The sequence below is a fragment of the Cupriavidus sp. PB-02 genome (genome assembly GCF_058252315.1).
In genome coordinates this window covers 506,970-562,317 of sequence record NZ_CM177695.1, presented here as the reverse complement: position 1 = coordinate 562,317, position 55,348 = coordinate 506,970, and the positions used below count along the sequence as shown (strand labels likewise).

Below are 55,348 nucleotides of genomic sequence, written 5' to 3'. Positions count from 1 at the left end.
CCGGGCCGACAGCTCGAACGGATACTCTCCCGCAGGCGTGCGCACCCGCATCGCCTCGACATCGATGCTGATGGCGTTGTCGCTGTTCGCGTCCACGTCGTTCATCAAGGGCTCGATCACGTCGCGCGGCAGCATCACCAGCAGCAGCCGGTTGTTCATCGCGTTCGAGTAGAAGATCTCGCCGAAGCTCGGGGCAATGACGGCACGTATGCCGAATTGCTGCAGCCCCCACACCGCGTGCTCCCGGCTCGATCCGCAGCCGAAGTTTGCGCCGCCAACCAGGATGCTGGTGCCTGCATACTCGGGCCGGTTCAGCACGAAGTCCGGGCGCAACGCCCCGGTTGCATCGAAGCGGTGATCGTAGAGAATGCCCTGGGCCAGCCCGGACTTGTCGATCCCGCGCAGGAACTGCTTGGGGATGATCTGGTCGGTATCGAGGTTCTCGAAGCGGATCGCGGCGGCCTTGCCGGTGATGCAGGTGTTTTCAGACATGGGAGATCTCCAGCTTGCGGACGTCGGTGATGGCGCCGGTGACCGCCGCTGCGGCAGCCATGGCCGGGCTCATCAGGTGCGTGATGGCGCCGCGCCCTTGCCTGCCCTCGAAATTGCGATTGGTGGTGGAAGCACAACGCACGCCGTCGGCGAGCACATCGTCGTTCATGGCCAGGCACATCGAGCAGCCCGGCTGCCGCCATTCGAAGCCGGCGGCGGTCAGGATATCGGCCAGGCCTTCGCGTTCGGCCTGCGCCTTGACCGCACCCGACCCGGGCACCACCATGGCCCTGACCCCTGCGGCCACCTTCCTGCCGCGCACCACGCTGGCAACCGCGCGCAGATCCTCGATGCGCCCGTTGGTACATGAGCCGATAAAGACGTGCTGGATCGCCGTGCCTTCCAGCGCCGCGCCCGGCTGCAGGTGCGTGTATGCCAGCGCGCGCTCGACCGAGCGCTGCTCCGCCTCGTCGATCTGGTCTTCCGGGAACGGAATGCGTCCGGAAACCGGCAGCGCCTGGTCCGGGCTGGTTCCCCAGGTCACGTACGGCTCGATATCGCTGGCATCGAACACAAAGTCCATGTCGAAGCGCGCGTCCGGATCGCTTTGCAGCGTTTCCCAGTAGCGCAGCGCAGCGTCGCGCTGCGGACCGTCGATGTCCACCGCACGGCGCAGCACATAGTCGATGGCCACCGCATCCGGCGCGATCAGCGCGCCGCGCGCCGCGGCTTCCACGGTCATGTTGCACAGCGTAAAGCGCGCCTCGACGCTCAGGTCGCGAATGGCCGTTCCGCAATACTCGACGACATAGCCGCGCGCGCCCTGTGCGCCGATCGCAGCGATGATCTTCAGGATCAGGTCCTTGGCCGTCGTGCCGACCGGGAGCTTACCGTCCACGCGGATGCGCATGGTCTTTGCCATCCGGTACACCAGCGTCTGCGTCGCCAGCACATGCTCGACCTCCGAGGTACCGATGCCGAAACCCAGCGCGCCCAGCGCACCGTAGGTCGTGGTATGGCTGTCGCCGCAGATCACCACCATGCCCGGCCGGATCATGCCGTGCTCGGGCGCGATCACGTGCTCGATGCCTTGCAGCGTGTCGTTGGTGTCGAACAGCGGGATCGCGTGCCGGTTGCAGTTGTCGCGCAGGTTAGTGGCCTGCAGCGCCGAGGCGGGATCCGCGATCACGCGAATCGCCGTCGGATGCGTCGGGATGATATGGCTGACGACTGAGACGTTCTGTCCCGGGACCAGCACACCGCGGCCTTGCTCATGCAGCCCGGCAAAGGCCTGCGGGCTGGTGTACTCGTTCATCAGGTGCAAGTCGCAGTACAACAGCACGTTGTCGTCATCGATCCTGGCAACCGTGTGGGAGTCGACCAGCTTCTGGTATAGGGTCTTGTGGGTCATTGCTACTGCCTTGTCTACAGTCATTCCGCGGTGATGCCGCGCTGCTTGATCAGTCTGGCCCACATGGGCATTTCTTTTTCCAGGCGCTGGCGCGCGGCCTCGGGCGTGGTCGGGGTCGGCTCGAAGCCTTCCTTGAGCATCCGGTCCTTGTTCGCCTGCGTTGCCAGCGCCGTGTTCAGGGCGGCGTTCAGCTTGTCGACGACCGGCTTGGGCGTGCCGGCCGGCGCAAACACCATGAACCACGTCTCGAAGGTGTAGTCGGGCAGTCCCGCCTCAGCCGCGGTCGGGACATCCGGCAGCAGCGGCGTGCGCTTCGAGCCAGTCACGGCGAGCGCCTTGAGCTTGCCGCCCGTGACATGCTGCTGGGCGGCCGAAACCACCGGGAAGCTCATGTCGACCTGGCCGGCAATGGTGTCGACCAGCGCCGGGCCGCCGCCGCGATACGGGATATGGACGATGGAGACGTTGGCGACGGACTTGAACAGCTCGGCGGACATATGGAAGGTGCTGCCATTGCCGGCGGAGCCATAGGTCAGCTTGCCGGGCTTGGCCTTTGCCACCGAGATCAGTTCCTTCAGGTTCCTGGCGGGGACATTGTTGTTGACCACCAGCACATGCTGCGAGCTCGCGACCATGCCGATCGGGGACAGGTCCTTCAGCGTGTCGTACGGCATGCGTGGGAACAGGCCCGGGTTGATTGCCAGCGAAACGGTCTGCAGGCCGATCGTGTAGCCATCGGCGGGGGCCTTGGCGACGGCATCGACGCCGATATTGCCGCCGGCGCCGGCACGGTTTTCCACGACGATGGTGCCGCCCAGGCTCTTCGACCAGGCCTCCGAGACCAGGCGCGCGGCGATATCGGCGCTGCCGCCGGGGGCGTACGGCACGATCAGGCGGACCGGGCGTTGGGGGTAGGACTGGGCAGAGGCGGTGCCGATGGCGGCGGCGCAAACCAGCAGCGCGGTGAGGTGGGCAAGCTTCACGAGTGTCTCCTATGGGTATGAATCGTTATGGAATCCATCGTATCATTTACCCGAACAAACATAATTCAGCCTGCGTTACTTCTTTAGTTCTTATGATTCACCAATGGACAATTTCTCCGACCTCGCCTTCTTCATGTGCATCAACAAGCACGGAACCCTAGCCGGTGCGGCGCAGGAACTCGGCGTTACGCCGCCAGCGGTCAGCAAACGGCTTGCGGGTCTCGAGGCCCGCCTGGGCGTGCGGCTGCTGCACCGGACGACGCGCCGTATCAGCCTGACGCCGGAAGGAGAAAACTACCTGGTGGAAGGCGCACGCATCCTCGCGGAAATGGAAGCGCTCGAGCGCACCATCGCCGGCAGCAGCAGTACGCCGCACGGGCTGCTGAAGATCGGGGCAACGCTGGGGTTCGGGCGCAGGCATATCGCGCCGGCACTGTCGGCGTTTTCACGCAAATTCCCCAAGGTCGAGGTCCAGCTCTACCTGAGCGACCGCCCGCTGAACCTGGTCGAACAGGGCCTGGACGCCCTGATCCATTTCGGCGAGATGCCCGATGTGCGGCTGACCGCGCGGCTGCTGGCCAACAACCGCCGTCTGCTTTGCGCCGCGCCGTCTTACCTTGAAACGGCCGGCGCGCCATCCAGCCCGCGCGAGCTTGCGCGGCACAACTGCATCTTCATCCGCGAGGCCGACGAGACCTTTGGCACCTGGCACATGCGCAACGGCGCGCAGCAGGAAACCATCAAGGTCCGCGGCACCATGAGTACCAACGACGGCGAATCCGCGCTGGCGTGGGCGCTCGATGGGCAAGGGTTGATCGTGCGCTCGGAGTGGGACGTCGCGGAGCATTTGCGCAGCGGCGCGTTGCGGCGGGTGTTGCCGCAATGGCAGTTTTCGCCGGCGGATATCTACCTGGTGTTTCCGGCGCGGAACAACCGGCCGGAGAAGGTTCGAGCGCTGGTGGATTTTCTGGTGGAACGGTTTGCCGATCGGCGTGGGTCGGGCGGCCTGGACGGCCATTGGTAGCGATTCATCGCCGCGAGTGCCGGAAAGCCAATTCTCAAATGTAGCCCTCGTCCGTGATTACCCGTAATTTGCGGGTTTCCCCTTGTCCGTAAGGCTTGGCGAAACGCAACCGGCACGGTACTTTCGCGGTCGCAACAAAATTACATCAACGTCGCCTGTGCACGAGGGACAGCGGCGACAGGCTTCACTAGATATGATCAGAGAATTACGCATCCGCTCTGCAGCCACGGAAGATCTGGCAGCAGTCGCCAAGGTGCTTGCGGAATGCGGGTTAGATTTCCACGATATTTCATCCGATATTGACTCACTCCATGTCGCTGTCCTGAATGGCCAGATCGTGGGATGCGCAGGCGCCGAGAAATACGACGACATTGCCGTCGTCCGATCCGTCGCCGTGCTGCGGGAATACCGCCAGCAAGGTGTCGCGACACACCTGGTGAACGCTGTCCTGATGCGCGCACGCACGCTGGGAATCCGTCGCGCAGTGCTGGCGACCAGCAACTGCCCGAGCTACTTCGCCCGATACGGATTCAGCCTGATCTCGGCGGAAACCCTGCCGGCCGCGGTGCGGGCTTCGCATACGCTGAAGATCGCCGGAATTCCGCCGGGGTTGTGCATGCATTGCGAACTGAAGTAATGCAATTGCTCGACCTCTGACGCGATTTCAGCGCCCCATGCGGCGGTTGTAGCTGCGTGAAATGCGCGCCATCAACGCGGGATCGTTTGCAGCCATGCTGTCGAATTCCACCCGCACGTGGCCGTCTGCCTGCTGGTGAACACCGGCCATCACCGTCCTGGTATCCAGACTGCCGACGACCACGCCACTGACCGGGTCCTCGACGCTGATCGCCAGGCCCTGGTCGCGCATTGCCCCGGCTGCTGCGGTGAACGTGCGATCGAAGCTGGCCGGCCCCATGACTGTAAATGCGCCTGTGTCGGCCGGAGCCAATGTACATGCCGAAAGCGCCAGCATGGCGCCACTGACTATTAGTGAGAGTCGCATGGTGATGACACCTTCCGTCAGCCCCGGACCGAAAATGTACGCGTTGCGACTCTTGATGAGTTTTCCACTCGCTGATCGCTAAGACACAAGATTAGGCGACATTGGCGAAGAGACACAGCTTGCCAGGTGCGCGCCAGCACGCTGTGGCCGCCGACCCGCTCACCTGATCGGCTGCCCGATAGCAAGGAGGTTGCCCTCGCTGTCCCTGAACCAGGCACCTCTCTCGCCCACACCACCCTTGGACGGATAGTTTCCCTGAACCTCAGCGATCCCATTGACGGTCTTGAGGCCGGGAAGATCGTATTCCTCGAACGCAACTCCCCGCTGCCGCAGTTCGTTAACCGTTGCCTTGATGTCATCGACCTCCCAGGCCATTTGGGTGTGACTGCCAGAGGCCGAGCCAGCCGACTTGAAGAGCACGAAATAGCTGTTGCCGCACTTGTAGCGCAGGCCGCCGGGGCGTTCCTCAACCGGTTCCAGACCGAGCTTGCTCGAATAGAAGGATCTTGCTCGTGCGAGGTCTTGCGCCGGAATCCTGGTCGCGACGTCACTGTTCTGAAGCATGGGACACCCTCCTGGGATAACGCTGGCCACGCGGCCTATGAACCGTCTTTCCTGAGCCCTCATCGAGACGACCCAGGGCTTTCAACCTAGTCGATAGTCGCGGGCTATCCCAACCCGGTCACGAAACTTTCAAAGATTTACAAATAGCACTGCAGGTGACCGGGCTGCGTTCGGAACTTTGTAGATAGAAGATCACATCGTGCCTCCGCCCGGCCCGACATTCGCATCGGAGTGCGCCATCTTCAGACTTTCGTTGCGAAATAAATATGCAAAGCGTTGCAATAGGGTTAGATCGAATATGTTACTGAATGTAAATCGCGTAACTTAAATGCACGTCGTTCCGCTGGCATTGCGATGCAGTGTTGGTGGCTTTGAGTGGTGGGGGGAAGTCATGCAGCATTCCAGCCGATCCGCGTGCAACCTGGGCCGTGCCCGCACCGGCCGCGCCTGCCGTAACGGCAAGACCGGCGCCTCCCGCAGCCAGTCAATTCGACATCGAAGGCACCTGAGTCGCGCGCAGCACTTCCCGGTGCGCCAGCGCCACCTTCCCACTGACGCACCTGCGGCAGACGCCTGCCGCCCGTCCACCCACCTTGCACGAAGTCGGCCCTGCCGCTGACGAGCGCGCTCATCCTCGCGCAGCGCCGGCAAAGGGGCACTGGTCTCTGCCCGGTTTGCCGGCTCCGGCCTCAAAACAACACACCAACCCTATTCAAAAGGCGGGAATTGCCATGGCGCTCTATGCTCTGCGTGAACTCACGCTGCAGTCGCTCGAACCGCTCGGGGCGATGATCGAGGCAGGCTCTCGTGCAGTCAATTTCTGGGGCGAGTCGGTCGCCTGGCTTCCGGGGATCCGCGAGGCCGACGCCGCATTCGAGTTGTTCACCCGGCTTACGAAGGCCTATGGCAAACCTCGCTTTGCGATCGATGAAGTCATTGTCCGCGGGCAACGGGTGGCCGTTACCGAGACAGGGGTCATCGACGAGCCCTTCTGCCGGCTGTTGCATTTCAGGAAAGACGTGCCCTGTCCTGGTCCCCGGGTCCTGCTCGTGGCACCGCTCTCGGGCCACTACGCCACCCTCCTGCGCCCGACGGTCGAAGCATTGCTGCCCGAGCATGATGTCTACATCACCGACTGGGCCGATGCGCGCCTTGTCCCGCATGATGCAGGTTTCTTCGACCTTGGCGGCTATGTCGATTACCTGAAAAAGTTCTTGCGATACCTCGGCGCCGGCACGCATGTCGTGGCGGTTTGTCAGCCGGGGGTCCCGGTGCTCTGTGCGATCGCCCAGATGGCCGAAGACAGCGAGCAATCGCAGCCCCGCTCCATGACCCTCATCGCCGCGCCGATCGACACCCGCGTAAGCCCGACGGCGGTCAACCAGTTCGCGCAGAAGTATTCGCTGCCGTGGTTCGAGTCAAACGTCATCGAACGGGTGCCAGCCGGCTACCCGGGAAAAGGACGCCGGGTTTATCCGGGCTTCCTTCAGCTTGCAGGCTTCATATCGATGAACGTCGCACGCCACGCCGGTGCGCACCTTGATTTTTACCGTCACCTGGTCGATGGCAGGCAAAACGAGGCTGCCAGGCATCGCAGATTCTATGACGAGTACAACGCCGTGCTCGACGTGCCGGCCGAGTACTACCTGGAAACCATCCAGAAGGTTTTCCTGGAGCATCACCTGTGCCGCGGCTGCATGGAAGTCGGCCAGCGCCGTGTCTATCCCGAGGCCATTACGAACGTTTCCCTGCTGACCATCGAAGGCAGCGAGGATGACATCACCGGCCGCGGCCAGACCGAAGCAGCGCACGCGCTCTGCGCAGGCCTTGCCGCCGACCGGAAAGAACACTTGGTCGTCGATGGCGTGGGTCACTACGGGACTTTCGCCGGCCAGGGATTCCAGAATTCCATCCTGCCTGCCATGACGCAGTTCATTCACAGGTGCGGAGACTGAGCGCCTCGCCGCTGGAAACGATCAGGTCGCTGCCGCTGCTTACGCCGGCAGCTCCTCGCCCGACTGCTCCCGCACGATGTACTCCGCGTACCAGTCCGGCCAGTTCTCATCGTGCTTGCCGCCGTTGCGCTTCTCGTGCTCGCCATGCGCAACCGCTGCACGCCTGAGCGCGGCCGCGAGTTCAGTCGACGAGGTGAATGTCGTGTCCGCATTCACGCGTCCGGGCAATCGCGCAGTGACCTCCTGCAACAGCCAGCTGTTGCCGTCCGGGTCGCTGAACGTTGCGTACGAGGAGTAGGTCTGCCGCTGCGGATGCGGGCCATCCTGAGGGGGTTCACCGACGGCTCGGTGGAACACTTTGCTCACCTCGACACCGCGATCGACGAGCTCGGCGCGCGCAGCCTCGATGTCGGACACGACGAGATAGAGTCCCTGTACCGAGCCCGGCACGGCGGACGTGATTCCCGTGCCGAAGTGGATCGAACACGGCGAGCCTGGAGGCGTGAACTGCAGGACCCGGAACGCGTCGCCCTTAGGGAAGTCGGCGTCGAGCTTCCAGCCCAGCCCGCCGTAGAAGCGTTTGGCGCGATCCACGTCCGAAACGGGGATGACGACAACTTCGAGCTTCATGTCGTTCGTGGCATTTGTCTTCACAATAGAACTCCATTAACAGGGTTGGGATTGGACAGGTGCAGCCAACGTCCTTGGGGTCGGCGGCGATGCCTCGCATCCATGACGGATGCCTCGTGAAAGTGAGCGAAGCGGTCCTCGCATGCATTGACAGCGTCAGTGAGAGCGACCGTGCTTGGACTATAGGAGGCAAGGGCCTTCGCGGATAACCCGGGCCACGAGGGTTGCTGTGTTGTCGAAGCTGCCCCGACGGCGCCCTCGCATGACGCCCTGCGCCGGTCATCACATGAATCGAAATGACTGGAATGCCGGCGTAGCGCTTGGCGGTGATTGCACGGGTGACGAGACCGGCGCATCGCCACGGTTTACTTCGCACACGAAATATATATACTTCGTATGCGAAATAACCCCGTTGCTGAACGACCGTACCAAGGAGCCCAGGCATGCACACTGAAGTGAAACTCGATCAAACCGCCGGTGTACTGACAATCACGCTTTCCCGGCCGGACAAGAAGAACGCCCTGACCAATGCGATGTACGGCGTCATGGCGGACGCGATCGACAGTGCATCATCCGATCAGGAAGTGCGGGTCATCGTGATCCAGGGCGAGGGCGACTCGTTCACGGCAGGCAACGACCTCGGTGAATTCGCCGCTCAGGCCGCAGGGTCCGGACCGGCCGAACCCAATGTCGCCCGGTTCCTCCACAACATTGCCAGCACCAGTGTCCCGGTGATCGCCGCGGTACAGGGCAAGGCGGTGGGGGTGGGCACGACCATGCTGCTGCATTGCGACTACGTGATCCTGTCCGAGGATGCCCAGCTGATCACGCCCTTCATCAACCTGGCATTGGTACCGGAAGCCGCCTCGAGCTACCTTCTTCCCTTGCGCATCGGCCACGCGCGCGCCTTCGAGATGTTCGCGTTCGGAGAGCCCCTGCCTGCGGCCACGGCACTGGCCTGGGGGATTGCGAACAAGGTCATGCCGAATGCCGACGTGCAAAGCGAAGCAAGGCGGGTGGCGGAACGGATCGCGGCGAAGCCGTACGGATCCATGACCGCAATGAAGCAACTCATGCGCGACGTGGAGAAACTCGCGTCGCAGATGGGCGCTGAGCGCGCTGTGTTCACGAAGCGGCTGCAAAGCGATGAAGCGCGGGAAGCGTTCACGGCCTTCAGCGAAAAACGCCGGCCCGATTTCACCCGGATCAACGGCCGCTAGAAGGTTCCGCCAGAAGGCAGGCGGCGGCTCGCAAGAGCTGCCCTGCCCTATTCCAGGCCCGGGTCGCCTTCCGGGGACGGGAACTTGTCCTGGAGGCTGCCCAGCCAGCGGGCAACCACGTCGATCTCCGCCTTGGAGAAGCCTTCCGTCAAGCGGGCGTTCAGATCGACCAGCCCATCCCGGGAGCGCTTGACGGCTGCCCGGCCTTTTGCCGTCAGCCACAGGCGCCACACGCGCCGATCGGCTTCATCCACCTGGCGAGTGACCAATCCCGCGTGTTCCATGCGGTCGGCCAGGCCACTCAGGCCCGAAGCGCTGAGATCGAGCCCGGCCGCCACCTCGCTCATCAGCGCCCCATCCTTCTTCTCAACGTAAAACAGCAGGCCGGCCTGGGCCGCCGTGACGCCGCCAAGGCTGGTCCGCGACTGGGTCCAGCGCTGGAGCCTGCGATGTCCGACGTTGAGTAGATAGACCAGCCGGTGATCTGTTGCCATATCCGTAGCCACACCAGCCACTTGCTCCGGCCAGGCAGGCCGGGGAACTGGCGGAAAAATAAAGTGGTCACGAATATAGCACGCCCGTAAACGGCTGGAATCGCTCAGGTCATCCAGTTCGATGCCGGCTTGTGCGACTTCACGCACCACGTTCAGTAGCGCCTTTTTCCTGGCGTAAGTGCACCGGCAGCCCGTGGGACAGGTGGTACAGCGTTTCTCTTGATTCTTGGTGCTTTCCCAACGCCGGGGGCGCGGACACAATGCGGTTCACCCGGCCAGAACGCTGCGTCACTTCACTTTTGGGCGCTGTCGCGGATTCACTGCTGCGCCGTCCGCCGATCACCAAGGAGAAGGCTCATGAAGATTTTCGTTGCTGGCGCCACCGGCGCCGTGGGATTGCCGCTTGTGCGCGTGCTCTGTGCGCTCGGCCATGAAGTGACGGGCATGACCCGCGCCAGTGCGGGGGCCGACCGGCTGCGCGAGCTTGGCGCCAGGGTGTCGTTTGCGGATGCGTTCCACCCGCAGGCGGTCCGGGACGCTATCGCAACCGCATCGCCCGACGTGGTCATTGACCAGCTCACGTGGTTGCCGGCCAATCCTGCAGACATCATCAGGTCCATGCCCAACGACACACGCCTGCATCGGGAAGGCGGCGCCAACCTGCTGGCCGCTGCTGAGGCGCTGGGCGTGAAGCGCTATGTCGTCCAGTCCCGGGGCTTCTACCTGGACGCTCCGTCGGGAAGCCTTGCCGACGAGACGGCAAGGCTGCGGGTCGACGCTCCCGGCGAGATCGGCGAAAGCGCCCGCGTCATCGGCGCGTATGAAGATCGCATCATGGGCTCGGCTTCGCTGGAAGGCGTGGTGCTGCGCTACGGCTTCTTTTACGGTCCCGACACCTGGTACAGGCCGGACGGTGCCATCGCGGAGCAGGCACGCAGAGGGGAGCTGTCGGTCATCGGCGAGGGCAACGCTGTCTGGTCCTTTGTCCATATCGACGACGCGGTGGCGGCAACGGTCGCCTCGCTGACAGCCGCTGCCGGCGTCTACAACGTGGTCGACGACGACCCGCTGCCCGTGGCCGTATGGATGCCGGCTTTCGCCCGCTGGGTGGGTTCGCCGGCGCCCAACCGCGTTGGCGTCGACCAGGCGCGGCAGGCCGCCGGCGACGAAGCGGTCTACTACCACACCTGCCTGACCGGCGCTTCGAACCGCGCGGCAAAGGCGAGCCTCGGCTTCGCCCCGCGTCCCCTGCTGTGGAAGCACGCCTGAGCGGGATTGTCCCTTCAGGACCATCCTGCTCGGCTACTGCCTGGACATGCACACGCGCGACCTGGTGAAGAGAGGCGTGTCGATGGAAAGCTCGCGCTCGCGCGAGCCTGGCAGGAAGCGGGCGCTCTCTTCAGTGAACGCGAAAAGGCAGCACTTGCATGGGCTGAATCTGTGACGCGCGTCTCTATAACTTACGTCCCTGATGATGCTTTTGACGTTTCCAACAGAGCTGCCCTGACATCCGGATAGGACGCCGATCCAGCTTAGCAGGCAAAAAAGTCGAGACTGCGCGCACCTACTAACAAAGTTAATTATTCACAGGACCTATGCTTGCATTACCATGGATTGCGATATTTCTGGCAGCTCCAGCAACATGGAGCCTATCGTTTCGATGGCTGGGTCTGGCGCTGCTGGTTTTGGGGTATGGTATCGCCCTGATAAATGGGCAACTTGACCGTTTTACCGCGATCCCCATCGCACTGCTTTTCCTTGCCGCTTACGCAGTGCTACCACATCGCAAGTCTCATGTTCGATACGCCGGCCACATACTGTTTCTGATTCTTGCCATTGCACTCAGCATGCATTGGTTACCAGGCTTCCATAACCATCGGGTCATCGGCCCTGTGCGCTTCACGCCAGACGCTGTGCCCTTTACAATGTACCTCAACCTGGACAAGCCGCTGATCGGTTTCTGGCTGCTCCTGGCAGTTCCGTGGATCCGGCCACCGCATAGGCTCAGTGCGTCGTTGATATCCGGCGTCGTCGGCATGCTGATCACCGCGGCGGCCTGCCTGGCTGTTGCCCTGTCGCTCAACCTTGTCATTTGGGCGCCGAAGTGGCCTGCCGATAGCTGGCTTTGGATTCTGAACAATCTACTTCTCGTTACGCTTACCGAAGAAGCTTTGTTTCGCGGCTATTTGCAGGGCAGCCTGGAGCAGTTCCTCAAGCGCTGGAGTTGGGGAACTACGCTCTCTCTATGTGGGGCAGCTGCGCTGTTTGGCATGGCTCACATTTCGGGTGGGTGGCAATGGGTCGTGCTGGGGAGTGTAGCTGGAATCGGATATGGGCTGGCGTATCGCTTTGGCGGACTATCCGCTGCTATTACGGCCCACTTCGGTTTGAATGTGATGCACTTTTTCCTGTTCACGTATCCGATGCTAGGGAACCATGCATCGTAAAGTTGCCTCATTATTTCGAGCAAGCAATCGTAAGGCGTCCTTCAGACTCGGATATTGCTTCCATGCGAAACCGGTCGCGCGCGACGAGGACAAGGTTATGGCCGCGCCTTGCGAAGCGCTCGGCATAGGTGGCACTATGCCACTGGAGGCGCCGGTAATCACGACACTTGTTTTTTCTGTCATGGAGTTCTCCTTCAAGACCCGGCCTTCGCGTTCTGAATCGCCTCCTCCACATCCCTCAACTGATCCTTGCCGAAGAACATCTCGTCGCCGACAAAGAACGTCGGCGAACCAAATGCGCCACGTTCGAATGCATCCTCTGTATTCGCCAGCAGGATCTGTTTGACCTCGGGATCCGCAATGCGGCCCTGGAAGCCCTCCCCATCCAGGCCGGCGGCATCCAGGGCCACCGCGATGACGGCGGGGTTATCCATCTGCAAACCTTGCTCCCACATGTTCGCAAACACGGCATTTACGTAAGGCATGAAAGTACCGGTCTTCTGGGCAGCCACGGCCCCGCGCATGATCTGCAAGGTATTGACGGGCCAGAACGGATTGTGCCGATAGGCAGTCAGTCCGTGCCTGGCGATGAAGCGCTGCATCTCCAGTTGCCCAAACTCCGGCTTGTTCTTGATCCCCCCAAAAGCCTCCGCGGGAGAACGATTCCCGGTCAGCCTGAACAGCCCGCCAAGAAGCACCGGAACATATTCGAACTTGATGCCCTGGCGTGTCTCGATACTCGGGATGACTTTGTGGCTAAGGTAGGAATTCGGGCTGCCGAAATCAAAGTGGAACTGGACTCTTACGCCGCTCATGATGTCTCCTGGTGTATGACATGGTGCAATGTCTTGGGAATATGGCTTTATTACCAGCTCTCCATCCACGGACGCAGGTCAAGCTCGAAGGTCCAGGCGTCGCGCGGCTGCGAATGGAGATACCAGTAGTTCTCCGCGATATGGTCCGGATTCAGGATGCCATCCTGGTCTTTCAACGCATAACGATCCGGAAAGTTCGTGCGGATGAACTCCGTGTCGATCGCGCCGTCCACCACGACATGCGCCACATGGATGTTCCTCGGCCCGAGCTCGCGGGCCATGCTTTGCGCGAGCGCGCGAAGCGCATGCTTGGCGCCCGAGAACGCGGCAAAGTTTTCCTTGCCTCGCAGACCCGCGGTCGCGCCGGTAAAAAGGATCGTGCCTCGTTGCCGCTTGACCATCCGCCTGGCAACTTCCCTGGCGTTCAGGAATCCGGAAAAACAGGCCATCTCCCAGATCTTGAAGTACTTGCGCGCCGTTTCCTCCAGGATGGAAGCAGGCACATTGGCGCCGATGTTGAATACGAGAACGTCAATGGGACCGATCTCGGATTCAATCTTGTCGATCAGCGCGACTACCTCCTCTTCCTTGCGTGCATCCGTGCCGAACGCGTAGGCAGTCCCTCCCGCATCGCGAATCGAGTCAACCAGCGCCTGGAGCTTGTCCGCTGAACGACGCGTCACACAAGCGACCATGCCTTCCGCGGCGAAACGCCTGGCGATTGCACTACCCGTCGAGTCCCCCGCTCCGATCACAAGCGCAACCCTCTGCTCTTTGACACCCATTACCATCTCCTCGTTTGCTAAACTATCGTTTAGTAAAGAGACGGTATTTCATCCCGGCACAGGAGTCAAGGGCAACATACCCTGATGCCCCTGCAACGAGAAAGCTCGGGAGAACGCTCTGCCCGGTGCGAGCAGCGGCGAGGCTGATAGGAATGGAGGAAGAAACGCCGCGACGGCAATCGCGCGCCCGGGCTTGAATCGGGGGCATCCGCGGCGTGCGCGGTGCGCGCGGGCTCGACAACCGCGGGCGTCGCAAAGAAAGCGCGACACCTGCGGCATGCGCGCTCACATCTGCGCGCATCGAGAAGAAGCTGGAAGAGGGCGGAATCGAGCCCTGAGGAGACTGGTGCTACCGTAACTCCGCTCAGGTCTTGCCGAGGGGTTCGAGCCGTTCAATAGACCGCCCGAGAAAGCGACGGCTGGAAGCGAGGATTTGCTGCCTGGTCCGGTCGGTTTCCACCACCCGCGCCAGCAAGATGGCACCCACGCATTGCGCAAGCAACGCCCAGGCCGCATCCGGATCGTCCAAACGTTCTTTCCAACTGGCTTGCAGCTTCTTCGCGCTTCGCTCCACCGACGCCCGGACCGCCGGCTCGGCCCTCGCGATTTCCGGTCCCAGGGTCGGCAGGGCGCAACCTGACTCCGGATGCAGCGCGTGGGAGCTGCTCAGATAGCTTCTGATGCGCTTCACGAAATGATCTTCAGCCGTCTCTTCGCCTGCGAGCATTTCAGTGCTGTTGGCCAACTCCTGCTCGATGACCGCAGCGAACAGCTCCGCCTTGGAGCCAAAATGACTATAGAACGCGCCACCAGTGAGCCCGATCGCCCCCATCAAGGCATCGACTCCCGTTGAATCGAATCCCCCCTTCTTGGCAATCGCCCGGCTGCTGTTCAGGAGTCTCTCCCGCGTCTCCTGCTTGTGCGTGCTTGAGTACCGCATATCGGCTCACCATGAACGTATTAAGCAAGAATTATAGCATTACGATCGTTCAGGAAAGCGCGCTCCCCGCCAGATGCTGCGACGCGCAAGACCACCTTTTCCCACCGTCCTGCGCATGGACGATCAAAGCCCGCATCAGCGCTCACTCCAAATCCTGCTGACATCCCCCAACACGTAACCGAGCATCGTTTCCAAAACGATCGTTTATCAAAACTGAAGCGGCATCTACGGGCGCCAGCTGCGGCAAAACGGGTTGCCGCCGGCATCGCTCTTGAGTCCTGGCTGCCCGCCGATACTTGACGATAGAAAGCCGGGTCAGGCCGCACGCGCGAGGCGGGCTTGCAGGACATTGGCGGTACCCGCGCCCAGGGCACCCAACGCGCCCGCGGCGGCCAACGCGCCGAGCAACGGCAGGGAGGGTGGCTCCATCGATGCAAAGAAGCTGATCAGGCCCAGGAAGTAGGCCAGCGGGTTGTTGACACGTGGCAGCGCGCGCAAGCTGAGCACGAGCACGACATCGCCGAACACCGCGATCGGTGTGGCGAGATCTCCAAATCGCGGCGTCAGCCATGCAATCAGTAGTCCCGTGCCGGCGCCAAAGACGATGCCCAGCAGGAATGCGGCAAGATTTTCCACGCCTTCGCGCAGTGTTTGCCCGCTTGTGCTGAAGCCGACCCAGCCAAGGAACATGGCCCAGGCAGGTAGCGCCGCGGCTAGCGTCCCGAAGGTGGTGGCCGCGGCCACCACCGCCCCGACCAGCGTGATGCCATGGAACGAGCCAGGCGGGATCGATGCCGCAGCCTGCACGGCAGTGCCTATCTTCGACATAAGTGCCTCCTAGCGGAAAAAGGCGGCCTGCCCGATTTACCCGGACAGGCCGCGATACGTGTCCGACCAGATTGGTTTCGACGTGCAGTGCGTCAGGCGTAGGCGCCATCGAAGTGGGACTCGACGCTGCGCGCCGGGTCCGCCGATACGCCCGTGCGGTCCAAGCCGGCCAGGGTACGGGCGCCGTCGTAGTACGGATCGACATTGCGTGCGCCATCGCTGTACGGGCTGCGCGGCTCCTGTACCGAACGCGCGCCGTCGCTGTACGGGTCGCGCGCATCCTGCACCGAGCGGGCGCCGTCGGTGTACGGGTCGCGTGCGCCCACATGGGAGAATCCGGTGGCCTGCGCACCGGCAGCGGCTGCAGCGAGGGCAATGGCGAAAACAAAATGCCTGGCGATGTTGGTAGACATGACTGGTTTCCTTAAGAGTTTGCGTCGGGTTGCCCGGCCGGTGTCACTTCGCTGTGGCTTTGCCGCCGGGCCACTGAACGTATTTAAGGAGACCGACGTATCGCGCACGTAGCCAATAGAGGCCAGCTCGGTAAGGACCCGTATCGTTGCGGCTGCGTGATACAGAGGCGTACAAAAAGTCGTGCGGGAACGGGATCAGGAGGCGGTTGGGTGAAGGTCAGTGAGCCTGGCGGCGGGTCCGAAGCTGCCTTCCGCCTCACATAACACTGACAAAGCAGCCGCGGACAGGCGCGTCATGCTTAGCCGCTAGGGTTCCGGTTCCGGGTATGGAGGCATACCGAGCCCGATCCTTACAGCCGGAAGGATGGCTTCATTGCCGATTCCCTGCGCGGCGATCGGGATACCGGCGACCTGGGCCGAGCGCGCCCATCCCAGGCTGACCTGCTTCAACAAGGTCGACCAGGGTGGGAGCGCACTCGGGGTCCTCTGCCGCTGTTCGTCTGGCTCAGCGCAAGCCAGCCTGCTCAGACCACGTTGATTGTGACGTCGATGTTGCCCCGCGTGGCCTTGGAATAGGGGCAGGTCTGATGCGCCTCATTCACCAACGACTGCGCGACCTCGCGCTCCACACCGGGCACGTGCACGTTGAGACGTGCCTGCAGCAAGTAGGCGTCGCCCGTCATGCCGAGGTCGACTTCGGCGTCGATGGCGACGTCCTCCGGCAGGGCAATCTTCATTTTCTTTGCGGCCACGCCCATGGCTCCCATGAAACATGCTGACCAGCCGACGGCAAAGAGTTGTTCGGGGTTGGTGCCAGGGCGTCCGCTGCCAGGAGAACTCAGTTTCACGTCAAGCTCGCCATCGCTGGACTTTCCGCTTCCATTGCGGCCGCTAAGCGTGTGCGCCTTGGCCGTGTAAAGCACTTTGTCGATTTTGCTCATCATGGAACTCATTCACGTTGGGGTTAAGAACGGGCTTATCAGCCTTTGCTCATCTTCGGGCGCGATGCGCCAGTAATTTCTTTACCCAAGGCTGTTGGAGCCAGGGCGCCCCGCCCGTCGCATCGGGTTCCAGCCAGTTCTGCTGGAGGTCATGGCGACTACGCCATGACCAAATCGTAGGAGCCGGCGGAGCGCATTACCAGGCGACAGAATCGACGAAACCCGCGCCAATTGCGGACGCAATGTATCGGCATGGACCGATTGACCTCGAGCGCTTCGGAATTCATGGCGCCGGCCAGGGCCGCAGCCGCAACCTGCGCGAAAGCAATGGTTCTCGTCGGACGTCCCCCTCGGAGCTAATGCTCGCCTGCCAATGCGGCCCGCGCCCTGCATGGCGCCGCGCGATACAATGTCAGGCCCCGGTTCAATTCCGCTGCAAGCGCGCACCGCTATGTCATTGCACCCAGACCAGCAAGCCGAATTCCTCGCCTTCGCCGGCCGCCTGGCCGACGCGGCCAGCGCCGTCACGCTTGCTTACTTTCGCGCGGCGTTCGACGTGGTGGACAAAGGCAGCACTCGCTTTGATCCCGTTACCGCGGCAGACCGGGAAGCCGAGCGTGCCATGCGCGAGCTGATCCGAAGCACTTACCCCAGCCACGGGATCCTTGGTGAAGAGGAACAGGGGATTGCCGGGACCGACCCGTTCTCCTGGGTACTGGATCCCATTGACGGGACGCGTGCCTTCATTACCGGGCTTCCGCTCTGGGGAACTTTGATTGCACTCAATGATGGCCAGCGCCCGGCGCTGGGCATCATGGATCAGCCCTTCACACGGGAGCGTTTTTCCGGGGACAGGAGCAATGCCTGGCTGAATGGCAAACCATTGCGGGTACGACCATGTGCGTCGCTTGCAGAAGCCAAGCTGATCTGCACCACACCGGACATGTTTGAGACCGGCGAACAATGGGATGCGTTTCAACGTGTCGCCCGGGCTGCCCGGATGCAGCGATACGGCGGGGACTGCTACGGTTATTGCATGGTCGCCGCCGGACATGTCGACGCCGTTGTCGAAGCGGGGCTACAGCCCTATGACGTGCAGGCCCTGATTCCGATCGTCGAGGGCGCCGGTGGCATCTTAACAAGCTGGACGGGCGGCGACCCCCAGCATGGCGGAGCGGTTGTCGCATGCGGCGATGCACGCGTACACCGGGAGATTCTCCGACTCCTGAATGCGCAAGGCTGAGCGCATGCGCCGCGTCGGCGGATCGGCCTCTTGCCCCTCACTGAATGCCGCATACCAGGTATTGCCCTATGAGGCATTTACCGGCGTCCACCCGCCGCCGAGCGCCTTGAACGCTGCTACGGCGGCGCGGGCTGATTCGGTCTGTGCCTGTGCCCTTGCATCGGACGTCCGCAGAAGGCGCTCGTCGGCATGCAGAACCTCGATCAGGCGGACAACGCCTTTCTGGTAGGCGGCAAATGAGGCGTTTCTCGCTTGGGTAAGCGATGTTTCGCCTTGTGCCAACGTGCCGGACTGGTCTTCACGCTTGATCAGCGCGGAGAAGGCATTTTCGACATCCTCGGTCGCTCGCAGCACAGCCTGACGGTATGCAGCCAGGGCTTCTGCTTCCTGGCCTCGAGCCACGTCGATCTGTGCATCGATGCGGCCGAAATCGAACAGGCGCCAGCGCAAGCCCAGCACGCCGGCCGCCTGGCTCGCACCGGCAGAAAAGAGGTTCCCGCTCGCTACGGATGTGGCGCTGCCCAGCAAGGCACTGAGCGAGAATTTGGGGTAGTACTCCGCAATGGCTACACCGATGCGTGCATTGGCTGCCGCCAGGCGGCGCTCCGCCACGATGAGATCGGGTCTGCGCCGCAGCAGATCCGCAGGCGAGCCCGTGCCGGTGAGCTGCGGTGCGACGGGAATCGCTTTGGTATCGGCCAGTTCGGTGCGATACGTGCCGGGCGGAACACCCAGCATCACGTCCAGCGCATTCAGCGCGGCATCGAGTCCCGCCTCAAGCACCGGGACGGTAGCGCGAACCTCGGCGAGCGCGCCCTCGGCCTGTCGTACTTCCAGTTCCGCTGCAAGTCCTTTGCTGTAGAGAAGGTTGACCGTCGAGACCAGCTTCTGTTGCGTCTGGACTTGCTGCCTGGCGATGGCAAGGCGGGACTGCAGGCCGCGCACGCTGATATAGAGGTCTGCGGTTTGCGCGGCCACAGCCAGACGAGTCGCCGTTGCACCGGCTTCCGATGCCTGGTACTCAGCCAGCGCGGCTTCCCGCCCGCGGCGCAGGCCCCCGAATACATCCAGTTCCCAGGTGGCGCCGAGGTTTGCCTCATAGCTGTTGCCATACCGGTCAAAGCCGGGCGTTGCATTGAGCAGCTGCCCGAGCGGGGTCTCGATCGACTGATACGTTCTTGCGGCCTGCGCGCTGGCGCTGACCGAAGGCAGCAAGGCCGCATTGGCCAGGCCGAGCCCGGCGCGCGCCTGCGCGACGCGCGCTGACGCCTGCGCCAGGTCCAGGTTCTGATCCAATGCCAACGACACCAGGCGGGTCAGCAGCGGATCGCCGAATCCCTCCCACCACCTGGCGAGATCTGCCGGGGATGACGCCTGCCTTTGTTCGAGCCCGGGCTGTCCCAGATAGTGCGCAGGGACGGGGGCGTCCGGCTTTCTGTAGTCCGGGCCGACTGCACAACCTGCTGATACGCCGACACTCAGCACAAGGGTAAGAAAGCGATGGGAAAGCATGGGCGTCACCGAAACCTGAGGAAGAGGAGTTGTGACTATATTATAAATTGGTCACTAGTTGTCAATAGGCGTTCGTCGCAGTAATCTGACCGCATGACCGAAACCACACCCATTGCCCCTTCCTCGCGGGGACCTGCCGATCACAATGTCCGCTCCCAGATCGTGGAGGCAGCTACCGAGCACTTCAGCCTCTATGGCTATGAGAAGACCACGGTTTCCGACCTGGCCAAGGCGATCGGCTTTTCCAAGGCCTACATCTACAAGTTCTTCGATTCCAAGCAGGCCATCGGCGAAGTGATTTGCGCTAACTGCCTGAGCGCCATCACGAACGAGGTCGATGTGGCCATTACGGAACTCCCGACAGCTTCCGAGCGGTTGCGACGCCTGTTCAAGGTACTGGTGGAGGCGGGCGCCCGCCTGTTTTTCCAGGACCGCAAGCTCTACGCCATTGCTTCGGCGGCGGCCCAGGAGCGCTGGCAGCCTGTTCGCGCCTACGAGGATCACATCAGGCAAGTCGTCGTGCAGATTGTCCTGGAGGGGCGCAGGTCCGGCGAGTTCGAGCGCAAGACGCCGCTGGACGAGACGGCCAATGGCATCTATCTCGTCATGCGTCCTTACATCGATCCCCTGCTGCTACAGCACAACCTCGATCTTGCTGCGGAAGCCCATGTGCAGCTTTCCAGCCTGATACTGCGCAGCCTCGCGCCTTAAGAAGCACGTTTGATGATTCTCTGTTTTGTGACCATTGACTAATATGGTCACAAGAACAATAATCCAGGTCCTGTCTTGTAGGAGAGGACCGTATGCTTCCGCGCCGAATTGCCTTATCCGCCACTGCGTGCCTGGTGCCGCTTGTACTCGCCGCCTGCGGCGAGAAAGCGCAGCCCGATCCGCGCACGCAGGCTCCGCTGGTCAGAGTTGGAATTGTTCAAAGCCCATCCGCCGCGTCGCGGGCATTCACGGGAACCGTTGCCGCCCGGGTCCAGGGTGATCTGGGCTTTCGTGTCTCGGGAAAAGTACTGGAGCGTCTTGTCGATGCGGGCCAGACCGTCAAGCGCGGTCAGCCGCTCATGCGCATCGACCCGAACGACCTGAAGCTGGCGGCGCACGCACAGCAGGAGGCGGTCGTGGCCGCCAGGGCACGGGCCAGGCAAACAGGGGACGACGAGGCCAGGTATCGCGACCTGGTGGCGTCCGGCGCCGTATCGGCCTCGGCCTATGACCAGATCAAGGCCGCGGCGGAATCGGCCAGGGCGCAGCTCAACGCAGCAGAAGCCCAGGCTGATGTGGCAAGGAATGCAACCGGCTACGCGGTCTTGCTCGCCGACGCCGACGGCGTTGTCGTGGAGACGCTGGCCGATGCCGGACAGGTGGTCAATGCCGGCCAGGTCGTGGTACGCGTGGCGCATGCCGGCCGCCGCGAAGCCATCGTTCACCTGCCGGAAACCTTGCGCCCCGCTGTGGGCTCCGTCGGACAGGCCACGCTTTATGGCAAGGACACGATGACCGTACCGGCCAGACTCAGGCAGCTTTCGGATTCGGCGGACCGGCTCACCCGCACGTACGAAGCGCGGTACGTACTGGAGGGCGCGCTGGCCGATGCCCCGCTCGGCGCGACCGTCACCATCCAGATCCCGGAAGGCCGCGCATCGACGCAAGCCGATCTGCAGGTGCCGATCGGCGCGCTCTTCGATCCGGGCAAAGGCCCGGGCGTGTGGGTGCTTGAGGGCAAGCTCAATCGCGTCACCTGGCGCCCGGTAAAGATTCACAGCCTGGATGACGATGCCGCGCGGGTCGCGGGTGAGCTCAGGATCGGGGACCGGATCGTTGCTCTCGGCGCCCATCTCCTGCGCGAAGGCGAGCAGGTACGCATCGCGGCACACAAAAGCGGACCCGGTCCGATGTCTGGTCAGGGAGTGCAGCAATGAGTGGCTTCAACCTTTCCGCACTCGCTGTCCGTGAACGCTCTGTCACGCTGTTCCTGATCATCCTGGTGTCGCTGGCGGGCGTTCTCGCGTTCTTCCAGCTGGGCCGGGCGGAAGATCCCGCCTTCACGGTGAAGACCATGACTGTCATCACCGCCTGGCCGGGGGCCACGGCGCAGGAGATGCAGGACCAGGTGGCGGAACGGCTGGAAAAGCGCATGCAGGAGCTGCGCTGGTACGACCGCACGGAAACCTACACCCGGCCCGGCCTGGCGTTCACCACATTGACCCTGCTCGATAGCACACCGCCTTCGGAGGTCCAGGAAGAGTTCTACCAGGCGCGAAAAAAGATCAGGGACGAGTCGGGCAATCTGCCTGCCGGTGTCATCGGCCCCATCGTGAACGACGAGTATTCGGACGTGACCTTCGCCCTGTTCGCGTTGAAGGCCAAAGGCGAGCCACAGCGGCTGCTGGTCCGCGACGCCGAAGCACAGCGTCAGCGCCTGCTGCACGTGCCGGGCGTGAAGAAGGTGAACATCATCGGAGAACAGTCCGAACGCATCTTCGTGGCCTTTTCCCATGACCGCCTGGCCACGCTGGGCGTCTCGCCACAGGACATCTTCGCGGCCCTCAACGGCCAGAATGCCCTCACGCCCGCCGGGTCGATCGACACCGCGGGTCCCCAGGTGTTCATTCGCCTCGACGGCGCCTTCGACAAGCTCCAGAAAATCCGTGACACGCCGGTGGTGGCACAGGGGCGGACCCTGAAGCTGTCGGATGTCGCCACGGTTGAGCGAGGGTACGAGGACCCCGCGACATTCCAGATCCGCAATAACCGCGAACCCGCACTGCTGCTGGGCATCGTGATGCGCGACGGCTGGAACGGCCTGGATCTGGGCAAGGCGCTGGATACGGAAGTCACGGCCATCAATGCCGAATTGCCACTGGGCATGAGCCTGACCAAGGTGACCGATCAGTCAGTCAACATCAGTTCCTCGGTCGATGAGTTTATGGTCAAGTTCTTCGTCGCCCTGCTCGTGGTCCTGGTGGTGAGTTTCCTGAGCATGGGCTGGCGCGTGGGCATCGTCGTCGCGGCGGCCGTGCCGCTGACGCTGGCCGCCGTGTTCGTGGTCATGGCCGCAACTGGCAAGAACTTCGACCGCATCACCCTGGGAGCGCTGATCCTGGCGCTGGGCCTGCTGGTGGACGACGCCATCATCGCCATTGAAATGATGGTGGTGAAGATGGAGGAAGGCTACAGCCGCATTGCCGCATCCGCCTATGCCTGGAGCCACACCGCCGCGCCGATGCTGTCCGGCACCCTGGTGACCGCGATCGGCTTCATGCCCAATGGCTTTGCCCGTTCCACGGCCGGCGAATACACCAGCAACATGTTCTGGATCGTGGGCATCGCACTGATCGCATCCTGGCTCGTCGCCGTCGCCTTCACGCCTTACCTGGGTGTCAAGCTGCTCCCGGAGATCAGCAAGGCCGACGGCGGCCACGATGCCATCTATGGCACCCCGAACTACAACCGCTTCCGCCGGCTGCTGGGGCGCGTCATCCAGCGCAAGTGGATCGTCGCCGGCGTCGTGGTGGGCGGCTTCGCGGTGGCCGTGCTTGGCATGGACATGGTGAAGAAGCAATTCTTCCCGACTTCCGACCGCCCCGAGGTGCTGGTCGAAGTCCAGATGCCTTATGGCGCTTCCATCGGCCAGACCAGCGCGGCCACGGCTAAGGTCGAAGCCTGGCTCGCCAAACAGGCGGAGGCGAAGATTGTTACGGCCTACATCGGTCAGGGTGCGCCCCGCTTCTACCTTGCCATGTCACCCGAGCTGCCGGACCCCTCCTTTGCGAAGATCATCGTGCGGACAGAGAACCCGGACGAACGCGAGGCCCTTAAGTTCAGGCTGCGCCAGGCCATCGCTGACGGACTGGCACCGGAGGCGCGCGTGCGCGTCAGCCAGCTGGTGTTCGGCCCGTACTCGCCGTTCCCGGTGGCATTCCGTGTCGCGGGGCCGGACCCGGACAAGCTGCGTGCGATTGCGGCGGACGTGCGACGGGTGATGGACACCAGCCCGCTGATGCGAACCGTCAATACGGACTGGGGACAGCGCACGCCCGCCCTGCACTTTACGCTTCAGCAGGATCGGCTGCAGGCGGTCGGCCTGACTTCCAGCGGGGTCGCGCAGCAACTCCAGTTCCTGCTCAGCGGCTTGCCCGTCACCGAAGTCCGTGAAGACATTCGCTCGGTGCAGGTCCTTGCGCGCGCGGCGGGAGACATACGCCTGGACCCGGAGAAGATCGCCGGCTTCACGCTGATCGGCGCCGCAGGACAGCGTGTTCCGCTTTCGCAGGTAGGCACTGTCGATGTGCGCATGGAAGACCCGATCCTGCGCCGACGCGACCGCACGCCGACCATCACGGTGCGCGGCGACATTGCCGAGGGGCTGCAGCCGCCAGATGTGTCCACGGCCATGCTGAAGCAACTGGAGCCAATCATCGCCAAACTGCCGGCCGGCTACCGGATCGAGCAGGCAGGCGCCATCGAGGAATCGGACAAGGCAACCAAGGCACTGCTGCCGTTGTTCCCGATCATGCTTGCCTTGACCCTGTTGATCATCATCCTGCAGGTGCGCTCGATCTCGGCCATGGTCATGGTGTTTGCCACCAGCCCGCTGGGACTGATCGGCGTGGTGCCGACCTTGCTGCTGTTCCAGCAGCCGTTCGGCATCAATGCCCTGGTCGGCCTGATCGCGCTGTCTGGGATCCTGATGCGCAATACGCTGATCCTGATCATGCAGATCCAACAGAACAAGAGCGAGGGACTGGCGCCATTCGACGCTGTCGTCGAAGCGACGGTGCAACGTGCCCGGCCAGTGATCCTGACCGCGCTGGCGGCGATCTTTGCCTTTATCCCGCTGGCGCATTCTGTGTTCTGGGGAACGTTGGCCTACACGCTGATCGGCGGCACCTTCGCCGGCACGGTGCTGACTCTGGTGTTCCTGCCAGCGATGTACGCCATCTGGTTCCGGATCAGGGTTCCTGCGGATGCTGAAGACAGGAATCCAGAAGCTTCCACGGTCATTTCGTATTCCGCGGAGTGAGCGACAGGAGCCCGGACACTCCCGCTGCCACCACTTGACTCGGCAGGCTGCGGCGTTGCTCCATTATCTGGAGTTCAGCCCGGTGCGGACCTCAGCCACATACGAGGTCGCCGGGCTGACGCAGATCTCCTGGTGTAGCCAACGCTGACTTCGCCCGTTCCACCTTCAGGTCGTCCGGCAAGGAGACGTGATTCCTGACGGCCACCACCTCGGCCAGAATCGAAATTGCGATCTCCGGTGGGGTACGGCTGCCGATATAGATGCCTGCCGGGCCATGTAGCCGCGCCAGCTGCGAGCCGGTCAGGTCGAACTCCTTCAGGCGCTCGCGCCGTGCCTGGTTGTTGCGGCGCGAACCCAGTGCGCCAACGTAGAAGGCCGGGGTGCGCAGCGCCTCCATCAGTGCCAGGTCGTCCAGCTTGGGATCGTGTGTCAGCGCGATGACCGCGCAGCGTTCGTCCAGCGCCATCTCCACCACGGTGTCGTCCGGCATGGTGCGCACCATGGTGACGCCGGCGATGGTCCAAGTCTCGGTATATTCCTCGCGAGGGTCGCACACCGTCACATCGAAGCCGAGCCCGACGGCGATCTCGCAGAGGTATTTCGAGAGCTGCCCGGCGCCGATCACCAGCATGCGATAGCGCGGCCCGTGGATCGTCAACAAGGACTTGCCATCGAACACCAGGCCGTCGGTGGCCGTGGCAGGTCCAAGCGTCGCGGTGCCGGTGGCCATGTCGAGCATGCGTGTCACCAGTCGGCCGGCTTCCACCGCGCTTAGCAGTTCGCGCAATCCACTTGCGGAGGACACCGGTTCGGCCACCAGTTCGATGGTGCCGCCGCACGGAAGACCAAAACGGTGGGCTTCCTCGGCGCTGATTCCGTACTTGATTGCCTCAGGAGCACGGTTGCGAATGCCTTCGCGGCGCGCTCGGTCAATGATGTCGTCCTCGATGCAGCCGCCCGAAACCGAACCCGCTACCAGGCCGTCGTCACGCACAGCCAGCATCGCGCCCGCCGGTCGCGGCGACGAGCCCCAGGTACGGACCACCGTCACCAGCAGGCAACGGTGTCCCTGCTCCCGCCAGCGGACACAGCTTCTCAAGACTTCGAGATCCACGCTTTCCATGATCCTTCCACACCTGCCGTCCAGCCTGCGTACGCTGCCCCGGGGAGCGTAGCAAGCTGATGTGTTATCAACACCCGGGGCCACAAGGTGGTCACGCTTCGTTGGCAAAGCCCGTCCGCAGCGGCGTCTCCGCCGCGCCCGCCCACCCCTTGTAGGCGACGGCCACGGCTGCAAGCAGGGCCGGCACCGCGAGGATGCTGAGAATCGAACTCATACCGAGGCCAAGCTGCAGCAGCGTGCCGCCGGCAACGGCGCCCAGGATGCCGCCGAAGCGCCCGATTCCCAGCATCCATCCCACCCCGCAGGCACGGCCGTGGGTGGGATAGAAGGAAGCGGCCAGCGCTGGCATGGAGACCAGCCCAGCCCCCATGAACAGCCCGGCAATCGGGGTCAACATGGTCAGGTATGCCCCGCTGGTCGCCTGCCCCATCGCCAGGGTGAATACGGCAGTGAAGAAATAGGCCACTCCGATCACGCGATGCGGATCGATGCGATCCATCAGCCAGCCGCAGGCAATGGCGCCCAGCGTGCCGCCCAGCGGGAACAGCGCCGCAATCAGCGAGGCCTCGGCCACGGTCGCGCCGGCCTCCTTGACGAGCGTCGGCATCCAGCTGGTCACCAGGTAGAAGACCAGCACACCGAGGAAGTAGGTGGTCCAGAGCATGAGCGTTCCGGTGCGATATCGCAGCGACAGGATCAGCGCGAGCGGTGAGCGCAGCTTGTCGGCCTGGTCATCGGGCAAGGTGAATCGGGACGCATGGATTTCCGCCGACCCTGCGATGCGCCGCAGCACCGTCCTGATCTTGTCGGCTGGCCAGTCGCGCAGCACCATGAACCGGATCGATTCCGGCAGCGCAAGTACCAGCACGGCGAGAGCCAGCGGCGCCACACCGCCAACGATAAAGACGCTGCGCCAGCCCCATGCGGGAATGATGAGCGCGGCCAGGAAGCCGCCGCCCGCCGCCCCCAGCGTAAAGCCGCAGAACATACTGTTCACCAGGAATGCGCGGCGCCTGGCCGGCGCGTATTCGGCCAGCAGCGTGGTCGCGTTCGGAATCGCCGCGCCGAGCCCGAGGCCGGTCAGGAAGCGCCAGCCGGACAGCTCGGCGGCGGATGCCGCGGAAGCGGTGGCCAGGCTGAAGAGCCCAAAGGCAACCACGGATACAAAGAGCACGGCCTTGCGCCCAAACCTGTCGGCGCAGGGTCCCGCGATCAGCGCGCCCAGCGCAAGGCCGACCAGCGAAGCGCTGAGTACATTGCCCAGGACAAGCTTCGAAACGCCCCACTCCCTGGTCACCGATGGCGCCACATAGCCGATCGCGGCAGTGTCGAAGCCATCGGCCACCACCACCAGGAAGCAGACGATGAGCACCATCCATTGGTAGGGGGAGAATCTCTGGTTGTCGATAAACGCCTGGACGTCGATCGTCCCCGGCAAGCCGGACTGCTGTGGTTTCATGCGACTGTCTCCGTATGTATTTTGCGTGTTTGCGCCGTCGTGCTCCGTGGCACGCCCGACTTTCCCTGTTGGCAGGTTTACCGCTGGGCCGCCAGCAGCGTGGCCCGCTCAATCACCTTCTCCAGCTTTCGATCGAGTGCAAGTCCGATCGCTGTGACGGCCGGGTTGCCAAACTGGCCGAACAGCGTGGAGGGCTGGTCGAAGTCGACCTTCACCACGCCAGGTTCCGTTTCATAGACCAGCACGGACAGCGGTGCATAGAGGCCGGCGCGGATATCGAGGCTGGTCATTTGCAGCGCAATCCTCGGGTTGCCCACGTGATAGCGCCTGGCTTTCCGGTGCGAGCCGGTCATGGTGAACAGCGCACCATGGTCCTGCGCCGCGAAGATCATCAGTCCTTGTTCGCCCTCCATGCGCGCCATCTTTGCGTCTGCCCCCTCGGGGTCGCTGGCAAGGGAAGCCATCACCGCCCGATCGAATTTACCCAGGATGGACTCGAAGCTGCGCGTGAATGCTTCATAGTCGACGCGTAGCTCCAGCATCCTGTGCACGATGCTGACAGACTGTGAACCGGCCTGGACCCGGGTAAGTTCCGTCTGTCCTGTCGCCTGTTCGCCGCCATGTGCCGCGGCATACGGCAGCGCCAGCGTGGCCGACAAAGCAAGCGCGAATGCGCGTTTTAGTTCTTGTCTCATTCCTCCTCCTACGTCACTCAATAGAATGATGATCGTCATACAGTGCAGCGCGAGGAACTCCGGCACCGCAAGGAGATGCCGCCTTGCATGTCCCGGTTCGCTGACAACTTTCCCGATCATGCCCACCGATGTATCCGGCGTCTACATGCTAGTCAGGGGAACCTGCAGGGTCAAGGAAGATCACGCCACCTCCCCTCGGTGCTATCCCTAAGGGCAAGTTCGGGAGTGCGGGGAACAAGCCACTACGCGCTGACATCCGGAAGGAATCGGATGTCATGATGATCGTAATGCTATATATTGCAGAGACACATGCGCCCTCCAACTATTCCCTCCCCGACCATGCGTTATTCACAGGACCAGAAAGCCGAAACCCACAAGCACATCGTCAAGACGGCTTCGACGCAATTTCGCAAGCACGGTGTCAACGGCATCGGCGTGGCGCAGTTGATGAAGAGCGCCGGCATGACGCATGGCGGTTTCTACGCACACTTCGACTCCAAGGACGCCTTGATTGCCGAGGCAATTGATGCCGCCTTCGACCAGACCATGGAGTTTCTCGAGCACGCAGCGCAAGCCGCGCCGCCCACGCAGCGCAAGAGCGCCATCGTTGGCGCCTATGTGAGCAAGAAGCACCGCGACAATCCTGGATCGGGTTGCGCGATCGCAGCGCTCGGCACGGATGTTTCGCGCCTTGACGCCAAGACGCGGCGGCGCTTCGAGGCGCGCGTCGCGTCGCTGATCGAACTGGTCGCGGGGAGTGATGATGAGGCTTCCCGCAAGGACGCGATCGTCACGCTCGCTTCCATGGTCGGCGGCCTCGTGCTGGCTCGCGCCGTCCGCTCGGAAGCGCTGTCCACGGAAATCGTGGATGCCCTCCAGTCGTCGCTATAGCGCGACGGCCTGCGCCCAGGACAAGGCGAGATGAGTCGCACCCGCTTCCTTGACATGCCATGCTCCGTTGCCCGCGCCGCGGCGGTGCTGGGCGAGCGCTGGGTCATCCTGATCCTGCGTGAAGCGTATTACGGCGCGACACGCTTCGAGGAATTCGAGCGGCGCCTCGGCATTGCCTCGAATATCCTGAGCGCCAGGCTCCAGGCGATGACCGATCATGGCCTGCTGGTACGCCGGCCGATAGCAGGCAGCACACGCTGCGCCTACTTCCTGAGCGAAAGCGCGCGCGATTTCCTGCCTACCTACCTGAGCCTCAAGGCGTGGGCGGAGCGATGGGCTGAACCGAGGCGGCGCGCCACGGTTTTCGTAGACACGCAGACGGGCGAAGAAATCATGGCGCCGCCGCTGACGCGCGCTGATGGTTCGCTGATCTGCTTCGACGACGTCCAGGTGATCAGCAGCCGGACGCGTTAATCAACGGCGAGGCTGGGGAGAGGGTCGGGTTAGCGCTAATATTGAGGCCTGACGACATCGCGAATGGCACTCATGACCACCTCAACGACCCGCCCGGCCCGCCAAAGCTATCACCATGGCAACCTGCGGGAAGAAATGATCCGCTGCGGCAGGGAGATCCTGGCCGACAAGGGCGTCCACGGACTGACGCTGCGCTCCGCGGCCAAGCTCGCGGGGGTGTCCCACGGCGCGCCGCGCAACCAGTTTGCCGACAAGGAAGGCCTGCTGGCCGCCATCGCCGCCGACGGGTTCCGTGAACTGGTCGCCGTGCGCCGCGCCCGGCTGTCGCCCGAGATGACTGCCGAGGCGCGGTTGCTCACCGTCATGGATGGCTATATCGAGTTCGCCGTCAGGCATCCGGCCCTCTTCTACCTGATGTTCGGGCCGCAGATCGAAGCGAAGGAAAATTACCCCGAGCTGCTTGAAGCAGGAAACGCGTCCTACCAGCTGTTGTCCGGCGCGGTCCAAGACTACTTCCGGGAAAACCATCTGGCTGAGCAGTTCGACGACATGATGGTGCGTTGCGCGTGGTCGGCCATGCACGGCGTCAGCATGTTCTTCAGTGCCAAGCCGACCGGACCGAGCCCGCGCCCGAAAGTCGCGCTGGCGCAATGGCGGCAGAGCGTACAGCAGTTCGTGCTGACCGGCCTGCTGGCGGCAGGGAAGAAAAAGGCGGCGGCATCCGGAGCGGATGCCGCCGCAAGCAAGCCCAGGGCAAGGCCACGAAGCGCCGCGCAGTCGTAGCCACCCCGGCGTTGCAGCACTCAGCGCCGTGGTTCGAGGGCTTCGAGGAGCGCCCGCTTCAGCATGACCCGGCCCAGCTGCAGCCGGTATGCACCATCGGCAAAGTTGTCTTCCAGCGGGGTCACGTCGGCGAATGCCGTGTCGACAATGGCATCCACCTTATCCGCGATGTCGGTAAAGTTGCCTTCCAGCAAGGCCTCGGCCGACGTGGCGCGAAACGCCTTATCGGCGACGCCGGTGATGCCGATCCGCCCCCATGCGTAGCCATCGTTGACCACCTCGATCGCGACCGCCGCGGCGGCCACCGCGTACCCTGACGAAGGATGCCGGAACTTGCGGTATGCGACCCGCGTTGCGGCTGGCAATGGCACATGGATGCGCGTCAGGACCTCGTCCGGCTGCACGGCCGAAGACATGAAGTCGACAAAGAACTCATACGCGGGGATGCGTCTTGTGCCTTGTGCGCCCACAATCTCCATCTCGCCGCCGGCGGCCAGCACGACAGCCGGCCAGTCCGCCGACGGGTCGGCGTGTACCAGCGCGCCACCGATGGTTCCGCGGTTCCTGACCGTCGGATCGGCAATCACGCTCGCGGCGAGCGGAAACAGCGGCGCCAGCTGCTTCAGCTCCGCGCTTGCTTCCAGTTCGGCGTGGGTCGTCACGCTGCCGATCGAGATAGCATCCTGATGGACCGCGATGCCACGGAGTTCAGGCAGGCGGCCGATATCGACCAGTAAAGCCGGCCTGGCCAGTCTCAGCTTCATCATCGGCAGCAGCGTATGGCCGCCGGCCAGGATCTTGGCGTCGGGGTTCTGCGCTAGCACGGAGAGCGCCTGTTGCACACTGCCCGCCTTCAGGTATTCGACTTCATAGGGAATCATGTCGCGCTCCGGCTGGTCTCGTGAATCGCCCGCCAGACCTTTGGCGGCGTCAGGGGCATATCGAGATGGGATATGCCGAATGGCTTCAAGGCATCGCATACCGCCGCGACGATCGCGGGCGGCGCACCGACGCAGCCGGCCTCACCGATGCCCTTGACGCCCAGCGGGTTCGAGGGCGCCGGGGAGACATGGAAGCCGGTACGCATGCGCGGTATCTGCTCGATGCGCGGGAAGCCATAGTCGAGCAGCGAACCCGAAAGCAATTGCCCGGCTTCGTCATATTTGGCCTCTTCAAACAAAGCCTGGCCGATGCCTTGCGCGATCCCGCCGTGCATCTGGCCGTGGCAAAGCATGGGATTGATCATCACGCCGACGTCATCCACCGCCACATAGTCGAGAATCGCCACCGTGCCGGTCTCCGCATCGACCTCCACGACCACTGCATGGCAGCCGTTCGGCGCTCCCAGGGCGACCGGCTCATAGAAGACGCGTTCATCCAGGCCGGCTTCAACATCCCTGGGCAGCTTGTGCGCAAGATATGCCATTCTTGCGACCTTCGCGAAGGGAATAACGGTGGGGTTGGCTGCGCTTGTGAACTGGCCATCGGCATAGTGAACTTCCGCTTCAGGCACTTCCAGCATGATGCCTGCGATCCGGCGTGCTTTTGCCAGGATCTTGCTCGCCGCCAGGTAGGCAGCACTTCCCCCTACGGGCATCGATCGCGAATTGAAGGTGCCATGCCCCGCCAGCACGCGATCGGTATCGCCCTGGACCACATCGATATCGTCCATCGGCAGTTGCAGGGCTTCCGCGACGATCTGCGCAAAGCTGGTGGCGTGGCCGTGGCCTTGCGGCATCGATCCGCTGAACAGCGTGACCTTGCCATCGGAATGCACGCGGACATGCGCGCTCTCCCAGCCGCCCCGGTCGAAGCCGACCTTCTCCAGCATCGGCGAAATGCCCATGCCCACCAGTTCCAGATAGCAGATCACCCCGATGCCGATGTATTTGCCCTGCTGGCGCAGCGTGGCTTGCTCCTCGCGCCAACGCTGGTAGCCGATCAGCTCGGTCGCCTTCGCCAGGCAGGCCTCGTAGTCGCCGGAATCCCATTTGCCGCGCGCGCCGTCGTGCGGCTGGTAAGGGAACTGATCCGCCCGCACCAGGTTGCGGCGTCGTAGTTCGACCGGGTCGATGTCGAGTTCCCCGGCTACCGCGTCCATCAGCCGCTCGATGATATAGGCGGCTTCCGGCCGTCCGGCGCCCCGATAGGCGTCGACCGGCGTGGTGTTGGTCGTCACCAGATTGACCTCCGCATCGACCGACGATATCTGGTAGTTCCCCGTGATGTAGTTCGCCGTGTTGATGGTAGGGATGCCCGTCGCCATATTGGAGAGATAGGCGCCAAGATTGGCGAACGATCGCAACCTGATCCCCAGCACCTTGCCGTCCTTGGTGACGGGTGCGTCCACGTATTCCGTATGCGCGCGGCCGTGCGTGGTCGCGACATGGTTCTCGCTGCGCGTCTCGGTCCAGCTGACCGGAAGGCCGAAGTGCCGGGATGCGAACGCCACCAGCACCTCTTCCGCATAGAAATGCATTTTTGCGCCGAACCCGCCGCCGATATCCGGCGCAACCAGCCGGATCCGGTGCTCTGGCCACCGGAGCGTTTCCGCCAGCCACCGCCTCGACATATGCGGAACCTGAGTGGGGACGATGAACGTCAGGCGCTCGTCAGTGGGGTCGTAGGTCGCACACAAGGCGCGAGGCTCGAGCGGGCTCGGTATCAGCCGCTGATTGACCAGCCGGATCGACACGACCCGGTCGGCTTGCTTCACCGCATCCTCGTAGTTGCCGCCCTTTAGCCGGAAGACGCCAATGCGATTGCCGGGGACGTTGTCGTGGAGCTGGGGCGCTGACTCTGCCAGTGCAGCTTCCGCGTCGACGACGGTCGGAAGCTCCTCGTAGTCGACCGTGACGAGTTCGGCGGCGTCCGCAGCGATCTCGCGCGTTTGTGCCACTACCATCGCCACGGCCTCCCCGGCGTAGCGCACGCGGTCGGCAGCAAGCGGTGGATGGGGAGGCACCTTCGAGTTGCCCACGACCCAGTTCGGCCGGATGTCGCCGACCTTGCCCTCGATGTCGGCATAGGTCAATACGCCGATCACGCCAGGCAGTGCGCGCGCGTCCGCCGTATCGATTCCGCGCACCTTGGCGTGGGCAAAAGGCGACCTCACGAAGGCCGCGAAGACCATGCCCGGGAACTGATGGTCATCGGTGAACTTGCCCCGGCCGCTCATCAGGCGCTTGTCTTCGCGGCGCCTGACCGACTTGCCGATGTACTTGGTTGCACTACCGTTCTGTGCTTCGCTCATCTCAAGACTCCCCACAGGTGGCGGACGGCGTCTGCTGCAGCCTGGTCGCGGCAAGCAGCACCGCATCGACGATATTCTGGTACCCGGTACAGCGGCACAGGTTGCCGTGCAGCGCTTCCCTGACCTCGTGTTCCGAAGGCGCGGCCTGATGCGCAAGGAGCGCCCGTGCCGCAAGCAGCATTCCCGGGGTACAGAATCCACACTGGAGGCCATGAAGCTCGTTGAAGGCTTCCTTCAGGACGGTCGTCGTGGGATCGTTGTCCATCCCTTCGATCGTATGGAGCTCGCAGCCGTCGGTCTGGGCGGCAAGCACGGTGCATGACTTCACGGTCGTTCCGTCGATCAGCACCGTGCAGGCCCCGCATTGCGAGGTGTCACAACCGATGTGGACGCCGGTCAGGCGCTTCTGGTCCCGCAACAAATGCACCAGGAGCCGCCTCGGCTCGATCTCGGTTGTGCCGCTCACGCCATTGATAGTGTTCTCTATTTTCACTGTCGCCTCTGTGTCTCCGTTTGCCCCTCCGGCATCAGCACCGGTCACGCTTATAGTATTACGGTCATCATACTAAAGGGCAAAAAAAATATCAGCAGGTCCTTCCCTGGCCGGCCGGGGCTCAGTCAGGGGAAGGTGCCAGGGAACTGCCTCCATCTCCTTCAAGACTCACCAGCTTTTCGAAGCGGGAAAAGAACTCCGCCAGGAACTTGTTCGCCACGGCGCCGACCAGACGGGATCCGATCTGTGCCAGCTTCCCTCCCATCTGCGCTGCGGCAACGTAATGCAGGGCAGTGCCGCCTTCGACGTCTTCCAGCCGGACATCGGCGCCCAGCTTGCCGAAGCCCGCGACGCCACCGCTGCCGCTGCCTTCGATGTGATAACCAATGCCCTCCTGGTGGTCGGAGAAGCGGGCCGTGCCCTTGAAACGCGCCTTGATTGGCCCGACGGCCGCGACGATTACCGCGTCATAGCCACCGTCATCGCCCTGCAGGTATTGCTCACATCCCGGCAAACATTGCTGGAACGTAGCCGGATCATTCAACCGCTTCCAGACCTCTTCCCTGGAGGCCTTGATGACCTGTGCGCCAGTGAATTCCAATTTTTATCCCTCCAGTTTCTGCCATCCCCATGGCGACGGAACCGCCACGAAGCTGCAAATGCTGCTGCGTTTCCTTCGCCCTTTTGGCCCGACGTCAATCTAGTCAGTGTCTATATCCTAGAGAGCGAGTTGTGCACCGTCAAGAAATGGAGAGGCAGGTAAACCCGAACATTGCCTACCAGTTCTTGACGTCGCCAAGATCGTCCGCCTAGCATGTAGACAGTGGATACACCGCATGTGCCCGTGGAGATCAGGGGCCATACGGAGCGGGCAAGGCACCTGACACGTTCAACGCTGCCATCCGTTCGTTCGTTCCAATGAACGATTCGCCGCTTAATGTATCCACTGTCTATATTTGGCCTGACAGACTGAGAACGTCTGCATCCATCAACTCCAAAGGAGAACCCATGTCTCGCGCAGTAATCGTTTCGTATGCCCGCACCCCGATCGGTAAAGCCAGCCGAGGCGCATTCAACATGACCCATGGGGCGACCATGGCAGGCCACGTCATCCAGCATGCCGTCCAGCGCGCGGGAATCGACGGCGGGGAAGTCGAAGACATCATCTTTGGCTGCGGCCAACCCATCGCCGCCACCGGTGGCAACGTTGCCCGCGCCGGTGGCATCCGCGCCGGCCTGCCGGTGTCCGTGAGCGGCACCACGCTGACGCGCTTCTGCGCGTCCGGGCTGCAGGCGGTCGCCTTTGCCGCGCAGCGCGTGCTGATCGATAAGGTGCCGGTGATGGTGGCGGGCGGCGTCGAGTCCATCAGCCTGTCGCAGCCGGTCACGCTGAAGGTCGCCCAGCAAGAAGCCTGGCTGGCAAAGAATCGCCCGGATGTCTATCTGCACATGATCGATACCGCGGAGATCCTAGCCAAGCGTTATGACATGTCGCGGGAGCGCGCCGACGAGTTCTCCGTGCGTAGCCAGCAGCTCACCGTCGAAGCACAGAAGGCAGGCCGTTTCTCTGAAGAGATTGTTCCGCTCGCATCGATCAAGTCGGTGACGAACAAGGAGACGGGCGAGACTTCGACGGTTGAGTTCCTGCTCGAGGCCGACGAAGGTGTCCGCGCCGACACCACGCTGGAAAAGCTGCGCGTGCTGCCCGCAGTGAAGGGCGAGGGTTACCAGGTCACGGCCGGCAATTCCAGCCAGTTGTCGGACGGCGCCGCGGCGCTGGTGGTGATGTCCGAACGCGAAGCCGAACGGCGCGGCCTCGAACCGCTGGGGTACTTCGTTGGCCTGGCCACCGCCGGTGTGGAACCGGACGAAATGGGCGTCGGTCCTGTTCGTGCGGTCCCGCGTCTGCTTGAGCGCAACGAGCTCTCCATCGACGACATCGACCTGTGGGAACTCAACGAGGCGTTCGGTTGCCAGGCGCTGTATTGCATCGACCAACTGGGCTTGCCCCTGGAGCGCGTCAATGTCAACGGCGGCGCCATCGCCATCGGACATCCGTATGGCATGACGGGTGCGCGCCAGGTCGGCCACATCCTGCTCGAAGGGCGTCGCCGCAAGGCCAAGTATGGCGTCGTGACCATGTGCGCCGCCGGCGGCATGGGCGCAGCCGGGCTGTTCGAGTTCATTCACTAAGAGACCCAGGAAAAACAGGAGACACCTGATGAGCAATATCACCGAATACGAAACCGTCTTCGTAGACCGGGATGGCCCCTGTGCCGTCGTCACCATGAACCGGCTGGAGAAGTACAACGCACTCAACACGACGCTTCGCACTGACCTCTACGCGGCGCTGTCCTCGCTGATGGCCGACCGGACAGTGCGCGGCATCGTCCTCTGGGGCGGCACCAAGGCGTTCGTCGCCGGGGGCGATATTCCCGAGATGCTCGCACGCCGCCCGATCGAGGCCTTCGTGCCGACCAGCGGTGCACCCGACTTGTGGGCGCTGATTCACCACAGCACCATCCCCGTGATCGCGGCCATTGCCGGGCCGTGCTTTGGCGGCGGCCTGGAGCTGGCCATGGCGTGCGACCTGCGCGTGGCCGCGGACAACGCCCTGCTCGGACAGACCGAAACGAACGTAGGCCTGATTCCGGGGCGCGGAGGTACCCAGCGGCTGACCCGGCTGGTTGGTGCGACACGCGCCAAGGAAATGATCTTTACCGGCGAAATCATCAAGCCGGACGAGGCTTACCGCATCGGGCTCGTCAACAAGGTGGTGCCCGCCAGCCAGGTACTGGAGGAAGCGAAGGCCTATGTGCAACGCATTGCCGAGAAATCGCCGCACTCCATTGCGATGGCCAAGCTGATGATCAATAACGGTCAGGACGCAAGTCTCGATACGGCGCTGATGCTGGAACAGCTTGCTTTCGCCACGCTGTTCAGCACGGACGATATGCATGAAGGCGGTGAAGCGTTCCTGAACAAGCGCCGTCCGGTCTACCAGGGAACCTGATCATGACCCAGTTCAACACAAGAATGGCGGCCAGCCCGGGTCAGGTCGATCCCTACCAGCCGCGGCTGAAGGTGACGTCGCTCGCCGATATCAGGGATTTCGAGCAGACGCCGCTTAGCGACCGTCAGCTGCCTCACAGCACCTACGATTTGCTGCGCCTAGCGCGCGATCGTGCGCCGGAAGCGCCCGCCCTGCACTACTTCGCCTCCGGCGACGAGCTGGGCAAGGCGGTCACCATCACCCATGCGCAACTGTTCGGGCGTATCACGCAGACCGCCAACCTGCTGCACTCGCTGGGCCTCGGCCCCGACGACGTCATCGGGGTGCTGATGCCGGTGACGCCGGAGTCGCAGTACGCGCTCTGGGGCAGCGAGGCGACTGGCATTGCCTGCCCGGTCAACTGGATGCTGGAGCCGGAGATTATCGCGGCGCTGCTGCGCAACGCCGGCGCCAAGGCGGTGATCGCCTATGGTCCCGACGCGGATATCGAGGCCTGGAACAAAGCCATGCTGGTGCGGCGCGAGCTGCCCGACGTCCGGCACTGGATCAAGGCCGGCGGCGGCACGGCGAGCGAGGCAGGGATTGTCGATCTCGACGCCGGGCTTACCCACTTCAAGGGCGAGACGCTCGACAGCAAGCGGGTCTTCTCGCCGAAAGATACCGCCTCGATGTTCCATACCGGTGGCACCACCGGCACGCCCAAGCTTGCGCTCCACACCCATGGCAACGAGGTGGCCATGGCCTGGGTGAGCGCGATGCAGATCGACGTCCAGCCAGATGACGTGCGCGTCTGCGGCGTGCCGATGTTCCATGTCACGGGCGTGCTCACCAACTGCCTGATGCCGCTGGCCCGTGGCGCATCGGTCGTACTGCTGACCTCCAGCGGCTGGCGCGATCCTTCCGTCATCCGCAATCTCTGGCAGATCGTCGACCACTTCGGGGTCACGGCGCTGGGCATGGTGCCGAGCGTGGTGAACATGGCCCTGAACATCCCGATCGGCAACGCCGACATCAGCTCGCTCAAGGCGGCGAGTTGCGGTACCGCGCCGTTGTCGGTGGCCGTCGCGGAGGCGTTCGAGCAGAAGACCGGCGCGATGATCTTCGAGGGCTACGGCCTGACCGAAGGTACCGCGCTGAGCGCAACCAACCCCCGCTATGGCGAGCGGCGCATCGGCTCGATCGGCCTCCCTATGGCCTACCAGGAGATGAAGGTCGTCAAGGCTGCCGGTGGCAGCATCCAGCGCGAGTGTGAGCCGGGCGAGCCTGGCATCGTGGTGGTGCGCGGACCCAACATCTTCGCCGGCTACCTGAACCCGGAGCAGAACAAGAGCATCTGGTTCGAGGGCGGCTGGTTCAATACCGGCGACCTGGGCTATGCGGACCAGGATAGTTACCTCTGGCTGACCGGCCGGGCCAAGGACCTGATCATCCGCGGCGGCAACAATATCGATCCGCGCATGATCGAAGAGGCGCTGTATCGGCACCCCGAGGTCTTCGATGCCGCCGCCGTCGGCCTGCCGGACGCGCATGCCGGGGAATTGCCGGTCGCGTACATCGCGCTCAAGCCGGGTAGCACCTTCCCGATCGGACGCATCAAGCACTACGCTTATGAGGTGATCCCGGAACGTGCCGCCGTGCCCAAGCAGTTCTACCTGGTCGATGCCATCCCGAAGACTGCTGTCGGCAAGATCCAGAAGAACACGCTGCGCAGTGACGCCGTGCTGCGGGCGCAGCGGCAGATGCTTGCCGAGGTCAAGGCGGACACACCGGTTCCGCTTGTCGATATCCGCATCGAGGATCGCGGGGACCAAGGCATCCTGTCCACGCTGGTGCTGCCCGCCACCCTGAGCAACGAGGAAAGGGAGGTCGCGGTAGCCACCATCGGCAAAGCGTTCTCGACGCTGACGATCAAGTACACGGTGGTCTACGAGTAACCCATTCCTGAGAACAGGGCCTCACCAGAGGCAGTGCGAGTTGCATGCCGGCAGCGCCTCACGCCCGGCATGCAGGCTCGCAGAATCCATCAAGGAGACAACCATGACCATCCAGCTTTCGCGCCGGCGCCTGCTGCAGGCTGCCTGCGGCGCCGCGCCGGCGATGCTCGCCCCATCCTGGCTGAGGGCGGAAGCGCCCTATCCGAGCAAGCCGATTGTCGTCAAGGTCGCATTTCCCGCTGGCGGCCCGGCGGACGAATCGATCCGCGCGGCAGCCGTCGTGATGAAGCGGAGCCTGGGGCAGAACGTCATTGCCGACAACCTGCCCGGTGCAAGTGGCTCGATCTGCGCGATGAACGTGCTGCGCAGCGCCAGCGATGGCTACACCTTGCTGGGCACCACCGGCATCGACTTCCTGATCGCACCGCTCACCATCCCATCGGCCAGGTACTCGCCGGAGAAGTTCAGGCTGACGGGCTTCAGCGGGATTTCAGACTTCATCCTGGTCTCGAATCCCTCGTTGTCGTTCAAGAACGTCGACGAGGTCATCGCCTACGCGAAGAACCCGAAGAACCGTCCGCTGTCGCTGGCACACTGGGGCCCCGGCTCGGCGCCCCACCTGGTCGGCGTCGACTTCCAGGCCCGCACCGGCGTACGCTTCCTGGAAGTGCCATACAAAGGCGCGGCCCCGGTCACGAGCGACATTGCCGGTGCACAGGTAGACCTGACCTTTATTCCCATGGGTGGCCCGACTTACGGCATGATCAAGGCCGGCCGCTTCAAGCCGATCGGGGTCGCCAGCAAGGCCCGGCATCCGTCGTTGCCGGATGTGCCCGCGCTGTCTGAAAACAAAGCCCTGGTCGATTTCGAGTACAGCCAGTGGGCAGGCGTGCTGGCCCCGCCGGATACACCAGACGCCGTGACGGCACGCGTGGTGGAGGCCATGAACGCCTGGGTGACCAGCCCCGAGAACAGCACCCGCCGCAGCGTCAACCTGCAGCGCGCGATTGAGCCGATGACGATGGCCCAGGCGCAAGCCTTCCTGCACAGCGAGCACGCCAAGCTGACCCGCATTGCCAAAGACCTGAAGCTGGCCGGGCAATAAGGCCTGGTGGGGCCTAGTGGGGCCTGAGGGGCACCCCTTTCAAGGTGATTAGACGACACGTCCAGCCTTGATGACACGGGCGGTAGAAACATGCCGCCGTGCTACGCATCCGGCCACATAGCCTTTCTTCTTCGGCGCTTTCGGTCCCCGCGTATGTTTGCGCATCGCGCGGGGATCAACGTGCGTCGCCATCTTGATCAACTCGCGACCGAGCTGAGCTGGGGTGAGGAGGTCATAGGCCTGCCACACCTCGGGCGGCACCGCGATCATCATGCCGGCATAAGTTGCCCGGATTTCGCTGGCGAGGTAATACGGTGAGAGCTCGATGTCGCTGGTATCCAGCTCATGCCGGATTCTCACCGCAGTCGCAATCACGCTCAGTACGTTATACGCGAGCGCCGCCACGCCGAAGGCCAGCAGCGCCGCGCGCGGTTGGCTCAACGAACGAATCTCACTGTTGAGCACCGATTCCAGCCGCTGAAACAGATTCTCGATGCTCCAGCGTCGCCGGTATAGCCGGGCGACTGCCTCGGCCGTCAGATGGGCGGCCGGGACATTGGTCAGCAGGCGGATGACGGTGTCACCATCCTCGGTGGCGCCATCCAGATGCAGCTCGATGCGCCGCAGCACCAGCGGCGCGTTCGATTCATCTGGGATGCTGACCGCTTGCTCGTACACGATGCCGGTTTCGACCCGGCCCATTTCGCGTAACGGCTCCAGCTCGCTGGGGCTCGGATTGCGGCCGTGCTCCCGCACGATGAAGGCGCTGCCGCGACGCTGCCACCCGGCAAGAATCGCCCGGGTGCTGAAGTTGCGATCGGCGATCCACAGTTCGGCCGGCTGGGCCGATGCGAGCAGGGTTTCCATGATGGCCCGCTCCTGGGCATGCGCATCTTCACAGGGCACCAGATCGACGATCATCGCCGTGTCCGGGTCATAGACCACCAATGACTGCCCTGGCAAGGCCGCACCCCGAAACCCCCGCAATGGTTTCAGGCGCTTTTCGCTCGCCGGCAAATGGCTGCCATCCACGATGCGCAGGCGATAGCCATTCACCGATGGCGGCTGCTTGCGCAACATCGGTTGCACGACCGGCCCCAATCGCTGCGCACTGCCTTGCACCAGGGCACGAACCAGCCCCGGCTCGGTCCGGCTGAGCTTGTCGTACAGCGCGGTGATGGAAACCGGCAGCGCCGGACTGGCCTTGGCTGCCGCATGCACCGACGGGCGCAGCCCCACGGCGACCAGCGACATGATTTCCACCGTCGTCGAGAACAATAACTCCCGCGTGTACTGCGTTTCACGCTCTTGCTCGAACAACTCGTCGATCCAGGCCGGATCAAGGGCGCGTTGCAACCCCAGGCGCGCCATCACGCTGATCGGGCTGTGTTCGATAAAGCGTTCCACCACTGCGTCCAGTACCACGCCATTGACTCCGGTTTCTGTTCGAGAACACGGAGGGTGCCCCAATTTTCGTCACCTTGAAAGGGGTGGGCCTGAGGGGGCCTCGTCGAGGCCCCTGTGGCACCGCGGTCAGCCAGCTTTGCCGCGGCGCAGGCTGGCAAAATCGGTGGGCCGTTTCCCAAGGAATGCAGCAATGCCTTCGGCGGCTTCGGCGCCGCCCTGGGCCACGGCCATCGAGATCCGCTCGGCTTCCAGCTGGTCGTCGAGCGTGCGCTCATGGGCATGCCGGCACAGCGCCTTGATCGATGCCATGGCCTGCTGGGGCCCTTGCGCAAGCCGCTCCGCCAGCGCGATCGCCACGGCGCCGACCTGTCCCGCTTCAACCAACTGGTTGACGACCCCGAACTGCTGCAGCTGCTCCGCCGTGATGCGATCGCCGGTCAACGCCAGCTGCGTCAGCACCTGCCGCGACAGGCTTTGTGCCAGCAGGCCCGTAATGCCGCCATCCGGGGTCAGCCCCACCTTCACATAGGCGATCGAGAAGGCAGCACCAGCAGACGCCACGAGCAGGTCGCAGGCCACTGCCAGCGAGAAGCCCGCGCCCGCCGCCCCGCCTTCGACCGCCGCCACGATCGGCTTCGGGAAATCGCGCAGCTTGGCCACCACGTCGTGCAGGTGCCCGAGGCGCTCGATGCGCTCCTCGTAAGTCAGGTCCCGCCGCTTGCTGATCAGTTCCAGGTCGCCGCCTGCACAGAAGTAGTTGTCGGCGCCGGTCAGCACGATCGCGCCAATCTCCGGATTGTCCGCGGCAGCGGCCAGCGCGGCGCGGATGTTGTCATAGAGGTCGGCCGCGATGGCGTTGCGCTTGCCGGGATTGTTGATGGTGAGCACCAGCACGCGGCCTTCCGTGCGCTGCAGCAAAGAAGAAAAAGTGGTCATGTCGTGAATTCTGTCAGTGGGGCGGGGAGCAGTCTGCTGCGCAGCGCGCTGACCCTCATAGACCTGCAGGTGGCAATAGGCCGTGCGGCTCAACGGGAGATCGCGCCCGTGTTTGGCAGCGCGAGCGATGAGATCGCCGACGATGGCGTCGGCTTCGATGCGCGGGGCGCCCTGGGCAATATCCCGCATCATCGACGCAGCCCAGGTCGATGCACGGTCCAGCAGGCGGGCCTGCATGGCATCGGCAACAGGTTCCGGGATGGCGTGCCCGCACAGTTGCGCCACTGTATGGCACTCCGCGATCGCATCAAGCATCAGGCGACGGCCGTCATGCGTCTTCATGATGTCCGCCACGGTCCCTCGCATCAGGCAGGTCATGACCGCGCCTGCGGCGATCATGGCCCATTTGTTCCACAGCTCCTGCTCGATCGTCGCGGATATCTCGCGCACGCCCGCTGCCCGGGACACCAGCGCATGGAACTCCGCGGCCAGCGCGGACGTCTGCGCGGCGCGCGCGCCGACCACCAGCCGGTCCATGCGGCCAGCGTGCAGGACGGTGCCGTCCGCGGCCAGTGTTGTCGCGATGTACGAGACCCCGCCCAGCACGCGCTCCCGGCCAAAGCGATGGTCGAGCCGGTCATAGGCAGCCAGGCCATTGAGCAGAGGCAAGACCGCCGTGCGGGGGCCGACTGCCGGACTGATCGCAGCGATCGCATCGTCAAGGTCATAGGCCTTGCAAGCCAGAAGGACGAGGTCATACTGCGCCTCGACCTTGCCCGCCTGGACCGTACTTACCGGGCGATGGAAGCCGCCAAGCTCACTTCGCACCGCCAGCCCATGGCGTTCCAGCGCCTGCGCGCGTCCGGGCCGCACCAGGAAAGTCACGTCCGCACCGGCTTCGATCAGTCGCGCGCCGTAGTAGCCACCCATTGCACCGGCACCAAGTACCAATATCTTCATGGCGCCCCCGTTCACGCGTTATCGACGGGACGGCACTGCACGACCAGGTTGACGACGCCGGCCTGCACCGGCTCATCATGCTGGTTGAAGGTCGTGATGCGCACCTTCACGATGCCCTGGTCAGGGCGCGACTTCGACGTCCGCACCTCCAGGATCTCGCTCTCGACACGCAACGCATCGCCGGGCCGCACCGGCTTGGGCCAGCGCAGTTCCTCAAACCCCGCACCGATGATGCCGCCCGCGGGCCGAAGCTCGCCGTCGACCAGCAGGCGCATGGTCAGCGCCGCCGTGTGCCAGCCGCTCGCGGCCAGGCCGCGGAACAGCGTGTCGCGGGCAGCGTCTTCATCGAGATGGAAAGGCTGCGGGTCAAACTCGGCGGCGAAGGATTTGATCCTGTCCGGCTCGACCTGCAGCCGCCCTGAACCGTACTTCTGGCCCGGGGCCAGATCCTCGATGTATTGGATGTTCATTGTTTGCTCCTCCAGATTTCTTCACGCTGAATTCACGGACCAGCGCCCGCCCGTTGCGATACAGCCGGCGACGAATCAGGCCAGCGCCTCGAGCGCCAGCGCAATCCCTTGTCCGCCGCCGATGCACAGCGTGACGATGCCGCGCCGGATACCATCCGCGCGCATGGCATGCAGCAGGCGCGTGGTGAGCACCGCGCCGGTCGCTCCGATCGGATGGCCGTGCGCAATGGCGCCACCGTCGACATTGATGATGTCGTGGGGCAAACCCAGCTCCGCAGCCACCGCCAGGAGAACCGCGGCAAACGCTTCATTGATCTCGATGCGTTCAATATCGCCCAGCTGCCAGCCGGCGCGCTGCAGCGCCTGCCGCACTGCCGGGACGGGCCCCAGCCCGAACAGGCCGGGCTCCACCGCGCCCACCCCATAGGCCACCAGCCGCGCCATCGGCTGCAGCCCCCTGGCCTCGGCCAGCGAACGTTCGGCAACGATCATGGCCGCCGCCCCGCTGTTGAGCCCCGGTGCATTGCCGGCCGTGATGGTGCCGTCCGGGCGGAACGCGGGCTTGAGCTTGCCGAGCGTTTCGAGGCTGGTGTCTGGCCGGTTGGCTTCGTCCGCCTGGAACATCGTGGTGCCGCCCTTCCCCTTCACCGGCACGCCGACGATCTGGCCGGCGAATCGCCCCTGCGCCTGGGCCAGCGCGAAGTTGCGCTGCGAACGTTCGGCCCAGCGGTCCTGCGCGTCCCGGCTGAGCGCATAGCGCGCGACCAGGTCCTCGGTATGCCATCCGGAGTGCTGTCCGGAGAATGCATCGTGCAGTCCGTCGTAGAGCATGCTGTCATGCAGTACCGTGTCGCCCATGCGTTGTCCCCAGCGCCCGGAAGGCATCAGGTAAGGCGCGCGGTCCATATTTTCCATGCCGCCGGCAACGGCCACGTCGACATAACCCAGCCGCACCTCATCCGCGGCCGTTGCGATAGCCTGTGCCCCGGAGCCGCATACGCGATTGACGGTCATGGCAGGCACTGAAACCGGCAGGCCCGCGCCGATGGCTGCCTGGCGGGCGGGGTTCATCCGGTTGCCGGCCTGAATCACATTGCCGAACACGACGCTGCCAACCTGTTCCGGATCGATTCCCGCGGCCTGCACCGATGCCCGGATCACCGTGGCACCGAGCTCGGTCGCCGGAATGGATTTCAATGAGCCGTTGTAGGCGCCAATGGCGGTCCGCACGGGCTGGCACAGCACGACATCTCTTGCATTCATTGCATTCTCCCTGGCAAAAGTTAGCATCAATCGGTCGCACGCGCGTCAGGCGACGCGCCGTGCGGAACAGGCGTGGTGGCCGAGTCCTGGACCTTGCAATAGGCTCCCGTGTCCTGACGGCATTCAATGCGCATCTGCCGACGGCCCTTCGGTGCTGCAACCTTGCGCATCAGCGGCACCATCGCGGTGGCAATCGCGAAGCAGACCAGGATCAGCAGGAAGATGTCGCCAAATGTCTGTGTCTGCGCCTCGCGCCAGGCCAGCCCCCACAATTGCCTGAGCGCCGCAGTCTGCGCATCGGCGGCATCGAGCCCGATCGCCACAAACTGGTTGCTGAGCCCCTGCAGCAGGTTGCTCATGGCTTCATTACTGATATTCAAGTGCTCTGCCTCGCGCATGAAGTGCAGATTGCCGCGATTGTTGAGCGCGGTCGCGCAAGCCGCGATGCCGATGGCGCCTCCAAGATTGCGCATCAGGTTGAACAGCCCGGACGCAAGCTTGAGCCGCTCCGGCGGCAGGCTGCCCAGCGTCAGCGTCACCGTGGGCGCCACCGCGAACTGCTGCGCCATGCCGCGCAGCGCCTGCGGCAACAGCAGCTGCGCCGCGCCCCAGTCGTGCGTGATGGGGGCGAAATACCACATCGACACCGCAAACAGCGCCAGGCCGGCCATCATCAGCCAGCGCAGGTCGACCCGGTTCGCCAGGAAGGCATAGAGCGGGATCGACGCCATCTGGAACACGCCGGTGGAAAACACCGCCAGCCCGATATCCAGCGCGCTGAACCCGCGCACGCGCCCCAGGAACAGCGGGGTCAGGTAGATGGTGGCGAAGATGCCGATGCCGGTGACAAAGGAGAAGAAGCAGCCGAGCGCGAAGTTGCGGTCCTTGAGTGCGCGCAGGTCCACCAGCGGGTTGGCATAGGTCAGCGTGCGCCATATGAAGGCCACGCCCGACAAGCCGGAGATCCAGGCGGTGGCCAAGATCACGTCGTCGCCGAACCAGTCCCAGCGCGGCCCTTCTTCCAGGGTGTATTCGAGACAACCCAGGAACAGCGCCATCAGCCCCATGCCCAGGTAATCGGCACCACGTACCAGCGACCAGTTGGGCCGGTCCACCTTGACCAGCAGCGGCACCGCAATGGTGACGAAGATGCCTGGCACGAGGTTGATGAAGAACAGCCAGTGCCAGGAATAGTGATCGGTGATCCAGCCGCCGATGGTGGGCCCCAGTGTCGGCGCCAGCGAGGCCAGCCCGCCGACGGTGGCTGCGGCGATAACGCGCTGGGGGCCGACGAAGAAAGCAAAGGCCGTGGTGAACACCATCGGGATCATCGAGCCGCCCAGAAAACCCTGCAGCGCCCGAAACACGATCATGCTGTGGATGTCCCACGCCACCCCGCACAGCAGGCTGGTCACCGTGAAGCCCGCCGCCGAGGCGGCGAACAGCCAGCGCGTCGACATCACGCGGGACAGCCAGCCGGACAAGGGGATGACGATGATCTCCGCGATCAGGTAGCTGGTCTGTATCCAGACCGTTTCATCGGTGCCGGCCGAGAGCGCACCGCCGATATCGCGCAACGACGCGGAAACGATCTGGATATCCAGCAATGCGATAAACATGCCCACGCACATCGTGCCAAAGGCGAACACCTTGGCGCCGGTGGACATCTCGTCCGGCGTCGCCACCGCGGCGGGCGCAGGGCGGGTCAGGCTGGCCGTGGTCATCAATGCACCTGCTTGCCGGGCTGCGTATTGACCTGGGCGACGACCGACAGGCCCGGACGCAGGACGCCAAGCCGGGCATCCTGCTCATCCAGGCGGATCCGCACCGGCACGCGCTGAACGATCTTGGTGAAGTTGCCGGTGGCATTCTCAGCCGGCAACACGCTGAACTGCGCACCGGTGGCGGGCGCCAGGCTTGCAACATGGCCATGGAAGACCCGTCCGGGCAGGACATCGGCTTCAATTTCGACCGGCATGCCGGGGCGCATGTGCGCCAGTTGTCCTTCCTTGAAGTTGGCGTCCACCCACAGCCCGCTGGCCGGCACGACGGACAGCAGCTGGCTGCCGGCACCGGCAAAGGCGCCGACGCGGGCGCGGCGGTTGCCCACGGTGCCGTCCACGGGCGCGCGCAGTTCCGTATAGCTGAGGTTCAGCTTCGCGATGTCGCGCTCGGCGATCGCCTGCGCCAGCGACGCCTCGGCCTGCTGCTTCTGCGTGCCAATGACTTCGAGCTGGCGCTGCGCGGCCAGCAGCGAGGCACGCGCCTTCTCGCCATTGGCCTGCGCCTGCTTGTAGTCCGAGTCAGCCTTTTGCGAGCTCTGGATGGATACCGCCGCCTTCGCCACGAGGCTGGCGTAGCGCACCTGGTCGTCGTGCGCCCGTACGGTGTCGGCATTGGTAGCCGCTATGCCGGCCTTGGCCTGGGCAATGACAGCCTCCTGCAGGCGCGCGGTGGCATCCAGGTTTGCCAGCAGTGCCTGTTGTGCGGCAACGGCGCCCTCGGCCTTGGCCAGCGCGGCGCGGTAGTCGCGGTCGTCGATGCGGACCAGCACATCGCCCGCGTGGACCGACTGGTTGTCGGTCACCGCGACTTCCGCGATGTAGCCACCGACCTTGGCACCGATCACCGTGACATCGCCCCCGACGTAGGCGTCGTCGGTACTCTGCAGGTAGCGGGCCGACGTCCACCAGTGGTAGCCGTAGCCGATCCCGGCCAGTCCGGCGATAACCAGTGCGCCGGTCGCCAGGAGCCGTTTGGGACTGGCCTTGGATTTCGACGCGGGAACGGGTTCGCTACCCGCCCGTTCAGTCAGCGTGTTACTGCTCATGGCACTTCCTTTCTGCTTTCAGGACTTACCCGCCGCCTGCGCAGCGGTCTGGGTTCGGCTCAGGCTTCGGCCGAGCGGCCCAGCCGCCGGCGTATGCGCTCGCTGGCCGCCGGGCCAGGCGCGAGATGGTAATCGGGGTCGGTGATGGGGCGCCCGCTGGCGGCATCAACCAGCACCGGCTCGACACGCTCGCCTGTGCGCCGGTTCGCCAGCTGCACGCTTTCGCCCTCAGGCGCGAGATGCTTGTTGCCCCAGGCCAGCATGGCCAGCAGCACCGGGCGGAAATCGCGGCCGCGCTCGGTCAGGATGTATTCCGAGCGCGGTGGCCGGTCACAGTACTGGCGCCGCTGCAGCATGCCCTCCTCCACCAGTGAGTTCAGGCGGCGGGTGAGCATATTGGGGGCGATATCCAGGTTCTGCTGGAACTCATCGAAACGCGTCACGCCGTAGAACGCTTCGCGCAGGATCAATACGCTCCAGCTGTCGGCAACGCGCGCCGCCGTGCGGGCAATGGGGCACGGCGTTTCACCAAGTGGCTTTCTCTGCATGATCGGCTGCCTCGAAAATGTGGTTACTATCAATTTGAAAGTTAGTCTAGAGTAGTCACTATCATCATGCAAGTTAGTTTTCAGCTTGTGCCGTATTCGTTGCTGTTGAAAGGTGTCCGCAATGCCGCAAAGTCCATCCCGCCCTCCGGTCCGGCGCACCAGCGCTGGAATCGCCCGCCTCCTGCCAACCCTGCTTGCGGCCAGCGTCGCGGCCAGCCTGGCCGCCTGCGCGGCCGGCCCCGACTACCACACGCCAGCCTCGGACATGGCCGCTGCCTATCCGCATGCGGCGGCCCTGGAAGCCCGTGATGCCACACAGCCGGCGCCGTCACTGGACAGCTGGTGGCTGGGCTTTGACGATCCCGCGCTGACGCGGGTCATCCAGCGCGCCCTGGAGCAGAACCTCGACCTGGCGGCGGCCATCGCGCGAGTCGACCAGGCCCGCGCCGCGGCCAGCCACGCCGGCGCCGAACTGCTGCCGCAGGCGTCGTTGTCGGGCACCGTGAGCAAGCAGCACCAGTCGCTGGAAGGGCCTTTGGGCAGCCTCGGCAAGAACCTGCCTGGCTTTGACCGCAACAAGACGCTGTACAGCGTGGGCGTGGGGGCAAGCTGGGAGATCGACGTGGCCGGCGGCCTGCGGCGCGGCGCCGAGGCTGCCGGCGCGGAAGCCCAGGCCGCCGAAGCCGAGCACATGGGCGTGCGCGTGCTGGTGGCCGCGGAAGCGGCAGATGCCTACTTCCGCGTGCGCGGCGCGCAGCAGCGCATCGCGATCGCGCAGCAGCAGGTGCGGACCAATGCAAGACTGCTCGAGCTGGTGCAGTTGCGGCTCGCCGATGGCATCGGCGCCGAGCGGGAACGGGCCCAGGCGGAAGCGCAGCTCGCGCAGACCCGCGTGACCATCCCGCCGCTGCAGATCGAACTGGAGACGCAGCTGAACCGCCTCGACGTGTTGATGGGCGCGCAGCCCGGCACCTATGCGGCCGAACTCCTGACGCCCGCCGAACGCACGGCCGTGCCGCAGATCTCCGCGGCACAAGGTCCGGCCAACCTGCTGCAACGCCGCCCGGACGTGATTGCCGCCGAGCGCCGGCTGGCGGCATCCAGTGCCCGCATCGGCGTGGCCACTGCCGAGTACTACCTGAAGCTGTCGCTGTCCGCGCTGCTCGGCTTCGAGAGCCTCTCCGCCGGCAAGCTGTTCACCGCGTCCGCCTTCCAACCCGCCGCGATCGCGGGGCTGCGCTGGAGACTGTTCGATTTCGGCAGGGTCGACGCGGAAGTGGCGCAAGCCAAAGGCGCGAACGCCGAGGCCCTGGCCACCTACCGCAAGGCGATGCTGCGCGCCACCGAGGATGTCGAGAACGCGATCATTGCCCTGACCCAGCTGGAGTTGCAGAGCAAGGACCTGGCCGTGGAAGTGGCCGCCCACGCCCGCGCGCGCGGCGCCACCGAGGACGCCTACAAGGGGGGCGCGGTCAGCCTGTTCGAAGTGCTCGAGGAAGACCGCCTGCTGCTGGCCGCTCGCGACCAGCAGGCGCGTGTGCGTGCCGACAACGCTCGCGCGGCGGTGGCAACGTTCCGTGCGTTGGGCGGCGGCTGGTAGCGTGGTGGCGGCTGGCGCAGGCGCCTCGCGCGCCTGCGCCAGCGCAGATGCCGGCCGCTTCAGACCGCCATCACGACAACAGCATCCACTCCAGCACCAGCACCGCGCAGGCCGCCGCCACGAACAGGCCTATGCGCAGGCCCGCGCGGTAGTGCGGCTGCTGGCTTCCTTCGATCCAAGCCACCCTATGGTCGGGCCAGGGAACGGCCACCAGGTCGTGGTCCGGGTATGCGCCGTCGTCGAGGTGCTTCATGACGGTGCCCCCTTATTGCGGCTTCAGCTTGATCGCCGCGACGACGCGCGCATTGCGTTGCCGTTCCGCCTGGTAGAAGGCTGACGCCTCGGCGAGCGTCATCGGCACCATGGGCTGGTTGCCGGTGTCGCGCGACCACTTCTGGTACTCCGCGCCATTGACGATGGCGGAAATCTGCTGGTGCAGCATCGCCACGATCGGCTCCGGGGTTTCCTTGCGCACGAAGATCCCCGGCCAGACCTTGTAGTCGAAGTTCTTGAGCAGCTTGCTTTCGCCGGCCGCCGGCACATCCGGCAGGCTTGCATTGCGCTCGCGCGTGGCCATCGCCACTGCCTTGAGCTTGCCGCTGCGGATCATGTCGAGCGTGCTGCCGGCCAGCGGCAGGAAGGCAAAGTCAAGCTGGCGCCCCAGCAGGTCCTGGACGATGGGCGCGCCGCCCTTATAGGGAATATCGAGCGTGGCGATGCCCGTCTGGACGCGCAGGTCGGCGGCAGCCAGGTGCGGGGTGGTACCCATCCCCCAGTTTCCGAACGAGAATTCCTTCGCGCCGGGGCGCTTGGCCAGGGCGACCAGTTCGTCGATTCCCTTCGGCGGACGGTCCATCGCGGTGACGAGGACAAAGTCCGAGAAGATCAGCGGATGCACCAGCCGGAGGTCCTCCGGACGATACTTGGCGGACGACAGCGCAAGCGGATTGAGGATGGCGTCATTGCCGGTAAGCCCCAGCAGCGTATATCCATCTGCCGGCCCCTTGAAGTAGGCCATCGTCGCAACCGAGCCGCCCGCGCCCGGCAGGTTCTCTACCACGACCGCCTTGCCGATGGCGCGCTGCAGCGGCGCCGCCAGCTGTCGCGTGGCGACGTCCGCCCCGCCGCCGGCGGAGTAAGCCACCTTGATCGAGATCGGACGCGAAGGAAAATTCTCGGCGTTGGCGGGGCCCGCCACCGTGCCCAGCACGGCGGCGGCTTGCACAGCGCACAGGCAGGCGAGCGCCCGCGGGAATCGTGCATGCATGGTTGTCTCCTGTTTATATGGGTTTCTGTGGTTGTCGCCGGCCTTCACCACTGCGGTGGTTTGTCAGCCAGTTGGGCGATGCCGCGGCCGAAGGAGAAGTTCTCGTTCGGGACCGGGACCAGCGCGATAAAGATGTCGTCCGGCGAGATGCCGGCGGCGTCCTTGAGCTGCCGGCAGACTTCCGCCATCAGCGCCTGCTTGTCGCTGGCCGGGCGGTGCGCGCCGACAAGGATCCTGATGATCATCGCGCCGGCTGTGCGCTCCATGCCCATGAAGGTGGGATCGATAAACAATTCGTCGTCGCCGTGCTCGCTGAGCACGATGAAGCGATCGCCGTGCGGGATGTCCAGTGCGACCACCAGGGAGCGGTTCAGTGCATTGCCGATCGCGATCTTCTGCTCGCGCGAATAGCGGCCTTTGGGGATATGTGCGTGGAATACAGGCATTGGATCTCTCTGGTTGTTGAAGGATTGGTCAGTCCTGCGGGCTCAGTACGCCGCTAAGGTGCTGCTGGAACCAGTTGGTAGCGGCAGCGCTGGCTACCGCGAATTGCTCGCTGTACGGGGCGAAGTGGCCGCCCGGGATCATCACCAGCCGCTTTGGCTGGGCAGCCCGCGTAAAGGCATCGACTTCCAGGTCGGTCATCGTGATGTCGTCGTCGCTGGCAACGATCATCAGCAACGGCGTCGGGGCGATCTTGCTGATCCATTCGCCTGGCTCATAGGAGCGCGCGGCGCGGGTCGAGCGCAGCGTGACGGCGTTGAGCCAGGCGGCGCCGCCGAGGTCCTGGGTATAGAAGGCGATGGAGTCGGCGGAGCGATACGCCGCCGGCTTGGTCGTGTCCGCGCTGGCGACGGCCTGCATCCGGGGCGGTGCGCCACCCTCCTGTGCGCGCTGGTCGGCAGCGAACATCTCGAGCAACGCGGGCAAGGCCTCGGGACGCACCCGGTGCCGGCCTTGCTCGGAGCCGCTGATGGTTGGCACCTGCGACACCACGCATTTCACCCGCCGGTCGATCGCGGCCAGGATCAGGGCATGGCCACCGCTGTAGCTGCTGCCCCAGATGCCAAGCTGATCGGGATCGACCTCCGGACGCGCGGCAAGGTAGCCCAGCGCAGCACGCCAGTCGGCAACCTGCGCCATCGGGTCAATGTCGTGCCTGGGCACTCCATCACTCGCGCCGAAGTTGCGGTGGTCGTGCACGAGCACAACGAAGCCGGCCTGCGCGAAGGCTCGCGCAAAGGGCTCCAGTCCGTGCTCCTTGACCGCGGCAAAACCATGACACATCGAGATCGCCGGGTGCTTCCCCGGCGCAGCAGGCGTGAACAGCCAGCCGCGCAACGTGATGCCATCCCCGGCCTGGAACTCGACATCGCTCCTGTTCACCATCGGAACCTCCTTTACATTACGAGTATATGCTCATAATATGGCAGCACAACGCTTCGTACAAGTAATTCCTTCAGGAGACTCATCATGTCCGTGTTGCAGCCCGCAGCCTCCCTCCAACGCGTGCCGGATTCCCTGGTGCTGATTCACGGCTTCCTGGATAGCCACGTCGGCTGGGAACCGCTGATCGGGCAATGGCAACCGAAAGTGACCACCATCGTCGCGCCGAACCTGCGCGGCGCGGGCGCACTGCGCGATGCCAAAGGCCCCTACTCGCTCGAGCAAGCGGTCGCGGATGTGGTCCAGCTGATTCGCGAGCACGATCTCCAGGCCGTGGCGCTGGTCGGCCACAGCATGGGCGCGCAGATCGCCGAACTCGTGGCAGCGCGCCTGCCCGATCGCACCGCAGCCCTGGTGCTGGTCACACCGACACCGCTGGCTGGCAATAAGCTGCCGGACGAAGTCCGCGCGCTGTTGCGGGACTGCGGTGGCGATCCGCAAGCCCAGCGCGCGATCCGGAACATGTTCTCGCGCCGGCTACCCGAACATCAGCTCGAACGGTTGGTTGATCCCGCGACCCTGATGGGCAAGGCCGCCGTACAGGGTTACTACGACGCCTTCACCGGCGGCCACCCAAGCGGCAATGATCCCTGCACGTTCAGCGGTCCAATGCTCGTGATCGCCGCGAAGGAAGATCCCGTCATTCCGGTCGAGATGGTGACGCAGGCGCGCGAAGCGCGCTTTCCCGGTGCCGCGTTCGCGCTGATCGAAGACTCCGGTCACTGGCCGCAGATGGAGCAGCCCGGGCAAACCGCAGGCTTGCTGGCTTCGTTTCTTGGCTTGCCCGCCCGGGCCTGACCCGCAGCGCGCGCAGGCCGGGCCGCCTTGCATATACGCGCATATTCTCGTATGATGAAATAGACAGATTCAATACGCGACTCAGTTCGCGATTCATTACGCGATATGCCCATGACAGTCTCCAGCAAGGCAATGGACGAGTTTGATGGCCGGTGCAATTGCCTGGCAGCGCGTCAGGCGGCCCGCTACCTCACTGCGGTGTATGACAAGGCGCTACAGCCGGTGAACCTGCGCGCGACGCAGTTTTCTATTCTTCACAAGCTCGCGAATCACGGTCCGCTCACCATCGGCGAGCTGGCTGCCGAGATGGCAATGGATCGCACCACCCTCGCAACGAACCTCAAGCCACTCGAACGCGACGGCCTCGTCAGCATGGCGCCGGGTGTCGACCGGCGCGCCAAGAATGCCTCGGTTACCAGGGCAGGCATGGCGCGCTATCGCCAGGCATTCCCCCTGTGGTCGGCGGTGCAGAGCGAATTCGAAACCGCCTACGGGGAACGCAAGGCCGCCAGTTTGCGCGAGGCCATGCGTGCGGTCCTCACGACGGGGTTCGAGCCCTGGGCAGAGGCCGCCGTGGCCTGACGGCCGCCACGATCCGGCTAAGCCCGTGGTGCGGCCCCGTGCGATGGCCGCGCCGTTTTTTTAACCCTTATAGGAGCATATGCTCTTATATCATCACCACGCAATATCGAAACAGGAGACAGCCATGACGAACCCCCAGATCATCGAGGCCTGCAGAAAAGCACTGACCGGCTTTGAGAAGAACGACAAGACCGACCTGCTCAATGTGCTTGCCGACGATGTCGTGTTCGAGTTCTCGGACTCTCTGCCGTATGGTGGCACCTACAACGGCAAGGCTGAGTTCCAGGCGTTCTGGAAGCACGTGTACCAGGAGTACGAGTACTTCAACTACGACGCGCGGGCCATTCTCGAGGCCGAAGACTATGTCATCGTTCCCGTGATTGCACGAGCAAAGACCAAGCGCGGCTTTTCCATGGAAAACGAGCACCTGTTCCTGTTCCGCGTGAAGGACGGAAAGATCGTCTACGGACGCATCTATGCCGATACCGCGCGCGGACGCGATGTGCTCGAAGGGCGCGAACCCCGGCGTTTTCCCAAGCTCCAGCTGTCCTGAACCGCGCCGTACCGGACGGCATTCTTCTCACACAGCAGACGCCGGCGCGAGCAGCCCGGCGCCGCCTGGAGACACGTCATGGAAATCGATCCCACGACGCTGGACACTGACCCCTTGCAGAAGATCCTGATTGGAAGCGTCACCTAACCAGCCTGTTTGCGGAACGCCCAGCGCCCGGCCAGCACCGTGAAACTGGCCACCAACGCCACCAGTACCCAGAAGCCGTGCGGGTGATCGGCGAGCGGGACACCGCCGACATTCATGCCGAAAAAGCCGGCCACGATGTTGATCGGGAGCGCCAGTACAGTCACCAGCGTCAGGGTGAACAACGTGCGGTTCGTTTGCTCGTTGAGCTTGGCGGCGATTTCTTCCTGCAACAGCTTGATGCGTTCGACCAACGCGGCCAGGTCGTTGAGTACGAGCGAGAATTCCTCGGTCGATTCACGCAACTCCTGCAAGTCCGTTTCCTGCAGCCAGGCTGGCGGCCGGTTCAGCAGCCGGAACAGAGCGCCGGGCTCGGGCGCCAGCAGCCGTTGTAGCCGCACCAGGCCGCGCCGCATCGCACCTAGGTCGGCCCGGTTACCTTGCAGGCGCTGCGACAACAACTGGTCCTCGATCTGGTCGACGCTTGCGCCAGTCTCGCGCACGATCTGCACCAGCACGTCGGCCTGGTCGCGCAACAGGTGCACGACCAGATCCAGCGGCGAGCGGAACACCTCGCCGCGCCGCACCG

General features: G+C 63.9%; 53 protein-coding genes and 4 pseudogenes (2 of these 57 only partly in view). 22 read left to right on the top strand and 35 right to left on the bottom strand.

The genetic code is table 11. The features are described from left to right. The 3 genes in view from leuD to AC10V3_RS23335 are tightly spaced (at most 20 nt apart) and all read right to left on the bottom strand, a layout consistent with a single transcriptional unit that may run on beyond the window. Positions 1-492 carry the 5' portion of a 3-isopropylmalate dehydratase small subunit gene (gene leuD / locus AC10V3_RS23345; protein WP_022537772.1) on the bottom strand. 153 nt of this gene lie to the left of the window's left edge, so 492 of the gene's 645 nt are visible here — the first part of the coding sequence; the start codon lies at positions 490-492; its stop codon lies beyond the left edge, outside the window. Next, positions 485-1,903, bottom strand: coding sequence for a 3-isopropylmalate dehydratase large subunit (leuC, locus tag AC10V3_RS23340; protein WP_041681690.1), 1,419 nt, complete (start codon positions 1,901-1,903; stop codon positions 485-487). Before leuC ends, leuD begins: the two co-directional genes overlap by 8 nt. Before the next feature lie 20 nt (positions 1,904-1,923). Continuing rightward, positions 1,924-2,886 (bottom strand): tripartite tricarboxylate transporter substrate binding protein, encoded by a 963-nt coding sequence (locus AC10V3_RS23335; protein ID WP_022537770.1) that lies wholly within the window; start codon positions 2,884-2,886, stop codon positions 1,924-1,926. Between the two features lie 103 nt (positions 2,887-2,989). On the opposite strand from AC10V3_RS23335, the gene AC10V3_RS23330 reads away from it, so the two are divergent. Both AC10V3_RS23330 and AC10V3_RS23325 read left to right on the top strand, forming a co-directional pair. Then, positions 2,990-3,910, top strand: coding sequence for a LysR family transcriptional regulator (locus tag AC10V3_RS23330; RefSeq protein ID WP_022537769.1), 921 nt, complete (start codon positions 2,990-2,992; stop codon positions 3,908-3,910). A gap of 193 nt (positions 3,911-4,103) precedes the next feature. Next, positions 4,104-4,547, top strand: a complete 444-nt coding sequence (locus tag AC10V3_RS23325; RefSeq protein WP_022537768.1) for a GNAT family N-acetyltransferase — start codon at positions 4,104-4,106, stop codon at positions 4,545-4,547. 27 nt (positions 4,548-4,574) lie between these two features. Here the strand turns inward: AC10V3_RS23325 and AC10V3_RS23320 are convergent, their stop codons facing one another. Together AC10V3_RS23320 and AC10V3_RS23315 are read right to left on the bottom strand one after the other, a co-directional pair. Beyond that, positions 4,575-4,913, bottom strand: a complete 339-nt coding sequence (locus AC10V3_RS23320; protein ID WP_022537767.1) for a hypothetical protein — start codon at positions 4,911-4,913, stop codon at positions 4,575-4,577. Positions 4,914-5,072: 159 nt separating this feature from the next. Then, positions 5,073-5,477 carry a VOC family protein gene (locus tag AC10V3_RS23315; protein ID WP_022537766.1) on the bottom strand — a complete coding sequence of 135 codons (405 nt, stop codon included), beginning with the start codon at positions 5,475-5,477 and terminating at the stop codon, positions 5,073-5,075. Between the two features lie 731 nt (positions 5,478-6,208). Here AC10V3_RS23315 and AC10V3_RS23310 point away from each other — a divergent pair. Next, positions 6,209-7,432 (top strand): polyhydroxyalkanoate depolymerase, encoded by a 1,224-nt coding sequence (locus AC10V3_RS23310; protein ID WP_490924058.1) that lies wholly within the window; start codon positions 6,209-6,211, stop codon positions 7,430-7,432. Between the two features lie 39 nt (positions 7,433-7,471). On the opposite strand, the gene AC10V3_RS23305 is transcribed toward AC10V3_RS23310, so the two are convergent. Beyond that, a complete protein-coding gene (locus AC10V3_RS23305; RefSeq protein WP_051369947.1) occupies positions 7,472-8,062 on the bottom strand; it encodes a VOC family protein in 591 nt (196 codons plus the stop codon). A 443-nt stretch (positions 8,063-8,505) separates the two neighbouring features. Between AC10V3_RS23305 and AC10V3_RS23300 the strand changes: the two genes are divergently transcribed. Further along, on the top strand, positions 8,506-9,282 hold the full coding sequence (locus tag AC10V3_RS23300) for an enoyl-CoA hydratase (RefSeq protein ID WP_022537763.1): 777 nt from the start codon (positions 8,506-8,508) through the stop codon (positions 9,280-9,282). A gap of 47 nt (positions 9,283-9,329) precedes the next feature. Here AC10V3_RS23300 and AC10V3_RS23295 read toward each other — a convergent pair whose 3' ends face one another. Next, positions 9,330-9,776: a MarR family winged helix-turn-helix transcriptional regulator gene (locus AC10V3_RS23295; protein WP_041681689.1), complete on the bottom strand. Its 447-nt coding sequence runs from the start codon at positions 9,774-9,776 to the stop codon at positions 9,330-9,332. A 357-nt stretch (positions 9,777-10,133) separates the two neighbouring features. Here AC10V3_RS23295 and AC10V3_RS23290 point away from each other — a divergent pair, with 357 nt between their 5' ends. From AC10V3_RS23290 to AC10V3_RS23280, 3 genes and pseudogenes are all read left to right on the top strand, one after another. After that, the gene (locus AC10V3_RS23290; RefSeq protein ID WP_454752712.1) at positions 10,134-11,045 is read left to right on the top strand and encodes an NAD-dependent epimerase/dehydratase family protein; all 912 of its coding nucleotides are present in this window, start codon (positions 10,134-10,136) and stop codon (positions 11,043-11,045) included. Between the two features lie 34 nt (positions 11,046-11,079). Continuing rightward, a pseudogene (locus AC10V3_RS23285) lies at positions 11,080-11,267 on the top strand (carboxymuconolactone decarboxylase family protein); the annotation flags it as partial. A 104-nt stretch (positions 11,268-11,371) separates the two neighbouring features. Beyond that, positions 11,372-12,223, top strand: coding sequence for a CPBP family intramembrane glutamic endopeptidase (locus AC10V3_RS23280; RefSeq protein WP_022537759.1), 852 nt, complete (start codon positions 11,372-11,374; stop codon positions 12,221-12,223). A gap of 49 nt (positions 12,224-12,272) precedes the next feature. Here AC10V3_RS23280 and AC10V3_RS23275 read toward each other — a convergent pair. From AC10V3_RS23275 to AC10V3_RS23245, 7 genes and pseudogenes are all read right to left on the bottom strand, one after another. Next, positions 12,273-12,406: pseudogene (locus AC10V3_RS23275) on the bottom strand (SDR family NAD(P)-dependent oxidoreductase); the annotation flags it as partial. Positions 12,407-12,417: 11 nt separating this feature from the next. After that, positions 12,418-13,038 carry a 2-hydroxychromene-2-carboxylate isomerase gene (locus tag AC10V3_RS23270; protein WP_454752711.1) on the bottom strand — a complete coding sequence of 207 codons (621 nt, stop codon included), beginning with the start codon at positions 13,036-13,038 and terminating at the stop codon, positions 12,418-12,420. Between the two features lie 50 nt (positions 13,039-13,088). Continuing rightward, positions 13,089-13,823 carry an SDR family oxidoreductase gene (locus AC10V3_RS23265; RefSeq protein ID WP_022537757.1) on the bottom strand — a complete coding sequence of 245 codons (735 nt, stop codon included), beginning with the start codon at positions 13,821-13,823 and terminating at the stop codon, positions 13,089-13,091. Positions 13,824-14,187: 364 nt separating this feature from the next. After that, the gene (locus AC10V3_RS23260; RefSeq protein ID WP_022537756.1) at positions 14,188-14,763 is read right to left on the bottom strand and encodes a TetR/AcrR family transcriptional regulator; all 576 of its coding nucleotides are present in this window, start codon (positions 14,761-14,763) and stop codon (positions 14,188-14,190) included. Between the two features lie 315 nt (positions 14,764-15,078). Next, complete coding sequence (locus tag AC10V3_RS23255) at positions 15,079-15,591, bottom strand: DUF1097 domain-containing protein (RefSeq protein WP_022537755.1); 513 nt, start codon at positions 15,589-15,591, stop codon at positions 15,079-15,081. Positions 15,592-15,683: 92 nt separating this feature from the next. Beyond that, positions 15,684-16,004: a hypothetical protein gene (locus AC10V3_RS23250; RefSeq protein WP_022537754.1), complete on the bottom strand. Its 321-nt coding sequence runs from the start codon at positions 16,002-16,004 to the stop codon at positions 15,684-15,686. A 524-nt stretch (positions 16,005-16,528) separates the two neighbouring features. After that, a complete protein-coding gene (locus AC10V3_RS23245) occupies positions 16,529-16,945 on the bottom strand; it encodes an organic hydroperoxide resistance protein (protein WP_022537753.1) in 417 nt (138 codons plus the stop codon). Between the two features lie 391 nt (positions 16,946-17,336). On the opposite strand from AC10V3_RS23245, the gene hisN reads away from it, so the two are divergent. After that, positions 17,337-18,188, top strand: a complete 852-nt coding sequence (gene hisN, locus AC10V3_RS23240) for a histidinol-phosphatase (RefSeq protein ID WP_490924057.1) — start codon at positions 17,337-17,339, stop codon at positions 18,186-18,188. 66 nt (positions 18,189-18,254) lie between these two features. Here hisN and AC10V3_RS23235 read toward each other — a convergent pair whose 3' ends face one another. After that, positions 18,255-19,700: an efflux transporter outer membrane subunit gene (locus AC10V3_RS23235; RefSeq protein WP_022537751.1), complete on the bottom strand. Its 1,446-nt coding sequence runs from the start codon at positions 19,698-19,700 to the stop codon at positions 18,255-18,257. Positions 19,701-19,793: 93 nt separating this feature from the next. On the opposite strand from AC10V3_RS23235, the gene AC10V3_RS23230 reads away from it, so the two are divergent. The 3 genes from AC10V3_RS23230 to AC10V3_RS23220 all read left to right on the top strand — a co-directional run bounded on the left by AC10V3_RS23230 (position 19,794) and on the right by AC10V3_RS23220 (position 24,732). Then, a complete protein-coding gene (locus AC10V3_RS23230; RefSeq protein WP_022537750.1) occupies positions 19,794-20,411 on the top strand; it encodes a TetR/AcrR family transcriptional regulator in 618 nt (205 codons plus the stop codon). Positions 20,412-20,503: 92 nt separating this feature from the next. Further along, on the top strand, positions 20,504-21,628 hold the full coding sequence (locus AC10V3_RS23225; RefSeq protein WP_022537749.1) for an efflux RND transporter periplasmic adaptor subunit: 1,125 nt from the start codon (positions 20,504-20,506) through the stop codon (positions 21,626-21,628). After that, on the top strand, positions 21,625-24,732 hold the full coding sequence (locus tag AC10V3_RS23220; protein WP_490924056.1) for an efflux RND transporter permease subunit: 3,108 nt from the start codon (positions 21,625-21,627) through the stop codon (positions 24,730-24,732). The genes AC10V3_RS23225 and AC10V3_RS23220 overlap by 4 nt, the downstream gene beginning before the upstream one ends. Positions 24,733-24,823: 91 nt before the next feature. Here AC10V3_RS23220 and AC10V3_RS23215 read toward each other — a convergent pair whose 3' ends face one another. From AC10V3_RS23215 to AC10V3_RS23205, 3 genes are all read right to left on the bottom strand, one after another. Beyond that, positions 24,824-25,855 (bottom strand): XdhC family protein, encoded by a 1,032-nt coding sequence (locus AC10V3_RS23215; protein WP_490924055.1) that lies wholly within the window; start codon positions 25,853-25,855, stop codon positions 24,824-24,826. Positions 25,856-25,946: 91 nt separating this feature from the next. After that, positions 25,947-27,314, bottom strand: a complete 1,368-nt coding sequence (locus AC10V3_RS23210) for an MFS transporter (protein ID WP_022537746.1) — start codon at positions 27,312-27,314, stop codon at positions 25,947-25,949. 77 nt (positions 27,315-27,391) lie between these two features. Continuing rightward, positions 27,392-28,129, bottom strand: a complete 738-nt coding sequence (locus AC10V3_RS23205) for a DUF302 domain-containing protein (RefSeq protein WP_349608595.1) — start codon at positions 28,127-28,129, stop codon at positions 27,392-27,394. 189 nt (positions 28,130-28,318) lie between these two features. Between AC10V3_RS23205 and AC10V3_RS23200 the strand changes: the two genes are divergently transcribed. The 3 genes from AC10V3_RS23200 (at position 28,319) to AC10V3_RS23190 (ending at position 30,157) form a co-directional block, all read left to right on the top strand. After that, complete coding sequence (locus AC10V3_RS23200; protein WP_454752708.1) at positions 28,319-28,900, top strand: TetR/AcrR family transcriptional regulator; 582 nt, start codon at positions 28,319-28,321, stop codon at positions 28,898-28,900. Between the two features lie 30 nt (positions 28,901-28,930). Further along, a complete protein-coding gene (locus AC10V3_RS23195; RefSeq protein WP_022537743.1) occupies positions 28,931-29,374 on the top strand; it encodes a winged helix-turn-helix transcriptional regulator in 444 nt (147 codons plus the stop codon). 63 nt (positions 29,375-29,437) lie between these two features. Next, complete coding sequence (locus AC10V3_RS23190; RefSeq protein ID WP_022537742.1) at positions 29,438-30,157, top strand: TetR/AcrR family transcriptional regulator; 720 nt, start codon at positions 29,438-29,440, stop codon at positions 30,155-30,157. 20 nt (positions 30,158-30,177) lie between these two features. On the opposite strand, the gene AC10V3_RS23185 is transcribed toward AC10V3_RS23190, so the two are convergent. The 4 genes from AC10V3_RS23185 to AC10V3_RS23170 form a co-directional block, all read right to left on the bottom strand. Then, complete coding sequence (locus AC10V3_RS23185; protein WP_022537741.1) at positions 30,178-31,038, bottom strand: FAD binding domain-containing protein; 861 nt, start codon at positions 31,036-31,038, stop codon at positions 30,178-30,180. Continuing rightward, the gene (locus tag AC10V3_RS23180; protein ID WP_022537740.1) at positions 31,035-33,410 is read right to left on the bottom strand and encodes a xanthine dehydrogenase family protein molybdopterin-binding subunit; all 2,376 of its coding nucleotides are present in this window, start codon (positions 33,408-33,410) and stop codon (positions 31,035-31,037) included. The genes AC10V3_RS23185 and AC10V3_RS23180 overlap by 4 nt, the downstream gene beginning before the upstream one ends. A 1-nt stretch (position 33,411) precedes the next feature. Further along, positions 33,412-33,903 carry a (2Fe-2S)-binding protein gene (locus AC10V3_RS23175; RefSeq protein WP_041681686.1) on the bottom strand — a complete coding sequence of 164 codons (492 nt, stop codon included), beginning with the start codon at positions 33,901-33,903 and terminating at the stop codon, positions 33,412-33,414. Between the two features lie 121 nt (positions 33,904-34,024). After that, a complete protein-coding gene (locus AC10V3_RS23170) occupies positions 34,025-34,504 on the bottom strand; it encodes an SRPBCC family protein (RefSeq protein ID WP_022537738.1) in 480 nt (159 codons plus the stop codon). Positions 34,505-34,911: 407 nt separating this feature from the next. Between AC10V3_RS23170 and AC10V3_RS23165 the strand changes: the two genes are divergently transcribed. The 4 genes from AC10V3_RS23165 to AC10V3_RS23150 all read left to right on the top strand — a co-directional run bounded on the left by AC10V3_RS23165 (position 34,912) and on the right by AC10V3_RS23150 (position 39,955). Further along, positions 34,912-36,096, top strand: coding sequence for an acetyl-CoA C-acyltransferase (locus tag AC10V3_RS23165; RefSeq protein WP_022537737.1), 1,185 nt, complete (start codon positions 34,912-34,914; stop codon positions 36,094-36,096). A 28-nt stretch (positions 36,097-36,124) separates the two neighbouring features. Then, positions 36,125-36,916 carry an enoyl-CoA hydratase/isomerase family protein gene (locus tag AC10V3_RS23160; protein ID WP_022537736.1) on the top strand — a complete coding sequence of 264 codons (792 nt, stop codon included), beginning with the start codon at positions 36,125-36,127 and terminating at the stop codon, positions 36,914-36,916. 2 nt (positions 36,917-36,918) lie between these two features. Continuing rightward, the gene (locus tag AC10V3_RS23155; RefSeq protein WP_022537735.1) at positions 36,919-38,850 is read left to right on the top strand and encodes an acyl-CoA synthetase; all 1,932 of its coding nucleotides are present in this window, start codon (positions 36,919-36,921) and stop codon (positions 38,848-38,850) included. 103 nt (positions 38,851-38,953) lie between these two features. Further along, positions 38,954-39,955 carry a Bug family tripartite tricarboxylate transporter substrate binding protein gene (locus tag AC10V3_RS23150; protein ID WP_022537734.1) on the top strand — a complete coding sequence of 334 codons (1,002 nt, stop codon included), beginning with the start codon at positions 38,954-38,956 and terminating at the stop codon, positions 39,953-39,955. 48 nt (positions 39,956-40,003) lie between these two features. Here AC10V3_RS23150 and AC10V3_RS23145 read toward each other — a convergent pair whose 3' ends face one another. The 8 genes and pseudogenes from AC10V3_RS23145 to AC10V3_RS23110 all read right to left on the bottom strand — a co-directional run bounded on the left by AC10V3_RS23145 (position 40,004) and on the right by AC10V3_RS23110 (position 48,369). Then, on the bottom strand, positions 40,004-41,326 hold the full coding sequence (locus AC10V3_RS23145) for an IS4 family transposase (RefSeq protein WP_374063686.1): 1,323 nt from the start codon (positions 41,324-41,326) through the stop codon (positions 40,004-40,006). A 162-nt stretch (positions 41,327-41,488) separates the two neighbouring features. Beyond that, positions 41,489-42,298, bottom strand: a complete 810-nt coding sequence (locus AC10V3_RS23140) for an oxepin-CoA hydrolase, alternative type (RefSeq protein WP_454752706.1) — start codon at positions 42,296-42,298, stop codon at positions 41,489-41,491. 27 nt (positions 42,299-42,325) lie between these two features. Further along, positions 42,326-43,258, bottom strand: a pseudogene (locus tag AC10V3_RS23135) (ketopantoate reductase family protein); the annotation flags it as partial. Positions 43,259-43,269: 11 nt separating this feature from the next. Further along, entirely contained in the window at positions 43,270-43,728 is a 459-nt protein-coding gene (locus tag AC10V3_RS23130; protein ID WP_022537731.1) for a MaoC family dehydratase, read from the bottom strand. A gap of 75 nt (positions 43,729-43,803) precedes the next feature. Then, the gene (locus AC10V3_RS23125) at positions 43,804-44,991 is read right to left on the bottom strand and encodes a thiolase family protein (protein WP_490924054.1); all 1,188 of its coding nucleotides are present in this window, start codon (positions 44,989-44,991) and stop codon (positions 43,804-43,806) included. Between the two features lie 123 nt (positions 44,992-45,114). Continuing rightward, positions 45,115-46,715, bottom strand: a pseudogene (locus AC10V3_RS23120) (DHA2 family efflux MFS transporter permease subunit). After that, positions 46,715-47,821 (bottom strand): HlyD family secretion protein, encoded by a 1,107-nt coding sequence (locus tag AC10V3_RS23115; RefSeq protein WP_022537728.1) that lies wholly within the window; start codon positions 47,819-47,821, stop codon positions 46,715-46,717. The pseudogene AC10V3_RS23120 and the gene AC10V3_RS23115 overlap by 1 nt, the downstream one beginning before the upstream one ends. A 59-nt stretch (positions 47,822-47,880) precedes the next feature. Beyond that, positions 47,881-48,369: a winged helix-turn-helix transcriptional regulator gene (locus tag AC10V3_RS23110; RefSeq protein WP_022537727.1), complete on the bottom strand. Its 489-nt coding sequence runs from the start codon at positions 48,367-48,369 to the stop codon at positions 47,881-47,883. 121 nt (positions 48,370-48,490) lie between these two features. Here AC10V3_RS23110 and AC10V3_RS23105 point away from each other — a divergent pair, with 121 nt between their 5' ends. Next, positions 48,491-49,969: an efflux transporter outer membrane subunit gene (locus AC10V3_RS23105; RefSeq protein ID WP_022537726.1), complete on the top strand. Its 1,479-nt coding sequence runs from the start codon at positions 48,491-48,493 to the stop codon at positions 49,967-49,969. A 70-nt stretch (positions 49,970-50,039) separates the two neighbouring features. On the opposite strand, the gene AC10V3_RS23100 is transcribed toward AC10V3_RS23105, so the two are convergent. The 4 genes from AC10V3_RS23100 to AC10V3_RS23085 are packed head-to-tail and all read right to left on the bottom strand — an operon-like array spanning position 50,040 to position 52,625. Continuing rightward, a complete protein-coding gene (locus AC10V3_RS23100; protein ID WP_022537725.1) occupies positions 50,040-50,222 on the bottom strand; it encodes a hypothetical protein in 183 nt (60 codons plus the stop codon). A gap of 12 nt (positions 50,223-50,234) precedes the next feature. Next, positions 50,235-51,236, bottom strand: a complete 1,002-nt coding sequence (locus tag AC10V3_RS23095; protein WP_022537724.1) for a Bug family tripartite tricarboxylate transporter substrate binding protein — start codon at positions 51,234-51,236, stop codon at positions 50,235-50,237. A 44-nt stretch (positions 51,237-51,280) separates the two neighbouring features. After that, positions 51,281-51,682 carry a tautomerase family protein gene (locus tag AC10V3_RS23090; RefSeq protein ID WP_022537723.1) on the bottom strand — a complete coding sequence of 134 codons (402 nt, stop codon included), beginning with the start codon at positions 51,680-51,682 and terminating at the stop codon, positions 51,281-51,283. A 28-nt stretch (positions 51,683-51,710) separates the two neighbouring features. After that, positions 51,711-52,625: an alpha/beta hydrolase gene (locus AC10V3_RS23085; protein ID WP_490924053.1), complete on the bottom strand. Its 915-nt coding sequence runs from the start codon at positions 52,623-52,625 to the stop codon at positions 51,711-51,713. An 84-nt stretch (positions 52,626-52,709) separates the two neighbouring features. Between AC10V3_RS23085 and AC10V3_RS23080 the strand changes: the two genes are divergently transcribed. The 3 genes from AC10V3_RS23080 to AC10V3_RS23070 all read left to right on the top strand — a co-directional run bounded on the left by AC10V3_RS23080 (position 52,710) and on the right by AC10V3_RS23070 (position 54,615). Continuing rightward, positions 52,710-53,480, top strand: coding sequence for an alpha/beta fold hydrolase (locus AC10V3_RS23080; protein WP_490924052.1), 771 nt, complete (start codon positions 52,710-52,712; stop codon positions 53,478-53,480). A gap of 111 nt (positions 53,481-53,591) precedes the next feature. Then, a complete protein-coding gene (locus tag AC10V3_RS23075) occupies positions 53,592-54,062 on the top strand; it encodes a MarR family winged helix-turn-helix transcriptional regulator (protein ID WP_041681935.1) in 471 nt (156 codons plus the stop codon). A 124-nt stretch (positions 54,063-54,186) separates the two neighbouring features. Beyond that, entirely contained in the window at positions 54,187-54,615 is a 429-nt protein-coding gene (locus tag AC10V3_RS23070; RefSeq protein WP_022537719.1) for a nuclear transport factor 2 family protein, read from the top strand. A gap of 143 nt (positions 54,616-54,758) precedes the next feature. Here AC10V3_RS23070 and AC10V3_RS23065 read toward each other — a convergent pair whose 3' ends face one another. Further along, positions 54,759-55,348: the 3' portion of a transporter gene (locus AC10V3_RS23065; RefSeq protein ID WP_490924051.1), read on the bottom strand. 439 nt of this gene lie beyond the right edge of the window; 590 of the gene's 1,029 nt are visible here — the last part of the coding sequence; the start codon falls outside the window, past its right edge; the stop codon is at positions 54,759-54,761.

Coding starts and splice junctions, on each gene's coding strand:
- AC10V3_RS23165 (WP_022537737.1), top strand. CDS start 34,912: ATGTCTCGCGCAGTAATCGTTTCGTATGCCCGCACCCCGATCGGTAAA.
- AC10V3_RS23185 (WP_022537741.1), bottom strand. CDS start 31,038: ATGATTCCCTATGAAGTCGAATACCTGAAGGCGGGCAGTGTGCAACAG.
- AC10V3_RS23245 (WP_022537753.1), bottom strand. CDS start 16,945: ATGAGCAAAATCGACAAAGTGCTTTACACGGCCAAGGCGCACACGCTT.
- AC10V3_RS23100 (WP_022537725.1), bottom strand. CDS start 50,222: ATGAAGCACCTCGACGACGGCGCATACCCGGACCACGACCTGGTGGCC.
- AC10V3_RS23130 (WP_022537731.1), bottom strand. CDS start 43,728: ATGAACATCCAATACATCGAGGATCTGGCCCCGGGCCAGAAGTACGGT.
- leuC (WP_041681690.1), bottom strand. CDS start 1,903: ATGACCCACAAGACCCTATACCAGAAGCTGGTCGACTCCCACACGGTT.
- AC10V3_RS23295 (WP_041681689.1), bottom strand. CDS start 9,776: ATGGCAACAGATCACCGGCTGGTCTATCTACTCAACGTCGGACATCGC.
- AC10V3_RS23225 (WP_022537749.1), top strand. CDS start 20,504: ATGCTTCCGCGCCGAATTGCCTTATCCGCCACTGCGTGCCTGGTGCCG.
- AC10V3_RS23200 (WP_454752708.1), top strand. CDS start 28,319: ATGCGCCCTCCAACTATTCCCTCCCCGACCATGCGTTATTCACAGGAC.
- AC10V3_RS23300 (WP_022537763.1), top strand. CDS start 8,506: ATGCACACTGAAGTGAAACTCGATCAAACCGCCGGTGTACTGACAATC.
- AC10V3_RS23255 (WP_022537755.1), bottom strand. CDS start 15,591: ATGTCGAAGATAGGCACTGCCGTGCAGGCTGCGGCATCGATCCCGCCT.
- AC10V3_RS23290 (WP_454752712.1), top strand. CDS start 10,134: ATGAAGATTTTCGTTGCTGGCGCCACCGGCGCCGTGGGATTGCCGCTT.
- AC10V3_RS23090 (WP_022537723.1), bottom strand. CDS start 51,682: ATGCCTGTATTCCACGCACATATCCCCAAAGGCCGCTATTCGCGCGAG.
- AC10V3_RS23180 (WP_022537740.1), bottom strand. CDS start 33,410: ATGAGCGAAGCACAGAACGGTAGTGCAACCAAGTACATCGGCAAGTCG.
- AC10V3_RS23070 (WP_022537719.1), top strand. CDS start 54,187: ATGACGAACCCCCAGATCATCGAGGCCTGCAGAAAAGCACTGACCGGC.
- AC10V3_RS23230 (WP_022537750.1), top strand. CDS start 19,794: ATGACCGAAACCACACCCATTGCCCCTTCCTCGCGGGGACCTGCCGAT.
- AC10V3_RS23215 (WP_490924055.1), bottom strand. CDS start 25,855: ATGGAAAGCGTGGATCTCGAAGTCTTGAGAAGCTGTGTCCGCTGGCGG.
- AC10V3_RS23305 (WP_051369947.1), bottom strand. CDS start 8,062: ATGAAGCTCGAAGTTGTCGTCATCCCCGTTTCGGACGTGGATCGCGCC.
- AC10V3_RS23145 (WP_374063686.1), bottom strand. CDS start 41,326: ATGGCGCGCCTGGGGTTGCAACGCGCCCTTGATCCGGCCTGGATCGAC.
- AC10V3_RS23250 (WP_022537754.1), bottom strand. CDS start 16,004: ATGTCTACCAACATCGCCAGGCATTTTGTTTTCGCCATTGCCCTCGCT.
- AC10V3_RS23205 (WP_349608595.1), bottom strand. CDS start 28,129: ATGATCGGGAAAGTTGTCAGCGAACCGGGACATGCAAGGCGGCATCTC.
- AC10V3_RS23315 (WP_022537766.1), bottom strand. CDS start 5,477: ATGCTTCAGAACAGTGACGTCGCGACCAGGATTCCGGCGCAAGACCTC.
- AC10V3_RS23105 (WP_022537726.1), top strand. CDS start 48,491: ATGCCGCAAAGTCCATCCCGCCCTCCGGTCCGGCGCACCAGCGCTGGA.
- AC10V3_RS23140 (WP_454752706.1), bottom strand. CDS start 42,298: ATGACCACTTTTTCTTCTTTGCTGCAGCGCACGGAAGGCCGCGTGCTG.
- AC10V3_RS23220 (WP_490924056.1), top strand. CDS start 21,625: ATGAGTGGCTTCAACCTTTCCGCACTCGCTGTCCGTGAACGCTCTGTC.
- AC10V3_RS23310 (WP_490924058.1), top strand. CDS start 6,209: ATGGCGCTCTATGCTCTGCGTGAACTCACGCTGCAGTCGCTCGAACCG.
- AC10V3_RS23125 (WP_490924054.1), bottom strand. CDS start 44,991: ATGAATGCAAGAGATGTCGTGCTGTGCCAGCCCGTGCGGACCGCCATT.
- AC10V3_RS23280 (WP_022537759.1), top strand. CDS start 11,372: ATGCTTGCATTACCATGGATTGCGATATTTCTGGCAGCTCCAGCAACA.
- AC10V3_RS23150 (WP_022537734.1), top strand. CDS start 38,954: ATGACCATCCAGCTTTCGCGCCGGCGCCTGCTGCAGGCTGCCTGCGGC.
- AC10V3_RS23085 (WP_490924053.1), bottom strand. CDS start 52,625: ATGGTGAACAGGAGCGATGTCGAGTTCCAGGCCGGGGATGGCATCACG.
- AC10V3_RS23160 (WP_022537736.1), top strand. CDS start 36,125: ATGAGCAATATCACCGAATACGAAACCGTCTTCGTAGACCGGGATGGC.
- AC10V3_RS23210 (WP_022537746.1), bottom strand. CDS start 27,314: ATGAAACCACAGCAGTCCGGCTTGCCGGGGACGATCGACGTCCAGGCG.
- AC10V3_RS23325 (WP_022537768.1), top strand. CDS start 4,104: ATGATCAGAGAATTACGCATCCGCTCTGCAGCCACGGAAGATCTGGCA.
- AC10V3_RS23080 (WP_490924052.1), top strand. CDS start 52,710: ATGTCCGTGTTGCAGCCCGCAGCCTCCCTCCAACGCGTGCCGGATTCC.
- AC10V3_RS23110 (WP_022537727.1), bottom strand. CDS start 48,369: ATGCAGAGAAAGCCACTTGGTGAAACGCCGTGCCCCATTGCCCGCACG.
- AC10V3_RS23095 (WP_022537724.1), bottom strand. CDS start 51,236: ATGCATGCACGATTCCCGCGGGCGCTCGCCTGCCTGTGCGCTGTGCAA.
- AC10V3_RS23115 (WP_022537728.1), bottom strand. CDS start 47,821: ATGAGCAGTAACACGCTGACTGAACGGGCGGGTAGCGAACCCGTTCCC.
- AC10V3_RS23320 (WP_022537767.1), bottom strand. CDS start 4,913: ATGCGACTCTCACTAATAGTCAGTGGCGCCATGCTGGCGCTTTCGGCA.
- AC10V3_RS23270 (WP_454752711.1), bottom strand. CDS start 13,038: ATGAGCGGCGTAAGAGTCCAGTTCCACTTTGATTTCGGCAGCCCGAAT.
- AC10V3_RS23260 (WP_022537756.1), bottom strand. CDS start 14,763: ATGCGGTACTCAAGCACGCACAAGCAGGAGACGCGGGAGAGACTCCTG.
- AC10V3_RS23265 (WP_022537757.1), bottom strand. CDS start 13,823: ATGGGTGTCAAAGAGCAGAGGGTTGCGCTTGTGATCGGAGCGGGGGAC.
- AC10V3_RS23075 (WP_041681935.1), top strand. CDS start 53,592: ATGACAGTCTCCAGCAAGGCAATGGACGAGTTTGATGGCCGGTGCAAT.
- AC10V3_RS23330 (WP_022537769.1), top strand. CDS start 2,990: ATGGACAATTTCTCCGACCTCGCCTTCTTCATGTGCATCAACAAGCAC.
- AC10V3_RS23190 (WP_022537742.1), top strand. CDS start 29,438: ATGGCACTCATGACCACCTCAACGACCCGCCCGGCCCGCCAAAGCTAT.
- AC10V3_RS23195 (WP_022537743.1), top strand. CDS start 28,931: ATGAGTCGCACCCGCTTCCTTGACATGCCATGCTCCGTTGCCCGCGCC.
- AC10V3_RS23235 (WP_022537751.1), bottom strand. CDS start 19,700: ATGCTTTCCCATCGCTTTCTTACCCTTGTGCTGAGTGTCGGCGTATCA.
- AC10V3_RS23155 (WP_022537735.1), top strand. CDS start 36,919: ATGACCCAGTTCAACACAAGAATGGCGGCCAGCCCGGGTCAGGTCGAT.
- hisN (WP_490924057.1), top strand. CDS start 17,337: ATGGCGCCGCGCGATACAATGTCAGGCCCCGGTTCAATTCCGCTGCAA.